This is a genomic window from Bradyrhizobium sp., from assembly GCF_035484855.1.
In the GTDB taxonomy this organism is placed as follows: Bacteria; Pseudomonadota; Alphaproteobacteria; order Rhizobiales; family Xanthobacteraceae; genus Bradyrhizobium.
In genome coordinates, this window is the sequence record NZ_DATHOP010000239.1 from 1 (window position 1) to 53,774 (window position 53,774).

Below are 53,774 nucleotides of genomic sequence, written 5' to 3' on the forward strand. Positions count from 1 at the left end.
CGGAACCGGCAAGATAAAATTCCCACATGCGGCAGAAGCGTTCGTCGTACAAAGCCGCAGCCTTGGCCCAATTGCGGCGGAAGCGCGCGCGCCATTCCTTCAACGTCTCGGCGTAATGCAGCCGGAGGACTTCGATGTCGGCGACATGCAAGCCGCTGCGTTCGATGATGGGAAGGATTTCGCTCAAGGCAGGCGTGTAGCCGCCGGGGAAAATATATTTCGCGATCCATGGATTGGTCGCGCCCGGACCATCGCCGCGCCCAATAGTGTGCAGCAGCGCAACGCCGCCGGGCGTCAACAGCGACGACAGCTTGGTGAAGAAATCCGCGTAATGGTTGACGCCGACATGCTCGAACATGCCGACCGACACGATGCGGTCGAACGGACCGGCGACGTCACGATAATCCTCGAGGAAGAATTTGGCCGAGCGCGACATGTTCTTCTCGGCGGCGCGGGCATTCGACACCTGCAGCTGCTCGGTAGAGAGCGTGACGCCGGTGACGCTAGCGCCGGTCATTTCGGCAAGATAGAGGCTAAGCCCGCCCCAGCCCGATCCGATGTCCAGCAACCGGTCGCCGCGCCTGATCAGAAGTTTTGCGGCAAGATGACGCTTCTTGGCGAGCTGTGCGTCGTCGAGGCTTGCGTCCGGCGTCTCGAAATAGGCGCAGCTATATTGCTTGTCGGCATCGAGAAACAGCGAATACAGCCGCCCGTCGAGATCGTAGTGGCGCTCGACATTGCTCCTGGAGCGGTTGGGCGGATTGAATTGCCTGACATGCCTGCCGAAATAGCGCAGCCACCATTGCAGGCGCGCCCAGCGCGGCAGGATGTCGGGCTGGGCCATCAGGATCGCCAGCGCGTCGGCGATCGTGCCCTGCTCGACGACGAAGCTGCCTTCCATGTAGACTTCGCCGAGCGCGAGTTCGGGGTTGAGCAACACCCTGCGTTCGGCATCGCGGGTCAGAAACCTCACCGCGACCGGCTCGCCGGTGCCATTACCGCAGCTGAATTTTGCCCCACTCGCGGTCGTGAAGATCATCGCGCCGCGGCGAATGAACTGCTGCAGGAAATAACGCAACAATCGGTCCATCGAAGCCACCGAACCGAGCGATCCGGAGAAACCAGCCTATCGCCCGCCACACTCGACGCACGGGGACAACAATGGTTCCCAAAGGTTCCCAAACCGCGTCACGCAGAACATAGGAGCGCGGGAACCGGACCGCTAGTACATTGGACACAAAGCGGATATTCCGGAATGTCGCGTTCACGGAGTTGCGTCATAAGTAAGCTTCCATTCGCGGGATAATCGGCTAAAAGGTCACCGCCGCCGGTGCCCATCTGGGAGCGCCGGACGCGATTTCCGCATCGGTCTGGAGAAACGGGGAATGTTGAGCCGAGCGCTCAGTTTAGCGACGGTGACGCTTCTGATCGGCGGTTGCGCGGCGGTCCCGGCGTGGGGTCAGGCGACAAATCTCGAGGCTGGCAAGAGCCCTTCGCAGATTTTCGCAGGCACCTGCACGGCTTGCCACAAGAGCCCGCGGGGCCTGTTGAGGAGCGTGCCGGCCGGATCCCTGCAGAGCTTCCTGCGCCAGCACTACACCACCAGTCCCGACATGGCGACCTCGCTCACGGGCTTCCTGGTCTCCAACGGCGTGGCCGATACGCGCGGCCAGCCCAAGGACGGGAAAACGGAAGCCCGGACCGCGCCATCGGAGCAACTCGACCGGTTCGGTCACCGGCTGCACCCTGCGCCGCAAGAGGCCGCGAGGCCCGAACCTGAACCGCGCGAGGCCGCCAAGCCGGATGCCGAAGGGCTGCACGGCCGCAACGCCAAGCATCTGGCGCGTCCGGGAGAGCCGCCTGCGGCCGAGGGGCGAACCCCGGCTGAGGCCGCAAGCGAGATCGGTCCGGACGGCAGCAAATTGTCAGCCAGGCAGAAGCTTGGCAGGCGGGGCAAGCCTGGCGAGGAACAGCCCAAGACCGAGTCGGCCAAGACCGAGACCGGCGGGGAAGAACCGGCAAAAGGCGACGCGGCGAGGGAAGAGCAGCCCAAGAGCGAATCCGCCAAGGTCGAGACCGGCAAGCCCGAGGGCGTCAAGCCGCCGGGTGAGGGCAAGTCCGAATCGGCCAAGATCGAAGCGCCGAAGGAGACGGGCAGCGCCGAGCCCCAGACGTTGCGGGCCGATCCGGTTCCACCCGTCACCCCTGCGCCGGCAGCTTCGCCCACGGTCTCCGCCGCCGTCCCGAGCGGCACGCCCGAACCCGCCGCGGCGCAGGCCGCGCCGTCCGCCGCGCCCCAGACCGTCACCGCCGCCGCGCCACCGCCCATCGAGCCGGCAGGCCCACCCGCGCCGCCGATCTCCCAGTAAGATGCGCGAGACCATATCGCCGGGAATCCCAAACCCGGCCTGACTGGGCCCCACAGACGCCGTCATCCTGAGGTGCTCGCCCGCTTGGACGAGCCTCGAAGGATGCTTGTGGCCCATCCTTCGAGACGCCGCGCAAGGGCCCGGCTCCTCAGGATGACGGTTGTGCGTGGCGGGATTTTTTTTGTTCGATGTAAAGAGGCCGCTACTTCTCCGAAGCAGCTTCCGCCTCGGGTTCCACCTGGTCGCGGCGGGCTTCGGGGTCGAAGAATTCGCCGGCGGCAGCGAGCGCTTCGGCGGCTGCGTCCTGGTCCTCCTGACGAGTCGAGATGTCCTCGCCGCGGTTGATGCGCTCGGCCTCGTCTTGGCTGCGCGCGACCGTCACGGTGACGCCGACTTCGACTTCCGGATGCACGGCAATCGCGATCGTGTGCCTCCCAATGGTCTTGATCGGCGCGTCCAGCATCACCTGGCTGCGGCTGATGGTGACCTTGTCGGCCTCGAACGACGCGATGATGTCGCGAACCGTGACCGATCCGAACAGCTGGCCGGTCTCGGAGGCCTGTCGCAGCACGATGACGTTGCGGCCATCGATTTTCTCCGCGACCTTGCCGGCCTCGCCCTTGGCCTTGAGGTTGCGGGCTTCGAGCTCGGCCTTCATGCCGTCGAACTTGGCGCGATTGTCCGCGGTGGCGCGCAAGGCCTTGCCGCGCTTCAACAGGAAATTGCGGGCAAAGCCGTCCTTGACGCGGACGACTTCGCCCATCTGGCCGAGCTTGGCGACACGCTCCAGCAAAATGACTTCCATATTTTTTCTCCTTCAGTGATGGGTTTGAGCGGTTGAGTTGAGATTGTTCAGGACACGGGGAGGGGCGGAGGCCTGCTCCTGAGATAACGCTGGCGTATTCCGAAAACGGCATCGGCGAGACCCAGAATCGCCATCAGTAGGAGGGGCCAGACGAACACCACCACGATGGCGTAGCTGCAGCCGAGCCAGAACGCGCGGCTCTTCGACGAAAGCGTCAGCGTATGCAGAACCGCAAAGCCGCTCAGCGCATACGCCATCATCAAGGCGGTGGCGACGATCTGAGCCAGCATCGCGAGCAGTCCGCCGCTGAAGCAGAACGCGATCGCGGCGCACAGCACGGCGAGCGTCATCGGCGGCAGCGCGACGCTTTTCAGGTCGGGCCAGGGGCGATGCAGCCGCCCCGAGGTCGCGGTGATTCTTGCCGCGAGCCAGAGGCTGATCGTCAAAGTCGTGATCGCCCAGATCGCGGCCGTATCCGGCGTGATCGTCACCAGCGCATCGACCCATTGTTCGGTCTCGGCGGTCGACGATACTTCGCCCAGATCGAGAATTCGCTGCCAGCCCCGGTGCATCGCGGCGGTGATGGTGGCGGCATCGGTGCCGAGCGTTAGCAGCGCAGTGATGGTGGTGAGCAGGGCAAAGACTGCGATCCAGAGCAGGATGCGGCCGACCGGATACCATTCCAGGTCAGGCGCAACCGGCGCGGCACCGTTGCCCGCGGGAACAGCAGGGGCGATTGGGCGTCCGAGCAGGGCCAGATGGCCGAGCCACCAGGCGGGCAGCGCGACCATGATGACGAAGGCGATGCAATAGGGCAGGCCCAGGATGATGCCGAGGCTGCTTGCCGCAGCGATGCCGCCGATGCCGGCGCTGAGCGGACCCCATCCGAGCGCCGCCATCATCAGCGGCAACGGCGCCAGATAGAACAGGGCAAGCGAAATCAGCACGCCCGAGGCGATCGAGGCAAACATCAGCGCCGACGCCGCGCCGGCCGCCATGGCTATGAGCACAATTGCGATCATCAGCTGTCCCGCCCCTTTCGAGCGGTTAGAGGTTCCCTGGAGAACCCCAACCATCGGCGACCGGACGACCCGGAAGCCTTATAAAGATCTTCGATCTGCGGCGCGAACGCCGCGGATCGAGGATGTCGTTACCGGATCACGTAGGGCAACAGCCCGAGAAAGCGCGAGCGCTTGATGGCGCGCGCGAGTTCGCGCTGCTTCTTGGCGGAGACGGCGGTGATGCGGCTCGGCACGATCTTGCCGCGCTCGGAGACGTAACGCATCAACAGTTTGGAATCCTTGTAGTCGATCTTCGGCGCATTCGGCCCGGTGAACGGGCAGGTCTTGCGGCGGCGAAAAAACGGACGGCGTGCACCAGCTTCAGCCATGATTCTTACTCCTCTACCGCTGCGATCGCATCGTCGTCACGCGGGCGGCGCGGCCCACGGTCGCCACGGAAGCCGCCGCCATCGCGGTCGCCACCACGGAAACCGCCGCCGTCACGATCGCCGCGGAAGCCGCCATCGCGGTCGCCCCGGAAACCGCCGCCACGGTCGTCGCGATCGCGGTCGCGATCGGCCTTGCGCATCATCGCCGAGGGACCTTCCTCGTGTTCTTCGACGCGCACGGTGAGATAACGGATGACGTCTTCGCTGATCCGCTCCTGCCGCTCGATCTCGGCGACCGCGGCCGATGGGCCATCGATGTTCAGGAGCACGAAGTGGGCTTTGCGATTCTTGTTCATGCGATAGGTCAGCGAGCGCACGCCCCAGTTCTCCATCTTGACGACCTTGCCGCCGAGACCCTCGACGATACCGGTCATCTGGGTGGTCAGTTCTTCGACCTGCTGGGTGCTCGCATCCTGGCGCGCGAGAAAAACATGCTCATAAAGAGGCATGGGTGTCCTTTCCAAGTGTTGGCGCGGTTCCCGGCGGCAAGCCCTTCGAGGCCTTCTTAAGGAAAGGACTCGACGATAAGCTCAGAAGGCGGAAGCACGGGACGACGGACCGACTGGCCCTGCCACATCAAAATCGCCGATTTGGTGAAATTGCTGAGACCGTCCGTTCAGCTCCCGGCCGGGATCCACGGATGGCGCGGGTTATAAGGATTTTGGCCGCAATGGCAAGGGAAAGCGACGCCATTTGACGCACCCGGCCCGATGGCCGGGCGCGGGCGGCGGCTTGACACGAGCGGCCCCCGCGGTGTCTTTCGGCGCAACTTTGGCGATTTTCGGCGGCATCCAGGGGTATTGATGACGGCAGCATTCACTTTTCCGGGGCAGGGCTCCCAGGCGGTCGGCATGGGCAAAGCTCTCGCGGAGGCTTTTCCGGCGGCACGGGCGGTTTTCGACGAGGTCGATGGGGCGCTTGGGGAGAAGCTCACAGCCATCATCTGGGAGGGGCCGGCTGAAACCTTGCAACTCACCGAAAACGCCCAGCCGGCGCTGATGGCGATGTCGCTGGCCACGATGCGCGTGCTGGAAACCGAGGCCGGCTTCTCGGTCGGACGAGACGCTGCCTTCGTCGCCGGGCATTCGCTCGGCGAATATTCGGCGCTGGCGGCCGCCGGCAGCCTCAGCATCGCCGACGCTGCGCGCCTGTTGCGCACCCGTGGTCTGGTCATGCAGAAGGCAGTCCCGGTCGGGGTTGGTGCAATGGCGGCATTGCTGGGTCTGGACTACGAGGCCGCGGTCGCGGTCGCCGGCGAGGCGGCCCAGGGGCAGGTCTGTCAGGCCGGCAACGACAATGGTGGAGGGCAGGTCGTGGTCTCCGGCGACAAGGCCGCCGTGGAGCGCGCGCTCGAGATCGCCAAAACCCGGGGCGCCAAGCGCGCCATGCTGTTGCCGGTGTCGGCGCCGTTCCATTGCACCCTGATGCAGCCGGCTGCCGACGCGATGGCCAGGGCGCTCGCCGATGTGACGATCAGGCCGCCGGCCTCGCCGCTGGTGTCGAATGTGCTGGCGGCCCCGATTACCGATCCCGACGAGATCCGCCGCCGCCTGGTCGAGCAGGTCACCGGCACCGTGCGCTGGCGTGAATCGGTGGCCTACATGGCAAGCCATGGCGTCACCCGATTCTTCGAAATCGGCGCCGGCAAGGTGCTGAGCGGACTGGTCAAGCGGATCGCCGAGGGCGCCGTCGGCATTGCGGTTGGCGGCCCGAACGATATTGCCTCGGCGAAAGAAGCGCTCGCTGCCGCGCAGACGGCGTGAGCGAGGGAGACATAGGATGTTCGATCTGACTGGCAGGACGGCGCTCGTCACCGGCGCGACCGGCGGCATCGGCGGCGCGATCGCGCAAGCCCTGCACGGCCAGGGCGCCACCGTTGGCATTTCCGGAACGCGGCGCGAGGTGCTCGATGCGCTCGCCGGCAAACTGGGCAACAGGGTTCACGTGCTGCCCTGCAATCTCTCGGACACAGCTGAGGTCGAGGCGCTGGTGCCGGCGGCAGAACAAGCCATGGGCCAGCTCGACATCCTCGTCGCCAACGCCGGAATTACCCGGGACAACCTGTTCGTGCAATTGCGTGACGAGGACTGGGACGAGGTCATCAAGGTCAATTTGACCGCGACCTTCCGGCTGGCCCGGGCCGCGACCAGGCTGATGATGCGCAAGCGTTTCGGCCGGATCATCGCGATCACCTCGGTGGTTGGCGTCACCGGCAATCCCGGCCAGGGCAATTACACCGCCTCGAAGGCTGGCCTGATCGGCATGATCAAGACCTTGGGCGCCGAATACGCCAAGCGCAACGTCACCGCCAACTGCATCGCCCCCGGATTCATCAAGACGCCGATGACGGACGCGCTGAACGACAAGCAGCGCGAAACCATTCTGTCGAAGGTTCCAGCCGGACGGCTCGGAACGGCGGACGAGATCGCGGCGGCCGCGGTCTATCTCGCCTCCAATGAGGCCGCCTACGTCACCGGACAGACGATTCACGTCAATGGTGGAATGGCCATGGTTTGAGCCGGCCGGCAATCGCTTTTGCCGGCAAAAGGCCGTTTCCGCCGGCCGATCGAGGCTTATAGTCAAGGGTTGGGAAGTATGATAACCGAACCGACCAACGGATGGGCAAAGAACGCCTTGCAGGAATATCAAACCCTGTATATTGGCGGTGCGGAGCCTGCCGCCGTTCGCCGGGCCCTGTGGGGCGAAATCAAGACGATGCGCGATTGCGAAGGAAAGTTTAACGACCAGGATGGCTCGTATCGTCTTGGTGACGGATCTAGTGGGAACAAGCACGAGGTTGAACGATGAGTGAGATTGGCGAGCGAGTTAAGAAGATCGTGGTCGAACACCTTGGTGTTGAACCCGAAAAAGTGGTCGACAACGCGAGCTTCATTGACGACCTCGGCGCCGACAGCCTCGATACCGTCGAGCTTGTGATGGCGTTTGAAGAAGAATTCGGTTGTGAGATCCCCGATGATGCCGCGGAGACGATTTTGACCGTCGGCGACGCCACCAAATTTCTCGAAAAGAACGCGAAGAGCTGACGCCCCGCGCGGTACAGACGAAGCCGGACGGGCCGTGGTCGGGCGGTCCCGCGGTTTGTTGTTGCGAGCCGCACATGCTGGGCTGGAGTCTTAGGAAATGAGGCGGGTTGTCGTCACGGGCCTCGGCATGGTGTCGCCACTCGGCTGTGGCATCGAGCCGACCTGGAAGCGCATCCTGGCCGGCGAGAGCGGCGCCCGAAAGATCGAGACGTTCGACGTGTCCGATCTGACCAGCCAGATCGCCTGCGTGGTGCCGCGCGGCGACGGCACCGACGGCACCTTCAACCCCGACCAGTGGATGGAGCCGAAGGACCAGCGCAAGGTCGACGATTTCATCATTTTCGCGATGTGCGCGGCACGCCAGGCGCTCGACGACGCCGATTGGCATCCGGCCACCGAAGAGCAGCGTTGCGCCACCGGCACGATGATCGGCTCCGGGATCGGCGGGCTGTCCGGCATCGCCGACACCGCGCTGCTGCTGAAGGAACGCGGGCCGCGCAAGGTGTCGCCGTTCTTCATTCCCGGACGGCTGATCAACCTGGCCTCGGGCTATGTCTCGATCGAGCACGGCCTCAAGGGTCCCAACCATTCCGTGGTCACGGCCTGTTCGACCGGCGCACACGCGATCGGCGATGCCAGCCGCCTGATCGTGCTCGGCGATGCCGATGTGATGGTGGCGGGTGGAACGGAATCGCCGATCTGCCGGATCGGCATGGCCGGTTTCTGCGCGGCGCGCGCGCTCTCGACCGGCTTCAACGAAACGCCGCACAAGGCGTCGCGTCCCTACGACAAGGACCGGGACGGTTTCGTGATGGGCGAGGGCGCCGGCGTCGTCGTGCTGGAAGAATATGAGCACGCCAGGAACCGCGGCGCGCGAATCTACGCGGAAGTCATCGGCTACGGGCTGTCCGGCGATGCCTATCATATCACCTCGCCGTCGCCGGACGGCGATGGCGCGTTCCGCAGCATGAGCGCCGCCATGAAACGCGCGGGCCTCGGCTCTTCCGACATCGACTATATCAATGCGCACGGAACCTCGACACAGGTCGGCGACGAAATCGAGCTCCACGCGGTGGAGCGGCTGTTGGGCAATGCCGCTTCGAAGGTGTCGATGTCGTCGACCAAATCGTCGACCGGGCACCTGCTGGGCGCGGCCGGCGCGATCGAGGCGATCTTCAGCATCCTGGCGATTCGCGACAATGTCGCCCCTCCGACGATCAATCTGGAGAACCCGTCGGTGGCAACGGCGATCGATCTCGTGCCGCTAGTGCCGCGCAAGCGCGAGATCAATGTGGCGCTGTCGAATTCGTTCGGTTTCGGGGGCACCAATGCTTCGGTGATCCTGCAACGCGTGGTGAACTGACGCGGCATCGAATAAGAAACCACCGTTTCGCCGTATTCGGTGATAAATCCTAGTGATGGGCGTAGACTGCAGGCCGCTCGCGGCTGATTTCCGCGAAGCCACGATTGAACCGACAGGATCTTCAGGTTGCATCGATGAGTGAGAGGCCGCCCATTTCACCGCGCAGCCCGCGCGCCGCGCTGGAGCCCGAGCAGGTTCCGCCGCCGCCAAAGCGCTCGGAGCGCGCCCGCAACCCGTTCGTCGTGGTCGGCAATGCCGTCATCACCATCATCCTCGTGCTGATGATCGGCACCGGCGGCGCCTACTACTACGGCAAGAAGAAGATCGAGGCTCCCGGCCCGCTGCAGGAGGACAAGGTCGTCAACATTCCCGCGCGCGCGGGCATGACCGATATCGCCGACATCCTGCAGCGCGAGGGCGTGATCGACAATAATCGCTGGGCGTTCATCGGCAGCGTGTTTGCGCTGAAGGCGCGCTCGGAGCTAAAGCCCGGCGAATATCTGTTTCAGAAGAACGCCAGCCTGCGCGACGTCATCGGCACCATCGTCGAAGGCAAGGTGGTGCAGCACGCGGTGACTATCCCCGAGGGCCTGACCTCCGAACAGATCGTGGCGCGGTTGTCTGACAATGACATCTTCTCGGGTTCGGTCCGCGAAATGCCCCGCGAAGGCACGCTGCTGCCGGAAACCTACAAATTCCCGCGCGGCACCACCCGCGACCAGGTGATTGCGCGCATGCAGCAGGCGCAGAAGCGCGCACTGGCGGAGATCTGGGAGCGCCGCAGTCCCGACCTGCCGGTCAAGACGCCGGAACAGCTGGTGACGCTGGCCTCGATCGTCGAGAAGGAAACCGGCAAGCCGGACGAGCGCAGCCGGGTAGCGGCCGTGTTCGTCAACCGGCTGCGGCAGAAGGTCAAGCTGCAGTCCGATCCGACCATCATCTATGGGCTGGTCGGCGGCAAGGGGACGCTGGGCCGGCCGATCAAGCGCAGCGAAATCCAGCAACCCTCGCCCTACAATACCTATGTGATCGAAGGCCTGCCGCCCGGGCCGATCGCCAATCCCGGGCGCGCCTCGCTGGAAGCCGCCGCCAATCCGGCGCGCACAAGGGACATGTTCTTCGTCGCCGACGGTACCGGCGGCCATGCGTTCAGCGACACTTACGACCAGCACCAGAAGAACGTCGCCAAGCTGCGCGCGTCGGAAAAACAGATTCAGAACGACACCGCGGAGCCGGCTGACGATCCGCAGCCCGCCGCCGCGGCTCCTGCGCCGGCCGATCCCGCGCCGACGGCGGCAACGTCGAAGCCGGCGCCGGCGAAAAAGCGCGTTCGTGCCGTCGCCCCGCCGCCGCCCCGCCAGGGTGCGGCGCAATCGACGGCGGCGCCACCGGTGGTTCAGCAATAGCGCGGGCGCGTGCCCCGGAACTGCAGTCCCGTTACCTGAATGCGTCAGCAACGCGAAACTTGCGCGTATTGTATTCGCAAAACCGGTATCCACTTTTGCGCAATACGCGGCTAAGGTCCGCAGCGTACCGATCCAGCGAATCTCACACCCGTAACGAAAGAAATTCACGCGATGGCGCTGTCGAGCATGACCGGTTTTGCCCGCAGCCATGGCTCCAGCGGGCCCTACGCGTTCGAATGGGAGTTGAAGTCGGTCAATGCCAAGGGTTTTGACCTCAGGATGCGGCTGCCGCAGGGCTGGGACGACCTCGAAGCCTTGGCCAAGAAGCGCGCCGGCGAGGTGCTGTCGCGCGGCACGGTATACGCCAATTTGAACGTCAAGCGCACCGGCACGGCCTCCACCATCCGCATCAATGAAGACGTGCTGGCCTCGATCGTGAAGGTCGCCGGCGTGCTCGCCGGAAAGATCGACGCGGTGGCGCCGAGCATCGACGGGCTCTTGGCGATCAAGGGCGTCATCGAGGTGGTCGAGCCGGAAAGCAATGAAGCCGAGGACAAGGCCGCCAAGGCCGCCGCTGGCGCTGCGTTCGATCAGGCGCTGCTCGATTTGGTCGAGATGCGCCAGCGCGAGGGCATGGCGCTCGGCCAGATCCTGAGCCTGCGCATGGACGAGATCGAGCGCCTTGCGAAGAAGGCCGAGGCCGCTCCCGGCCGCAAGCCGGAGGCGATCAAGGCGCGGCTCGCCGAACAGATCGCGGCACTGCTTGAATCGTCCGATCGCTTCGATCCGGACCGGCTCAACCAGGAGGCGCTCCTGATCGCGGCCAAGGCCGACATCCGCGAGGAACTCGATCGCATTGCCTCGCACGTCGCGCAGGCGCGCGAGATGATCGGCAAGGGCGGCCCGATCGGACGGCGGCTCGATTTCCTGGCCCAGGAGTTCAACCGCGAGGTCAATACCTGCTGCTCGAAATCCAACGATCTCGAATTGACCAACACTGGACTTGAGATGAAGAACGTGGTCGAGCAGTTCCGCGAGCAGGTCCAGAATCTGGAGTGAGGCATGACGGCTGATGGCCACGGCTTCGACGGGGTCGAGCGGCGCGGACTGATGTTCGTGCTGTCCTCGCCTTCGGGCGCCGGCAAGACCACGCTGTCGCGGCGCCTGATCGATCGGACACCCGGTCTGAAGATGTCGGTGTCGGCGACCACGCGGCCGATGCGGCCCGGCGAAGTCGACGGCCACGACTATCACTTCATCGACAAGACGAAATTCGAACGGATGGCCAAGCGCGGCGACTTGCTCGAATGGGCCGTCGTGTTCGACAACCGCTACGGCACGCCGCGTGCGCCGGTAGAAGCGGCGCTGTCGGCGGGACAGGACGTGCTGTTCGATATCGACTGGCAGGGCACCCAGCAGTTGCGCGAGAAGGCGCGCGCCGATGTCGTCAGCGTCTTCATCCTGCCGCCGTCGGCCGCCGAGCTGGAAAAACGCCTGCATTCCCGCGCCCAGGATTCCGATGGCGTGATCCGCGACCGGATGAGCCGCGCCAGCCATGAAATGAGCCACTGGGCCGAATACGATTATATCGTGATCAATCACGAAATCGACGAAGCGTTCGTCGAGGTGCAGTCGATCCTGAAAGCCGAGCGGCTGAAGCGCGAACGCCGTACCGGACTGACGACGTTCGTCCGCGAACTGCAGCGGCAGCTGGAGCGATAGAGCACGATCCGGAAAAGTGGACACCGGTTTTCCCTCGCGACAAACACGGAACGCGTTTGCGCGGAGATCATGCTCTAATCGCCGTCAGGTCGGGGCTCGACGCGACAGCTGCGAGCAAAACTCGGCGATCCTGTCATTGGCGTCACCGCTTCGATCGAAATCGCGCGCGAAACCGGCGCGGCGCGGCAGCACATCCTGGTCCTGATCGGCCCACAGCACGATGCGATCATCGTCCGTCTGCTCCCAGACCGCGTCCCGGCGCACGCGGACCCGGGCCTGCCGAGGGCCGGCCAATTTCAGAACGACGCTCGCCGTGATGCCCGCAAGCGCCAGCGCGCCGGAGACCGCGCTCAACAGCTTTGGGATCGAACCTGTCTTGGCAGGCGACGATGAAAGCGCCGGGACCGTCGGCACTGTCGCGATGGCGGAAGGTCCAGCGGCCTGCGGATTCGGGGGCGTGCTGGCGGCGGGATCGCTCGACTCCGGCTGCGGGCTGACCGCCGAAGCCACGCTTGAGGATTCGGGCCAGCGCGAGAGGACGACCGATCGCTCGGCCGATACGTCCGGCACGACCGGAGGCCAGTTATTCTCTCTCGCCGCCGTATCCGCGGGCGTCAGCGTTCCGTTGAACGAGGGCGGTGCGATGCTGGCCTGCGGCGGGAGTTCGGCGTGCGCGTCCTCGACCGAACGCTGCGACGGGTTGTCTGCTCTCGGCTCAACCGGTTTTGCGGAACGGGCCGTGTCCGGCAGGGCGGTCTGCGAGAGCTTTTCGCCTTGCTCCCGAAGGTACCAGCAATGACGTTTGGTGGCGTGGTCGATGCGGTAGTACCAATGGCGGCCGCCGGGCGTTTCGTCATTCGGAGCCGTCAGGCAATCGTCCGCCGCGCGCGCTGCGGCGTGCGCCGTGACTGCAAGCAGGACGCCGGCAAGAAAGCCGGCGAACTTGGCTGATGCGAATTTCGCGGTTCGGTTTGGCATATGCATCTCCGGTACTGATACGCGATACTCAGGGCGCCAAATCTCGACAAAGACTTGGGTGGCAATGAGCCGCAAATCCGGACAGCATGGGGCGTAATTCGGGCCTGCTTTCGCATCCGAAAGGCCCGTCAACGGCGTCAGAAACCACCGCCGGTGTTATGGCATTACAGGGTCCGAAACCGACGCTGCGATCTCAGTCGCTCGCGAGCACGTCGCTGAACAGCACGTAGCGGGAGCCGTCGAAACGCACCAGCCGCATCTGCTTGATCGGGCGCAGGTCGGTCGGGGTGGTCTTCAGACGAATCCCCGGCAGCAGCAGCGGCAGCTCCATGTCCAGGTGCGAGGCCTGCTTCATGATGTTCTCGCGGGTCAGGTTGTCGCCGCACTGTTTCAGGAGCTGCACCACCGCATAGCCGATATTGTAGCCATAGGGCGCATAATAATCGCTCTTGTTGACGCGGGGGTTGTACTTGTCCATCCAGACGTTCCAGGCCTGCATCGCCGGGTCGTCCTTCCATTGTGGGTCGGCCGGATCCTTCTGATAGGCCGCGGAGATGATGCCCTTCGCCGCGTCGAATCCGGCCGGCTTGATCGCGCCCGCAATCGACGAACCGACGCTGACCACGATTTCCTGCGGATGCCAGTCGATGTCATAGGCCTTGCGGATCGCCTGCGCGGAGAATTTGGGAATCGTGGCCATGAAAAACACGTCCGCCCCCGCCGTCTTCAGCGAGACCACCTGTGAATCGACGGTCGGGTCGGTGGTGTTGTAGGCTTGCATCGATACGATCATGCTGGCGGCCTTGTCGCCGAGCCCGCGCTTGAAGCCCAACAGATAGTCGCGGCCGAGATCGTCGTTCTGCGCCAGAATGCCGATCTTGGCGTCGGGCTTTGTCGACAGGATGTATTTGGCGTAGATCTCGCCTTCCGACGCATAATGCGGCGTCCAGCTCATCGTCCACGGATAGTGTTCGGGGTCGTTGAAGACGGTGGCGCCGGTGCCGATGAACAGATGCGGCACCTGCTTCTGGTTGATGTATTTCACCACCGCCATGTTGGTCGCGGTGCCCACCGGATTGACCAGGAACAGCACCTCGTCGCTCTCGATCAGCCGCCTGATCTGCTCCACCGTTTTCGGCGGGCTATAGGCGTCGTCGAGGCTGATGAAGTTGATCTTGCGGCCGTTCACGCCGCCCTGTTCGTTGATCATGGTGAAATAGGCGGTGGCCGAGACCGCGCCGGCCGAATAGGCCGACGCCGGGCCGCTATAGGGCGTGGTGGTTCCGATCTTGATTTCGGTGTCGCTGGCGCCGGGGCCATATTGCTTTTGCGCCAGCGCAGGGCTCGCCAGGGCGAGTGTCGCCGCCGTCAGCGCGACAGCCGTCGCACGGTTGCTCCAGGCCATAAGTCCCTCCCTGTGTCGCGAGGCTTGGATGGCGCTCCGCCTCTCGTTGCGAGGCCTGTGAGGCGCGCAGCCTCAGTTCTTCATTACGATGCGTCCGACAACCTTCCCAGCCCGCAATTCGTCTATCCATTTCTGGACGTCGCCCATCGGTTCTTCCCTCATGGGCGTCGGCTTGATCTTGCCGGCGTGCGCCAGCGCCATCAGCTCGTGCCCTTCGGCCAGGGTTCCGACCATGAAGCCTTCGATCGTCATGCGCTTGTAGATCCATTGCACCATCGGCAGGCTGAAATTGCCGCCCATCAATCCGGAGACCACGATCTTGCCGCCGCGCGCCACCACCGAGACGGCGAACGCCATCGACTTTTCGTTGCCGGCAAAATCGACGATCTCGTCGAAGCCGCCTTCGGTCTCCTTGATGATGCGCTTGACGACATCAGCTTCGGAGGGATCGTAGGCGACCGCGGCGCCGTTGTTGAGCGCCGCCTCGCGCGCCGCCGGGCTCAGATCCGCGACCGAGATTTTCTGCTTGAACATCGCCTGCGCGAAGGAAAGCCCCATCATGCCGACGCCGCCGAGACCGATCAGCAGGAGGTTGCGCTGCCGCGGCCGGTCGACCAGGCGCTTCAGCGCGCCGTAGGCGGTCACGCCCGAGCACATCAGGGTCGCCGCCTGATTGACCGGCAGGGAACCGTAGTCCAGCAGGTATTTCGCGTCAGGCACCAGCACGTGGGTTGCAAAGCCGCCGTCGATCGAGACCCCGAGAAAGCGCTGCTTGAGGCACAGATTCTCGTCGCCATTGGCGCAGTCGCGGCACTGGCCGCAGCCAATCCATGGGAATACCGCTCGCCTGGCGCCGATCAGGTCCTTCGAAACATCCGGTCCGACTTCCTCGACGACACCCGCGATCTCGTGTCCCAGCGTGAACGGCAGCGTCATGCCGCGGGTGGTATCGAGCCTTTTGCCGCCGCCGAGATCGGCATAGCCGTCCTGGATATGCAGGTCGGAATGGCACAGCCCGCAACGCTCGATGCGGACCAGGACTTCCTTGCCTGCCGGCTTCGGCGTCTCGGCGATAGTTTCACACAACGGCGCATCGAATTTGACCAATGACTGGCGTCGCAACAGCGCCATGGCGCTTTTCTCCTCAAGGCACGTTCAATTTTGCGCTTCGTATATCGGTCAATTCGCGCGCCATGGCAACAAAGCCCGAGACCGGAATGGTCTCGGCGCGCCGCGTCGGATCGACATGCGCCGCCGCGGCCAGCCGGGCCGGGTCGACGCCGAGCGACTTGAGGCTTTGCCGCAGCATTTTTCGCCGCTGGCCGAAGGCTGCCGCCGCAACCTGCTCCAGCGCCCTTCGGTCACATGGCTCGGGCGCGGCGCGGGGCACCAGCCGCACCACCGACGAGGTGACCTTGGGCTGCGGCACGAAGGCGGCCGGTGAAATATCGAACAGGATTTTTGTCTCAGCGCGCCAGTTGGCGAGCACCGCGAGCCTTCCATAGGCCTCGTCACTCTCGCGGGCGACGATGCGCTCGGCCACTTCGCGCTGAAACATCAGCACCATCATGTCATACCAGGGCGGCCATGGTTCGATCGAGAGCCAGTCGATCAGGAGCGCAGTCGCGATATTGTAGGGCAGGTTGGCGACGATTTTTGCCTTTGTGTTCCCGAGCAGCGGCCGCGGATCGAAGTGCTGCGCGTCGCCGCGGACGATTTCCAGCCGTCCCGGATACCGCGTGGAAATTTCCTCCAGCGCCGGGCCTGCGCGCTCGTCGCGTTCCACCGCGATCACATGCGCCGCGCCCATCGCCAGCAGCGCGCGCGTCAATCCGCCGGGACCGGGGCCGATCTCGACGATGGTGGCCCCTTCCAGCGGGCCCGCGGCGCGTGCGATCCGCGCGGTGAGGTTGAGGTCGAGCAGGAAATTCTGGCCGAGCGATTTGCGCGCCGACAGGGCATGCTGGCGGATGACCTCGCGAAGCGGCGGCAGGTCGTCGATTGCGCTCATGAGGGTTGCTTGGCCGCCATGCGGGCCGCCAGCCGCAACGCCGCGATCAGGCTGGATGGATTGGCCTTGCCGGTGCCGGCGATGTCGAAGGCGGTGCCGTGATCGGGCGAGGTGCGAATGAACGGCAATCCCAGCGTGACGTTGACGGCATCATCGAACGCAATCGTCTTGATCGGGATCAGCGCCTGATCGTGATACATGCAGATCGCGCAATCATAGGTTTGCCGCGCGGCGTCGTGGAACATGGTGTCGGCCGGCAGCGGTCCCCTGATCTCGAGGCCGTCGCCGCGCAGGATATCGATGGCAGGCGTTACGATCGTCAGATCCTCGCTGCCGAGCGTGCCGTCCTCGCCGGCATGCGGATTGAGCCCGGAGACCGCAAGGCGCGGATGGGCGAGGCCGAAGCGGGCCTTTAAATCGGCGACCACGATGCGGGCCGTGGTGACGATCAACTCGCTGGACAACTGCGCGATCGCCTGGCGCAGCGGAAGATGGATGGTCACCGGCACGACCGCGAGGGCAGGGGACCACAGCATCATCACAGGGTGGGGTGTATGGCCGCCGGTTGCGGCGAGTTCGGCGAGAAACTCGGTGTGGCCGGGATGCCGGAATCCGGCGCGATACAGGACGCTCTTGGCGATCGGGTTGGTGACGACTGCGCTGGCCCGCCCGGCGGCGACGTCGCCGACCGCCTGGCGAATGGAGGCGAGCGCTGCATCCGCACTGCTATCGTCCGGCCGGCCGGGCTGCGCGCTCGCGGCATGCCCGGTGGATACGACCGGCAGCGCCTCGGCGAACGCGCCGGCGGCGTCGTCGGCACTGACGTCTGCGAATTCGATCTTGAGGCCGAGAGCCCTGGCCCGCCGGTCGAGGAGGTCGCGGTCGCCGAGCAGGTAAAATGCCGGGAGCTTCAGTTCATTGCGACGCAGCCACGCCTTGAGGGTGATATCGGGCCCGATGCCCGCGGGTTCGCCTGTGGTCAGCGCGAGGGGCTTTGCCATGGCGTCAATGATATTCGATCATCGCGGCTTTGCGGATTTCCTGCAGGTAGGCTTTCGACTTCGCGTCGTATTTTTCGGCGAACATCTTGTCGCGGATTTCCTTTTTCTTCGGCGTGTCGATGGTGGTCGGATTCCTCCCGCACAGCACGACCATCTCGACGCCCTGCTTGGTTACTTCGGGCGGGGTCAGATGGCCGATCGGAGTGCTGTCGAGAACTGTGCGAAGCGTGGGCGGGATATCGGCCGAAGTCTTGGTCACGGTCTCGCGAATCGCGGCGTTCGGCATGGACTTGAAGAAGGAATTGGCATCGGCACAGGTCTGGATCCGGCCGCGCAGGCCTTCGGCCTCTTTTTGCCTTGCCTCGATGAGGCCGGGCGTGGATCCGCGCGGCACGATCAGGACGATTGGCTGCATCTTGTATTCGAACGCATCGGTTTCCGGCTTTTCGTCATTGCCGCTGACCTTGATCGCGGCGGCGACGTCCTTCTCGCCGACCTGAAGGCTTTCCTTGAAGCGGCCGCGTACCAGGCTGGTCCAAACCATGTCGGCCTTGATGCGTTCCTTCAGCGTATCGGGCCGAATGCCCTGGCTCTCGAGCGATTTCGTCAGTTGCTCCGGCGTCAGCCGCATCCGACCGCTCATCGACGAATAGGCCTGGTCAATATCGGCGCCGCTCGGGTCGACCCCGAAATTCTTGGCTTCCTTGATCTTCAGCTTTTCGTCGATCAGTTCGTTGAGCACCTGCTGGCGGTCGGCAGGCTTGTGAGTCGTCAACGTGGTCAGCTTGCTGCGCTGTTCGATGTCGTAGTTGGTGATGGGAGCGCCGTTGACCATGACCGCGACGGTTTGCGCCTGCGCCGGCGAGGCGCACGCGATCAGGACGAGCCCTGCGGCGAGGCCGAGGAAGAGCGGCGTGAGGCGATGAGAGGATGTGGTCGTCATGGTCATATTCGCTATATCAACCGATTCGAGTTGGAGCCGCGACGCCGGGCGACCGTGCTCGGGCAGCGCACCGGTCGGCTCTACTGAATAACCCCGCCGCCGGCCGTGGTCGCCGTCGAAGCGAGGGTCCGCAAGCCGAGCTGCAGCATGAAGGCGTGACCGAGCACCGGCGGCGTGGTGCCGGCCGAGTAGCTGTAGGAGGTGACATAGTTGGCCGCCAGCACGAAGCAATCGTCCACATAGCCTGCGCCGACGATGTATTGATTGATATTGTTCGCCACGAGGTCCCAACGGGCGGCTCCCGTCACCACCCAGTTCGCGGCCAGCTTGACCGACAGGCTGGTCAGAATTCCCTCGCGGCGGGTCAGGTAGCCGAGGTCCGGTTGCGCGGCATAATTGCCGTACATCACGCTGACCGACCAGCGGTCGAAGGCGGCGCGGCCTTCGACCTCGAGGCGGTTGATATCCAGCGTTTGTTCGTCAAGCCGCGCGCGCACGCTGAACGTATAGGTTCGGTTCGGCGAATAACTGACGCTCCCCACATAATCGGATTTCGCGTTCTGCAGGCCGGAATCGACGCCGGTATTGGTCATGTCCGCGACCGCGTAAGAGTTCAGGCCGAACAGCTGGTAGGACTGGCCGAACAGCACTTTGACGGCGCCGCCGCGGTCGAATTGCGTGGTCGCCTGCACGCCGACATTGGCGCGGCCGCCGCCTTCTTCGCGGTCATAGCCGGAGAATTTATCGACGCTGAACAGGTTGCTGGCGTCGAACACCATGCTCTGCGAGTCCTCGTTGGGGAGTTTGCCGGCATAGCTTTCGTTGGGCCGCGCAATAACCTGCGCGATCGGCTCGACGGTGGTGGTGCCCCAGGGTTGGACGTTGATGAAGGGATAGCGATATTCGAGGCCGACGGTCGGCATCACCCGCACCGCCTGGGTGTTGCCGACGGGCAGGAAGTTGGAAACGCCGGGCTGGTTCGAGATGTCGGCGTCGATCGCATCGGCCCGGATGCTTGCGAACGGCGTCCAGATTTCGCCCGCCGAATCGGTGAACGAGCGCCGCCAGTCCGCCTCGGCGGTGGCGCGCGTATAGGTCCCGGGGATGCCGCGCAACAGGCACTGCGTCGGCAGCCGGGCCATCGGGTCGGCGGACGCCGAGGTGCACAGGCTGTTGGTGTTGGCGAGTGACGTGATCGGGTCGAAGGCCGCGTCGTTCCGCGTCAGGCTCGTGAAGTTCGTCTTGTAGCTGAATTCTCCGCCGAAGATCGGGTTGTTGAGCACGTTCGAGTAGTCGATGACGGGATGAATGACCGGAACCTGCTGCTGGAAGCCGGAGAAGCTGAGATAGTAGATGGTGCGCGCGTCGAAATAGCTGCGATTGCCGATGCCGGTCAGATAGAGCTGGGAAACGGCCTCGGTCGGCAGGCTCAGGAACGAGTTCAGCGGATCCTTGTACTGGGCGAGCCGGTAGTCGGACATGAAATAATAGTCCGAGAGCACGACGCCGTCGAAGCCCCACACCCATTTGTCGTTCAGCGCGAACTGGCCCTTGGTTTCGACGCCGCCGCGGAACTGGCGGTCGCCGGGCTGACCGGCGAAGGCGCCGGGATCCAGCTGGTCGATGCCATAGGCGCGGATCTGGTACGAACCGTTCATCAGGCGCTGGCGGAATTCCGCCTGCATCAGCACGCCCTGCTGGCTGGTGAAACGCGGGTTGAAGGTCGCGTCATAGTCCGGCGCGATCGCCCAGTAGAACGGGACTTCGACGCCGTATCCATAGGTCGAAACCGTGGAGAAGCCCGGCATCAGGAATCCGGTCTTGCGCTTGACGGTCGGATCGGGCGTCGAGAAATACGGCATGTAGGCCATCGGGACGCCGAAGAATTCGAGCTGCGCGTTCTCGAAATACAGCATCTTATCGATCTGATCGTGGATGATGCGCGCGCCCTTGACCTGCCATAATGGCGGCTTCTTGGGATCGTCCTGGCAGGGAGCGCAGGCGGTATAGACGCCGTTTTCGAACACGGTGTAATTGCCGTTGGTGCGGTCGGCGCGGGTTGCCGCCATTCGCGTCGCGTCCGCGGTGTCGACGCGCAGCGAATCGACGAAGCCGTCGCGGTAATCGTCGCTTAAATCCATGAGGTTGGCGTAGGTGATCTTGCCGTCCGCATCCGTCATGCGGATGTTGCCCTCGGCATGCAGGCGTTTTGTCTTCTGGTCGTAGATCACCTTGTCGGCTTCGACCGATGTTCCGTTGTAGAACAGCTGCACGTTGCCGACCGCCGACACCCGCGAATTGTTGTAGTCGTAGTCGACCTCGACCGCCTGGACCAGCATCTGTCCGTCATTGGCGGTGCGCGGCGGCACCGGGTGCGGCGGCCTGGGATTGAAGGTGAAGCTCTGCGCGAAGGCCGGGGTTGCCGTCGCGAATCCGAGCAGGCCTGCGAGCACGAGCCCGAAAACCAGCAGCACCGCCGCATCGTTCAGGGAGCCCAAACGGAGACCTTGACGGCGCACGGGAGCGCGCCGCCTGAACGCAGACGACATCCTCTGGAGGGCGGCGACAACGGCCACTACCCGTCCTCCTGGTACAGCAAGGCCAAAAAGCCGGTGAGGCCGCCCACGAACACGGGCAGCCACGCCGCAGCGATCGGATGCATCAACTCAGCCTTGCTCAGATCCTCAGTTACTTTCGACAAAACGTAGAGCAGAAAGCCTGCGCCCACGCCACTCAAAACCATCTTCTGCACGCCGCCGAAACGGAAGAAGCGGAGCGACACGGAGGCCGCCACCATGACCATTGCCGCCAGCAAAAATGGTTGTGCGATAAGCTTGTGGTACTGCAGCCGGTAACCGGCTGTCGCAAATCCCGAGCTCTCCGAGGATCGGATATAGCTCGGAAGTTGCCAAAAAGACACAGTCTCCGGGGTGGAGAAACTGTTGCGGACCTGAGCGGGGGTCAGGCTGGTCGGAAGGTAGAAGGTGTCCTGGTCGACCGGCGGCGCGTCGAGGGAGAAGCGGCGGGCGCCTTTGAACGCCCAGCGTCCTTCCTCCAGCGTCGCCTCGCGCGCTTCGATTCGCTCCTTGAAGTTGTAGTCGTTGTCGAACCTGAACAAGGTCAGCCCGGTCAGCCGCACGCCCTGCTGCTCGCTGCGCGCCGCGTTCATGATGACCTGGCCGTCGCTGTTGACCTGGTTGATCCAGAAACCGGCGGCGTCCTGGACGCCGCCGCCGGGAGCGGAGCCGAACAACTCCGCCTCCATCCGTTTGGAACGTTCGCGCAGGTCGGCGGACATCGGATTGTAGGCGGCAGTGGCGATAATTCCGAGCAGGATGGCGCTTGCCAGTGCCGGCGCGATGAACTGCCACGCCGATACGCCCGCGGCGCGCGCGATCACAAGTTCCAGCCGCCGCGACAGCGCAAGATAGCAGGTCATGGCGCCGATCAGGATGCAAAACGGCATCATCTTTTCGAGCAGTTGCGGCACGCGGAACAGCGACGTCTCCGCGACTGTGATGGGGGATGCCGAGACCAGCCCCGACGTCTTGCGGACCATTTCGATGTAGTCGACCAGCACCAGCAGCACGAAAATAGAGGCGAACACGCCGAGCGCCGAGATCACGAAGCGGCCGGCAAAATATCGCCCAAGCGTGTTGGTCATCATGCTCATGCTGTGACGGGCCGCCCCAGCAGGCGCAGAAGTCGCGCATTCGATTTGTTGATCGCTTCGATCAGGGCGGCCGGCGGCTCTATCACGACACCCCAGATGATGATCCAGAGGCCGATGCCGATGGCCGCCAGCAGCATCAGATATTGGACGACCGCGGCGATCGGCGTTTTCACCGCCAACACGGAGCAGGCAAAACCCACCATGCGCAGCCCGAACACGGCAAGGATGGATCCGCCGATCGAAAAGTTGCGGCTCTGGCGCGTGGTGCGCGGCGCGCCGAGAAAGGCAAAGGTCAGCGCCGCGAATGCGAACGGATAGATCGGCGACATGAAGCGGTCATGCAGCTCGGCGCGGAACTGTCCCGGCAGCTGCGTGAATATAGGATCGTCGGCGGGCGGCCAAAGCAGTTCCCAGATATAGCGTTCGCGGATGCCCAATGCGACGTCGTGGCCCTGATTGGAGAATTTCGACATGTCGAATCCGTAGCGGGCGAACGCGACCAGCGCCGGATCGCGCTTGTCGACTTCGAATCGCTCGAGATTGCCGTCCTCGAGAATCAGGAACGAGCCGCTGTCGCCTTTCACCACGGTTCCATGGTCGGCGACGATGCTGACGCGCTCTTTCGGATCGCGGCGGTCGTCGATGAAGATGCCCACCAGCAGGCCGCCCGGCTGCCGCTCTCGGATGCGAATCGTCAGGTTCTGGTCGAGCTGGGCGAAGCGGCCGGGCTGCAGGATATTGGTGAGCACGTCGGCGGTGATTTCGGCGTCCCATTGCTTGATTCGCCGCAATCCGTCGGGGGCGAGATAGGCGGCGATGAAGGCGACCAGAACGGCAACCACGCAGGTGGCGTAGAAGAACGGATAGAACAGTCGGAACGGCGAGAAGCCGGCGGCATTCATGACGATGATTTCGGAATCGGTCGCAAGCTTGTTCAGCGTGTGGGAGATCGCAATCATCAGTGCGATCGGCGAGATGATCCAAACCAGCGAGGGGATCACGAGGCTGGTGATGCCCAGGAACGTCAGGATGGTCTGGCCCTGGCTGGTCATCAGGTCGATGCCGCGCAACGCCTGCGTAATCCAGATCACGCCCGTCAGGCTGACCAGAACCAGCGCAAACGACACGAGTGTCGTGCGAAAAATATACTTGTCGATTGACCCCATCGCTACCGCACGATCCCGCCCTGCCACTGGAACCGTGACTTACGACCGATCCCGAAACCGGGATCCCCTTCGGTCGCGCCACGCGCGTTCCAGCCTGCTCACTTTCTCACTACCATCCCTTTGATCCGTCAACAAAATGGCTGCGCCGTGGCACCCTCGCTATATGGTTAATAATTCACGCGATGTGGCCGCTCTGCCACTGCCGGAGCTTGGCAGCGCAGCCACTGGCAGGCCATAGTGCAACAGTGCTGCTCTTGACGGACGCAAATCGCCGCCGAAGAGAACATTCCGCGCCCGGCCCGGCAGGTTCCCGACCAGCGACGGCCCAACTTTTTGGAGGAGTTAACCATGTCCGACGCCGTCAAGGTCGGTTTCGTCCCTCTTTCCGCAGCGCCTCGCGGCATTCTCGTGGTTTTCTGCGACGATGCGCTGAAGTACGGTCCGGCGACCCGCAAGGCGCTCGGCGCGGCGGCTAACCTCGTCACCCGGGCGGCGGCAACCAACCGCTTCAAGGGAAAGAGCCGGTCAACGCTCGATATTCTCGCGCCGGAGGGTCTCAAGGCCCCGCGTCTGATCGTGATCGGTGTCGGCAAGCCGTCCGAGATCAAGGACAACGACTTCCTCAAGCTCGGCGGGGTGGCCGCCGGCAAACTGCGCGCCGGAAATGACGCCGTGACGATCATCGCCGAATTGCCTGATGGCGCCATGAAACCCGACCAGGTAGCCGCGGTTGCGTCGGGTGTGCGGCTGCGCGCCTACAGGTTCGACCGATACAAGACCAAGAAGAAGGACGGCGAGGACGCCGCCCTGCGCGCCGAGATTTCGCTTGCGGTCGGCGATGTGGCGGCGGCGCGAAAGGCATTCGCGCCCGGCGCCCACCTCGTCGACGGTGTCATCGCCGCGCGCGATCTCGTCAACGAGCCGCCCAACGTGCTCTACCCCATCGAATTCGCGCGCCGCGCGAGCCAACTGCGCAAGCTCGGCGTCGATGTCGAGATTCTCGACGTCAAGGCCATGACCAAACTCGGAATGGGGGCGCTGCTCGGTGTTGCGCAGGGCTCGACGCAGCCCGGCCGCACCGTGATCATGCGCTGGAACGGCGGCAAGCGCGGCGATCGGCCGGTGGCCTTCATCGGCAAGGGCGTTTGCTTCGACACCGGCGGCATTTCCATCAAGCCGGCGGGCAACATGGAGGACATGAAGGGCGACATGGGAGGCGCTGCCTGCGTCGTCGGATTGATGCACGCGCTGGCGGCGCGCAAGGCCAAGCTCAATGTGGTCGGCGCCATCGGCCTGGTCGAGAACATGCCCGACGGCAACGCCCAGCGCCCCGGCGACATCGTCACCTCGATGTCCGGCCAGACCATCGAGATCATCAACACCGACGCCGAGGGCAGGTTGGTGCTCGCCGATGTGCTCTGGTATGTGGCGAAGAAGTTCAAACCGAAATTCATGGTCGATCTCGCCACGCTGACCGGCGCGATCATGGTGGCGCTCGGCACCGAATATGCGGGGCTGTTCTCCAACAACGACGAACTCGCCGGACGACTGGAGAAAGTCGGCATGGAGACCGGCGAACGGGTGTGGCGCATGCCGCTCGGTCCCGAATACGACAAGCTGATCGACTCGCAATTCGCCGACGTGAAGAACACCGGCGGCCGCCACGGCGGTTCGATCACCGCCGCGCAATTCCTGCAGCGCTTCGTCGATGACACGCCGTGGGCGCATCTCGATATCGCGGGAACAGCGATGGGCGCGCCGAAAACCGACATCAACCAGAGCTGGGGTTCGGGCTTTGGCGTTCGCCTGCTCGAGCGGCTGGTCGCGGAGTATTACGAAACCAGGAAATAGCGGAAATGCGATGACGGAAGTTCTGTTCTACCACCTGCAAAACATGTTGCTGGAAAACGTCTTGCCGCCCTTGCTCGAGAAATCGCTCGAGCGCGGCTGGCGGGTGGTGGTGCAGTCGACCTCGCAGGAGCGCACCGAGGCGCTCGATGCGCATTTGTGGACCTATCGCGAGGATTCATTCCTGCCGCACGCCACCTGGCGCGGCGGCGACGCAGGGCGCGCCGGCGACGCGCAGGACCAGCCGATTGTGCTGGCGGTGGAGGAGGGCAACCCGAACCGCGCCAATGTCAGGTTTCTCATCGACAATGCCATGCTGCCCGCGGACGCCGATGCCTATGAGCGGATGGTTCTGGTCTTCAACGGCGACGACGCCGATGCGCTCGCCGCCGCGCGCGGCGCCTGGACCGACTGCAAGGCGCGCGGTTTCGAGGTGACCTACTGGCAGGCCGACGAGCGGGGCCGCTGGCAGCGGCGGGATTAGCGATATCCGGCAATTAATGATAATCTGCGGTTTCGTGCGCGACGCTTGCACTCAGCCACGGTCGCGCCGCAAAGTGATGATGGGACAAGCGCTTATCGGGCCAGGGTGGGAATTTAGTTGATCGTGCGGGACCATAGCTCTCATCGAAGGCCGTTGCTGGCGTTGCTGCTGCTTGCCCCCCTGGTCGCGGGTTGCTCGAGCGCGGGCGACATTTTTTCGCGAGACGCGGACTGGTTTTCGCGTCCCGGCAGGTTGTTCATCCGCAACGTCTCGATCGATGCGCCGCCGCTCACGCCCAACAGACCGGTGACGGCGGAAGACCTGGTCAGCGCCGAGGGTTATTGCCCCGGTATGACGCCTCCCGGCGCGCCAGCGGACGCCAATGCCGCGGCGGGTGGGCCTGTTCCCTCGACCTCGGGTACCGTGGCGCTCGGCCATACCGAATGCGACGTCGTGCGCGGCATCGGCGCGCCAGGCAGCGTCAACCTCTCCAACAATGAGCGCGGCGACCGGGTGGCGGTGGTTACCTATCTGCAGGGCCAGCGCGCCGGTATCTATACCTTCACCGCCGGACGCCTGAGTTCGATCGAGCGCGCGCCGCAGGCGGAACAGCCGCCGAAGCCCGCGAAATCGAAGGTCGCGAAGAAGAAGAAACCGGCGGCGACCTGATCGCCGGCGGCCGGCTCAGCCGGTGGCCTCGTCATATTGCGAACTGGCCGCCAGCCATTCTTCCTCGGCGCGCTGCAGCGCGCTTTCGGCGCCGGCGCGTGCTTGCGTGAGCTGCGCCGCCTGCTTCGGGTCGCGCTTGAACAGGTCAGGCAGCGCCAGCGCGCTGTCGATCTTGGCGATGATGCCGTTGATACGCGCGATCTCCGCCTCGGCGTCCGAAATCTTCTGCTTCAGGGGAACGCGCTTTTCGGTCCTCGTGCGCTGAGGCTTGTCGCGGCTGCTGGTTCGTTCATCGCCGCGGTCGCGCGAATTGGTGCGCATGCCGCGCGCCGACAACACCATGCGCCGGTAATCGTCGAGATCGCCGTCGTAGCTGGTCACGGCATGATCGGCCACCACCCACAACTGATCGGCGCAGGCTTCGATCAGATAGCGATCATGCGAGACCATCATTACGGCGCCGGGAAATTCGTTGATGGCTTCCGCAAGCGCGGCGCGGCTGTCGATATCCAGATGGTTGGTCGGCTCGTCGAGGATGATCATGTTGGGACCGAAGAAGGTCGCAAGTCCCAATAGCAGGCGGGCCTTCTCGCCGCCCGACAGGCTCCTGACCAGGGTATCGCCGGCCTTCCCCGAAAAGCCGATCGCGCCGGTGCGCCCGCGGACCCTGGTCTCGGGCGCATCCGGCATCAGCTTGCGGACGTGATCGTAGGGCGACGCGTCGAGCGTGAGCTCGTCGACCTGGTGCTGCGCGAAATATCCGACCGAGAGCTTGTCGGCGCGCGTGACCTGTCCGGAGAACGGCGCAAGCTTGCCGGCGAGCAGCTTGACCAGCGTCGATTTGCCGTTGCCGTTGGAGCCGAGCAGCGCGATGCGGTCGTCGGTGTCGATGCGCAGCGTAACGCGGTTGAGCACCGGGTTTTTCGGATCATAGCCGACAGAGACATTGTCGACCGCGATGATCGGCGGCGACAGCATCTTCGCAGGCGTGGGGAACGAAATCTCCCGCACGTCCTGCGTCACCAGCGCGGTGACCGGCTTCATCCTTTCCAGCATTTTGACGCGCGACTGGGCCTGACGGGCTTTCGAGGCCTTGGCCTTGAAGCGGTCGACGAAGGCCTGCAGGCGCTTGCGCTCGTCCGCCTGCCGCTTGGCATGCTTGGCGTCGAGCATTTCGCGGGTCGCGCGCTGCTCCTCGAACGACGAATAGGTGCCCTTGTAGAGCGTCAGCTTGCCGCGATCGAGATGCAGGATCTGGTCGACGGAAGTGTCGAGCAGGTCGCGATCATGGCTGATGACGATCACCGTGCGCGGATAGTTCGCCAGATGATCTTCCAGCCACAGCGTACCCTCGAGATCGAGATAGTTGGTGGGCTCGTCAAGCAGCAGCAGATCGGGTGCCGCGAACAGGGTTGCGGCGAGCGCAACCCGCATCCGCCAGCCGCCGGAGAATTCCTGACATGGCCGGCCCTGTTCCGCGGTCGAAAAGCCGAGGCCGCTCAGGATCGACGCCGCCCGCGCCGGCGCCGAATGGGCGTCGATGTCGACGAGCCTGGTCTGGATCTCCGCGATCCGGTGCGGATCATGGGCGGTTTCGGCCTCGCGCAGCAGCGCGTCGCGCTCGAAATCCGCCTTGAGCACGATTTCGATCAGGCTTTCCGGTCCGTTCGGGGCCTCCTGCGCCAGACTGCCGACGCGCCAGCGCGGCGGGATCGCGATGCTGCCGGCCTCGATCGGCAACTCGCCGCGGATCGCGGCAAACAGCGTCGATTTGCCGACGCCGTTGCGGCCCACAAAACCGACGCGCGCGCCCGGCACGATCTGCGCGGTGCCATGATCGATCAGAAGCCGTCCGGCGATCCGGACCGATATTTCGGTGATTGAAAGCATGCGGCGTTGTCACCGGAGCCGCCCCCAAACGCAACCCCGTTGACGCCTGAAATATCGCTCCCGGGTCGGAATGCGGTTTAATTCGACCGGTTGCGGCCCTCGTCATCGCGCCGCTGCAATTCGTCCAGCAGATGCTGCAGGTGGGACGACAGGCGGGACGTGTCGGGACGCAGGCTCTGCTGCAGCCGTTCGCCAACGGCGGTGCAGATCGATCGGCTGGTCTTGCGATCGATCCCTTCGCAGCTGTCGGTGAATGGGTCGTTCATGACGAGTTCCGCCTCGCAATCGAGATCGATGAATTGATGCGGTATCAAGTCATGAAGGCGGAGTTTGTTTCCCGTCGGCGGCGGTTGCATGCCCATTTAGTGAAGATTGCCTAAAAGACGGGCGGTTCCCGACCCGGTTCGCGCGAAATGCCCCGGCGTAACGGGGCCGGGGCATTCGACGTGGCTGATCGAGCGCTCAATAGCAGCGATTGACCAGGCGCCAGCGGGGCCCCCAGGGCGTCGGCACCAGCCGCCGCACATAGCAGCCGCCATAGCCGTAAGAGGGGCCATAATAGTAGCCTGGGCCGCCGACGAAGAATCGCGGGCCGCCCCAGCCGCCGTGCCAGCCGCCGCCGTGCCAACCCCCATGCCAACCGCCAAAGGCGGAAGCCGAGGTCGGCGCCAACGCGGCGGCTCCGAGCGAAATCGCGGCAACTGCAACAAGCGAGAGTTTGCGTAACATGATAAACTCCTCGGGTTCGGCGCCGTTGGCGCCATCGGTGAAGTTCTTGGCCGCAGGCGCTCGCCGTAGAAGGCGAAGCGTTCGGTCGTTGGAAGGCTAGTACCAGCAAGCTGAACGACACCCGGACGGTTGTTTCAGAGAGGGTTAATCTTCGTGAAATTGTTGTAATTCGTTGGCGCCGATCGCCTGATACGGCGAGGCGGGGCCTTGGCCTGGTCGCTTGCCGTTGGCCGGCGGCGCCGATATAAGCCCGCAACTCCCGCAAAACTCTGCAAGGACGAAATCATGGCGATTGAACGCACCTTTTCGATCATCAAGCCCGACGCGACCGCGCGCAATCTCACCGGCGCGATCAATGCGCTGATCGAGAAGGCGGGCCTTCGCATCGTCGCCCAGAAGCGCATCCGCATGACCCGCGAGCAGGCCGAAACCTTCTACGCCGTGCACAAGGCGCGGCCGTTTTTCGGCGAGCTGGTCGATTTCATGATTTCCGGTCCCGTGGTGGTCCAGGTGCTGGAAGGCGAAAGCGCCGTATTGAAACATCGCGACGTCATGGGCGCGACCGACCCCGCCAAGGCGGCCGACGGCACCATTCGCAAGCTGCATGCCAAATCGATCGGCGAGAATTCGGTGCATGGTTCGGACGCGACGGAGACGGCGGCGATCGAGATCGCGCAGTTCTTCTCGGGCAACGAGATCGTCGGTTGATGGATGCAGGCCTGGGCGCGCGGGCCTAGGCGGCGATAGCAGCGGGGGCAGCCGCGTGCGCCAAGGGGGTGGGCTTTGAGCTGGCTGTCGCAACTCGTCGATCCCGCCACTATCGGCGCGATTTTTGCGCAGATTCACGCCGACATGCAAACGCCGGCGTTTTGGCTCGCGGTCGGCAAGATCATCTGGATCAACGTGCTGTTGTCCGGCGACAATGCGCTGGTCATCGCGATGGCGTGCCGCGGTCTGGCGCCGCGCCAGCGGCTGTGGGGCATGGTGATCGGCGCGGGCATCGCGGTGGTGTTGCTGATCGCTTTCACCGGCGTCGTCGCCAGGCTGATGGTGCTGCCCTATCTGAAGCTGGTCGGCGGCATCGCGCTGGTGGTGATCGCAGCCAAGCTGCTGGTCCCCGATGATGAAGGCGACGACGTCAGCGCTGCTACCGGCCTCTGGCACGCCATCCGGATCGTGGTGATCGCCGACATCGTGATGAGTCTCGACAATGTCATCGCGGTTGCGGCTGCCGCGAACGGACAGATTCCGCTGTTGATCCTCGGCCTGGCCATCAGCATTCCCATGATCATCGCCGGCGCAGCCCTGATCATGCTGGTGCTCGACCGCTTTCCGATCCTGGTCTGGCTCGGCGCGACGCTGCTCGGCTGGATCGCCGGCGACGTGATCGCGACCGATCCGGCCGTGCAGCCCTTCCTGCAGCGGCTGCTCGATGGGCAGATCTCGATCGGACTCGAGGCGACCTCGGCGCTGTTCGGCCTCGGCGGCGATCCGATCGAACACGTCGCCTCGATACTGGGTGCGATCACGGTTCTGGCGGCTGGATCGACCTGGCGCAAGCGCAGGCTGCGGCAGCTCGAACAGCCGAATGCGACCGAGGCGGCTCGGGTCAACAAGCCGTAAGCGCAATCTCCGGAATTCAATTGTCAAATAGCCCAACACCGTCATTGCGAGCGCAGCGAAGCAATCCATCTTTCTTACTTGCTTACTTGTTGCTGCATGGATTGCTTCGCTGCGCTCGCAATGACGGTGAGACACACTTTCGCAATCTCGCCGCATGTTTTTTTTGCGCGAGGTATTCTTTTATTCCGCCCTCCAAACAGAGGGCGCAGGGAATGCCGGGCGCTCGATGCGCCCAATAGCCACGTGTGCAACGGGTAGTGGTAGAACGCACACGTTTTGTCAGGTCACACCGGAATCACCCGGCATTCCCCACGCAATGGTTTACGGCTTATTCCGTGATCTCCCCGGTGCTCGGGCTCTTTGGCCACCGTCACCAGCGCTCCTAAGCGCCAACCTGACACCAGCGTCGAGGTGCCAGGACCACACGGCTTCGCCGTCCGCGAGAAAAGCACGTTCGTCAATGTGCCCCTCGCGTCCACCGCATCCCGCCCCGCGTTTAGTGACGACCGCGAAACGCCCCTCATGGTGGGACGGGACGAGGAGCAATATAGGATAATCAGAATATTCGGTAAAGTAGAATATTTTTTCTGACGGGGCTGGACAAAACGGAGAAATCAGGGCATGGGGCGCAACTGTTTTGCCCGTCGGGTAGCGGCGAGCATGATCTCCGCGCAAACGCGCTCCGCGTTTGTCGTGAGGGAAAGCCGGTGTCCACTTTTCCGGATCACGCTCTGGGAGACGTTGCCAATCCAAGGAACACGAGCACCGCCCGATTGAGGCGCAAGACATCCCCGTCGTCCAGGCGCCCGATATGCGCACCGAGTTTCGATTTCGGGACGGTGGTCACCTTGTCCACCATGAGGCGGCATGGGATGCGCAATCCATTGCGTTCGTTCGGCTCGACCGCAAGCCGGAACAACGGTGCGTCTGTCTCATCGGTCGTGAACGCGCAGATCGTGATCGATTCGGTTCCGTCGAAACTATCGTCCTGAAGGATGACGACGGGCCGCGCCTTCCCCGCATAGTCCTTGCCGCCGGCAACAGTCCAGACGTCGGCGCGCCTCATTCATGCCCGTCCGGTTCATCAGGGAGTGCCGATACGGCATCGATGAACGTCTGATCCTCGTGGGCGCGGGAGCTTGCAGCCACGGCCAGCGACTGACGGCGTGCCTCCGAGCGGAACGCCGGCGCACGCACATCCGGGACCCAGATCTGGATAGGACGCAATCCTTGCCGGCGCAGCCGTTCGCGATGCTCGCGAACCTTCACACGAGAGGACTTCCGCTTCGGTGCAGAAACCATGGTCATTCTCCGGTTACATGTAACCTAATCCGAGCGAGGCGATTGGCCAAGCCCCTTCAAGAAATTATCAAGTGCGTCCTGAGGCGTCCGCAGTCCCAGTTTGATCCACGATCGCGTCCTTTCCTGACGTCCTTCGAAAACAAATCCGTCCCCAAAAAGCTCTTGCACCGGAAACCGAACCGTTATATTCAACCGATCAGTTTACAACTGATTGATTGAATATGGTTCAAGATCGTCTGAGTTCGCTGTTTTCCGCGCTTGCGGATCCGACCCGCCGCGGCGTCCTCGCGCGCCTGACGACGGGCGATGCGACAGTGAATGAACTCGCCGAGCCCTATGACATGAGCGTTGCCGCCGTTTCCAAACATCTCAAGGTTCTGGAAGCCGCCGGCCTGATCTCGCAGGGCCGTCAATCGCAATGGCGTCCCCGCCATCTCGAGGCGAGGCCACTGCAGGAGGTTTTCGAGTGGCTCGAGAACTACCGGCGCTTCTGGGACAATAGCCTCGACAGCCTCGCCGAGCATCTGCGGGTGCTGCAAATGCAGGGTGCCGGAAAAACCGGACAGCGTTCCAAGCGAGCACGACCCGCATCCTCGCCAAAAAAAAGGAAATGAAGCATGCCGGCGATCATCGACGTCAGCGCCGCTGACAGGCCAGTCATCGTCATCACGCGCGACTTCGATGCGCCGCGCGAACTGGTGTGGAAGGCCATTACCGACCCCAGGCAGGTCGCGGTGTGGTACGGCGGGCCCGGCTTCACCAACCCGGTGTGCGAGATGGATCTGCGGCCCGGCGGCGCCTGGCACCATGTCATGCAGGCCCCCAACGGCACACGCTACACGATCAACAGCGTCTTCGAAGAGATCGTCGAACCGGAACGGCTGGTGTGGCGAACCATTGGGGATCCCGACCGCAATCCCGCTCCGCCGACCTCGCACAACACCGTCACGCTGGAAGTGCGCGGCCAGCAAACGCGGTGGAAATTGGTCACGCTGTTCGATTCCATCGCCGATCGCGACCTGTCCGCGAAGATGGGCTTCGGCCAGATGATCAGCATGGGAACGGATCGCATGGCGGCCCATCTCGCAACCCTGCAAGGAGTTCAAGACCATGGCTGAAGCAGTTCATCAATCTCACACCGGAGCCAACCTCATGGGGACGCAATCTCAAGTCGCCGGACGCTCGAAATGGATGCAGTGGACCGGTTGGGGCATGTCCGGCCTCATGATCGCGTTCCTGCTGTTCGACGGGGTGTCGAAGCTCGTGCTGGAATCCCATGTCGTCGAGGCAACGGCCCAGATCGGTTATCCCCTGGATCTCATCCGTCCGCTTGGGGTCATCTGTCTCGCGTGCACGATCCTGTACGCGATTCCGCGAACCTCGATCCTGGGCGCGATCCTGCTCACGGCCTATCTCGGCGGAGCCGTCGCCAGCAAGGTGCGAATAGAGGATCCGCTGTTCGGCTCGGTCCTGTTCGGCGTCTATTTCGGCATCCTCGTCTGGGGCGGCCTGTATTTGCGGGACGCACGGCTTCGCGCACTCATCCCGCTGAGCAGAGACTGATCATCGACCGTTTGAAAACGGGCTGCGCCCGTCTACCGCCGCACGATCGTCCCCGATCTCCCGAGCAGCCGCGCCAGCTGCCTGAAACGGCTGCCGACGCGGTCGGCGACCAGATCGACCAGTCGGTGTTCGAACACCAGCATCAGCTTGCGGCCGTTGCTTCGGAAATGGGTGGCCGGCAACACGCCGGGCCGCGCCGCCGATATCAGATGGGCGACGCGAAAGGCTGCCCCCAGCACGCGTGCGCGCTCCAGCATCGCCGGGGGCACCAGTTCCTGGACGATCAGCGGGGGTTGGTTCTCTTCGCTCAAGCCGGCGTAGCGGAAGAACACCGACAGCGCGACGAAGGCCCGTCCCTGATGGCTGATCGAGCCGAAATTTCCGTTGGTGATGAGGCTGAGCGTTTCCTCGCCGCGATGGTCGGGATGGACCCGCCATCCGATATCCGACAACAGGCAGGCGGCATGGCGCAGCCGGCGATCCTCCTCGGTTTCCCGCAACTTCGCGACCCGCACCAGCCGATCGGTCCATTCGATCAATTCCTGGGCGTGGCGGGCCGAGCGCGACAGCAGTTCGTTGAGCGTCTGGGCGGCGCAGATCAGCCCGTCCTCGTGGCGCTCGGGCTGCGGCAGTTTGGCGTAAAGCAGGCCTTCGCGCACGCCGAAGGTGGAAAACACGATGGTCTTCGGCCGGGCGACGCGGATGATGTATTCGAGCACCAGCGCCGCATAGGCCAGTAGCGGCCGCCGTGCGTCGGCGACGACTTCGATGTTGGCCAGCATGTTGGCCACGACCAGGCGGCGCAGGCGTTGGGCGAAATCGAGCGCATCCTGCGCGGGGATCGAATAGCCATGCATCACCCGCAGCGGATATTCGCTCTGGATGATGTGGATGCGCGCCAAGGCCCGCCACGTTCCGCCGACCGCGTAGAAGGCGCGGCCGCGGCCGGATTTGAGCTGGGCAAGGCCGGTCAGTTCACCCCTCACGATGCGCTCGGCGCGCTTCAGCGATTTGTGCGACAAATCCTGCAGCGCGAGACTCCCCAGCGGCAGCGTTACGCCGCTGCGAACGCGATTTCCCCGAACGTCGATCAGTTCCAGCGAGCCGCCGCCGAGATCGCCGACAATGCCGTCGGGCCGGTGAATTCCCGAGATCACGCCGAGCGCGGACAATTTTGCTTCGCGCGGGCCCGACAGAATTTCTATTTTGACGCCGCAGATGCGTTCGGCCCTGGCGATGAAATCGGCGCCATTGGTGGCGTCGCGGCAGGCGGCAGTGGCGATCGCATGGACGCGGCCGACCTTCATCACCCGGCACAGTGCGCGAAAACGCCGCAGCGACGTCAGGGCCTTGGCCACCGCATCGGGCGCCAGCAGCCCGGTGGTCTGAACCTCGCGACCAAGCCCACACAGCGTCTTTTCGTTGAAGAGCGTGGTCAGGCTGCGCGCCATCGCTTCATAGACGACGAGACGCACCGAGTTCGAGCCGATGTCGATGACCGCGACGCTCGAAGCGCGCTTGCGCGGACGCCTCACCGGCGCAACCCCTTATGGCTGGGGATGACGTTCGGTACGGCGCGTGAGGCGACGTGGCGAAGATTCCTTGAGCGACTTTCCACGGCCTGACAGACTCGGATTCGTCATGAAATAATTATGAAGGTTGAACGGTTCCTCGCCCTTCGCGGCCTTCATACGCGTTGACGATCCATCCGGCAACAACTGCCAGCTCTGCTCGGTATCCTTCAGGTTCGCGACCATGATTTGTTCGAGAACCTGCTGATGCACCGTGGGATTTTGCAGCGGACAGAGGATTTCGACGCGCCGGTCGAGGTTGCGCGGCATCATGTCGGCCGACGAGATATACACAGCAGCTTTTGCGCTGGGCAGGCCCTGGCCCATGCCGAAACAGTAGATTCGGCCGTGTTCCAGGAACCGGCCGATGATCGATTTGACCCGGATGTTGTCCGACAGCCCCGCGATGCCCGGCCGCAGGCAGCAAATGCCGCGTACCACCAGTTCGATCGATACGCCGGCCTGCGAAGCCTCGTACAGCGCGTCGATGATTTCGGGGTCGACCAGCGAATTCATCTTCATCCAGATCGCGGCCGGCCTGCCGTGGCGGGCATGGCTGGTCTCGCCGTGGATGTGTTCGATGATGCGCTTGCGCAAGGTGAGGGGAGAGACCGCCATCTTCTCGATGTCGCTCGGCTCGGCATAGCCGGTGATGTAGTTGAACACCCGCGCGGCGTCGCGCCCGATGATCGGATCCGAGGTGAAGTAGGACAGGTCGGTATAGATGCGCGCGGTCACCGGGTGATAATTGCCGGTGCCGGTGTGCACATAGGTGGTGAGGCTGCCGCCCTCGCGGCGCACGATCAGCGACAGTTTGGCGTGGGTCTTCAGTTCGAGAAAACCATACACCACCTGCACGCCGGCGCGTTCGAGGTCGCGCGCCCAGCGGATGTTGGCCTCCTCGTCGAAGCGGGCCTTGAGTTCGATCAGCGCCGTGACCGATTTGCCGGCTTCGGCGGCTTCCGCCAGCGCGCGGACGATCGGCGAGTTGTTCGAGGTGCGATACAGCGTCTGCTTGATCGCGACCACGTCGGGGTCGCGCGCGGCCTGTTGCAGGAACTGCACCACGACGTCGAAGGATTCGTAAGGGTGATGGACGATCAGGTCCTTTTGGCGGATCGCGGCGAAGATGTCGCCGCCATGGTCGCGCACCCGCTCGGGATGGCGGGGCACATAGGGCGCGAATTCGAGATCGGGCCGGTCGAGCCGGGTCAATTGCGACAATTCGTTCATTGCCAGCACGCCGTCGACCAGCAACACCTCGTCGTCGGTGGTGGAGAGCGCCTGCTGCACGAAGCCGCGCAGCTCCTCCGGCATCTTGGCTTCGATCTCGAGCCGGATCACCGATCCGCGCCGCCGCCGCTTCAGCGCCGTCTCGAACAGCCGCACCAGATCTTCGGCCTCTTCCTCGATTTCGAGTTCGGAATCCCGGATGATGCGGAACGCACCCTGACCCTTGACGGTGTAGCCGGGAAACAGCCGGCCGATGAACAGCCCGGTGGCCTGCTCCAGCGTGATCACCCGCACCGCGCCATCCTTGCCGGCGGGCAGGCGGATGAAACGGTCGATCTTGCCGGGCATGCGGATCAGCGCGTTCATCGGTTTGCCGTCGGAGATCCGCGCCAGGTGCAGCGCGACGGTGAAGCCGAGGCTCGGGATGAACGGGAACGGATGCGCCGGATCAATCGCCAGCGGCGTCAGCAGCGGAAAGATATTGTGGAGGAAGTGATCCTCGATCCAGCTTCGTTCGGTCTTGGTGACGTCGCGGCCGTCGATCAGAACGATGCCGACTTCGGCCAGGATGCCGCGCAAGTCGCGCCAGATCGCCTGCTGGTCGCCGGCCAATTTTGAAACCGTCTCGTTGATCAGGACCAGCTGCTCGGCGGGGGACAGCCCGTCGGGACTGCGCTCGGTGATGCCCTCCCGCACCTGGGCCTTGATGCCGGCGACCCGGACCATGAAGAACTCATCAAGGTTATTGGCGGAAATCGACAGGAATCGCACCCGCTCGAGCGCGGGGTGGCCGGAATTGACCGATTCTTCCAGCACGCGGCGATTGAAATGCAGCCAGGATAGCTCCCGATTGATGAAGCGTTCGGGGCTGCGGGCGATCGCAGGCGCGGTATCGATATCCGATTCTTTTTCTGGAATTACAATGGCTTGCGCGGAATCCATGAAGTTTCAATCCATCCAGAGGCGGGCGGCAGTGCGATTTAGGGACAACGCTGGCACAACCCTGTTTTGCCGCGATGTCGTTTCAATGACATTGATGTTCTTGCAGCCTGCGCCGGTCAAGATGCGGCGCCATCAGGCATCGCGTAATAATTCAGCCGCCAGCGCCCGCGTTACCGGCCGGCCGAGCCGCAGCGCTTCGGTGTCCAGGAGTTCCACCGCCTGCCGGACCGCCGCATAGGACCGCTCCAGCCGGGTCGCAAGATAGCTCACCACGCTCTCGTCGATGGCCATCTGGCGGTCCGCGCAAAACTTGACGATCAGCGCCCGAAACAGCGCATCGTCCGGCGGCAGCAGCGATATCGTCGGCACCGCGCGCAGACGCGAGCGCAGATCGCGCAACTCGACGTGGGAGGCCGACGGCGCAAGCCGTGCGGTGATCAGCACGAAAGCCTGATCTTCCCGGGCCAGATTCATCAGATGGAACAGCGCGCGCTCGTCGAAATCAGGCGAATTCAGATCTTCGACCACAAGCGCCCCGGTGGCCAGCGCGCCCGGCACGGCAGCCGGGGTCAGCGCATGGGCCGATATCGAGCGGGCGCCGGCCTGTTCGGCCCAGATGGCGGCGAGGTGGCTCTTGCCGGCCCCTTCCGGCCCGACCAGCAGCATGATCCGGTTCGGCCATTCGGGCCAGCCGTCGATCAGCGCTAGGCCTGAGGCATTGGCCGGCCCTTCGAGAAAATTGTCGCGGGTGAGGCTTTCCGCATGCGGCAGCGCAAGGGCGAGCTGACGGGGTTGAACGCGGCCTGGCACTTAAGCTCACTCCATGCCGGGACCGGCCGGCGCATGACCAATTATATTAGCTGGCTTCGATCGTGCTCATGTGCCGGACCCACTCGACGAGATAGAGGGAGACGGACACCAGTGTAAAGACCGTTACAAATCCCATCAGGATCAGATCGTAAGGCGCAGGTTCGAAACCGAAACCGAGCGCTGCCAGCACCAAGGCCGCGAACGCCACCTGTGCCACCGTATTGAGCTTGGACACCATCAACGGCTTCATCGGAATCGGCTTGCCGGACAACCATGACACGATCACGGCGCTGACGATCATGATGTCGCGCGAAACCACGAGAATGACGATCCAGTGCGGCACCGCGCCCCAGATGCCGAGCGCCACATAGATCGAGACCAGCAGCGCCTTGTCGGCGAGCGGATCGAGCAGGGCACCCAGCTCGCTCGCCATGTTGAAGCGCTTGGCGAGAAAGCCGTCGACCGCGTCGCTGACGCCGGCGACGACGAAGATCGCAAACGCGATTTCCATCTGGTTCGAGGCGATCGCCCAGACGATGATCGGCACCAGCAGGATGCGGCCCAGCGTAATGATGTTCGGAATACTCAACGCGGCGCGTCCCGGCTAGCGGCCTGATTTCAACGTGGCATCCGGCTCTTTGCAGGGTGAACCGGTTCCCGTTTACATAGTACATGCGCAGCCCCCTTGCGAGCCATTGCACGGCGGGGCAATCCGACGTAACCAGCCGCCATCAGCTGGAACAGGCCATGATCGACCGCAAAAACGGGCTCACTTACGCGGATTCGGGCGTCGATATCGATGCAGGGAATCGTCTGGTCGATCTCATCAAGCCGCTGGTTCGCGCCACCGCCCGCGCCGGCGCCGAGGCCGAAATCGGCGGGTTCGGCGGGTTGTTCGACCTCAAGGCCGCGGGCTTCAAGGACCCGATCCTGGTCGCGGCAACCGACGGTGTCGGTACCAAGCTCAAGATCGCCATCGAGACCGGCCTGCATGGCGGCATCGGCATCGACCTCGTGGCGATGTCGGTCAACGACCTCGTGGTGCAGGGCGCCGAGCCGCTGTTCTTTCTGGATTATTTCGCCTGCGGCAAGCTCGATCCGGAAACCACCGCGGCCATCGTCGCCGGCATCGCCGAGGGTTGCCGGGAAAGCGGCTGCGCGCTGATCGGCGGCGAGACTGCCGAAATGCCCGGCCTCTACAAGGACGGCGACTATGACCTCGGCGGTTTTGCGGTCGGCGCCGCCGAGCGCGGCACGCTGCTGCCGCGGCCCGACATCGCCGCCGGCGACGCGGTGCTCGGCCTCGCCTCGTCCGGCGTGCACTCCAACGGGTTTTCGCTGGTTCGCAGGATCGTTGAAACCTCAGGCCTGGGCTTTGACGCGCAGGCGCCGTTTTCGCCGGTCATGACGCTCGGCGGCGCGCTGCTGACGCCGACACGGCTCTATGTCAAATCCTGCCTGCGCGCGATCCGCGAGACCGGCGCCGTCAAGGGCCTCGCCCACATCACCGGCGGCGGCTTCACCGACAACATCCCGCGCGTGCTGCCGAAACATCTCGGCGTCGGCATCGACCTGGCGCGCCTGCAGGTGTTGCCGGTGTTCAAGTGGCTGGCGGCGCAAGGCGGCGTCGCCGAACTCGAATTGCTGCGCACCTTCAACTGCGGCATCGGCATGATCGCCATCATCAACGCCGACGCGGTCGAAGCGGTCAGCGACATGCTCGCCGAAGGCGGCGAGAGCGTAACGCTGTTGGGCGAGGTGATCCCGGCTGCCGGCGAGCACCGGGTGGTCTATAACGGCCATCTCGACCTTTCGTGGTGAGGCCATGAAGCGCCGGGTCGCAATCCTGATCTCAGGGCGCGGATCGAACATGGCCGCGTTGATCGAGGCGGCGCGCGCGGCCGATTTCCCGGCCGAGATCGCGGTCGTGATTTCCAACCGGGCCGATGCCGGCGGTCTCGAAAGGGCAAAGGCAAGCGGCATCGCGACGCTCACCATCGAGAGCAAGCCGTTCGGCAAGGACCGTGCGGCGTTCGAGGCGGAACTGCAGTCGGCGCTGGAGGCGCACAAGATCGACCTGATTTGCCTCGGCGGATTCATGCGGTTGTTCACGGCCGAATTCGTGCAGCGCTGGCATGGGCGGATGCTCAACATCCATCCCTCGCTGCTGCCGTCCTTTCCGGGCCTCGAACCGCAGGCGCAGGCGCTGCGCGCCGGGGTGAAGATTTCCGGTGCGACCGTGCATTTCGTCATCCCTGAAACCGATGCCGGCCCGATCCTGATGCAGGGCGCGGTCGCGGTTTTCGATGACGACACGGCGGAGAGTTTGGCGCAGCGCATCCTTCAGATCGAGCACCGCATCTATCCCGCCGCGTTGCGGCTCCTCGCCGGCGGCGAGGTCAGGCTGGAGGGCGATGTTTGCCGAACGGCGGGCGGCCGATCCGGTGATAGCCTGATTTCGCCGGCGTTAGATCGGGACGGCCGGTTGAACGGAAAATAAAAAAACCCCGGCGGAAGCGCCGGGGGCGCATCAGGATTGCTTGCGCGGATCGTGACGATGCTTAAGAGATCTTCAGATTTTCCGCGGAGGTTTTGCCGCGATTTTCCACGAGGTCGTACTCGATAACCTGGTTTTCGTTGAGGGTTGAGAGCCCGGCGCGCTCGACCGCCGAGATATGGACGAACACGTCCTTATCGCCGACCGTCGGCTTGATGAACCCATAACCCTTTGTCGGGTTGAACCACTTGACGGTGCCTTTTTGCATCGCCTGTCTCCTGGTCTAGACGTAAAAAAGACGCGGCCACGCTTTTTGCGTGCCGCGCCACAAGCGGGCTTTCGGATGTCTGCTCAATTTCTCAGTCGCGAAACGCACAGTCGATCGGCCTAAAATCCGATTGTGCCGGCAATTGCAACACGAAATTTGCGAGTTAGCAAGCTTCCGGCGTGGGCTCCGGAAAATTGCGCCGGCGATCGGATTCGCCCCTGACGACCTGTGGCAGGGCAACAACAATGTCCGGTAATTGCCTCCGGCAGGGGAGCAAGACCGATTGACGCTCCCGGAGAACTCAGGGCAAATCGCCACCGGCCGCCGGGATTTTTTGCTGTTTTGTCGAGTTGGCGCTGCTTTTGGGAATGGCATTGATGGGCTGCTCATCGCGGCTGTCGCGAACAAAGGAGAGCGGCTCCGGCCGCCGGCTTGCGACGGCCATTGCCATTGCTTTTATGCTCATCCTCGGAGGCGCAGCGCTATCCTCGCCGGCGCTCGCGCAATCGCCGAGTCCCAGCCCCAGTCCCACGCCCACCCCGACGCCGTCCCCGACCCCCATTCCGACACCGTCGCCGTCCCCGACACCGACGCAAATCAACGCCGATCTTTCGGCCGCCTCGACGGTGACGAACCTCGGCAGCAACTTCCTGGAGCGGCTCGGAAACCAGGCGTCGTCGGGCTTCGATCGGTCATCGCGGACCAATCCCGGCGGCGGCGGTGCTTCGCAGGCGACGGATGCGCCGACGGTTCGGACCTGGGCCGAGGCCTACGGGATCTCAACCAGGGACAGCGCGCAGGGTAATTTCCTCCCCGACCAGCGTCAGACCTGGGGCGGCGTCGGAGGCATCGGTGCGCGGCTTGCCCCCGGCGTCAATGTCGGCCTTTCGGTCGACCAGAGCCGAACCGCGATCGACGTTCCGCTGGCGCTGCAGTCGGCAACCCTCGATCTGACCCAGGTCGGCATCAACGGCTCCATCGACAAGGGGCCGTGGACCTGGGCGGTCGCGCTGGTGCATGGCTTCGGCAACATCAATTCGAGCCGGGACACCGGGTTCGGCACCGCCAGCGCCGGCTACACCGCGGAGATCGACGGCGCGCTGACTGAACTCAGCTACTACTGGAGCATGGACCAGAGCCGCATCGTACCGAAGGCCGGACTCGAATACGTGCGGGCCACCACCTCGGGATTCCGGGAGATGGGGGGCTTCGATCCGCTGACGGCGACCGGCACGACGATAGAGCGCTCGCGCGTTCTGCTGGGCGCGGAAGTCGGGCACTACTGGATCATCGACCAGAAGGTTTTGGACCTGTCCGCCTACGGCAAGTTCGTCGACAATTTTTCGCAGAATTTCGGCTCGGTCCTGGTCAGCCTGGGGCCGGAGAGCATCACGGTGCAGGGCATCGGCGAGAGCCAATACGGCGCCGATGCCGGGGCGTCGGCTTCATTGAGCCTGACCAACGCAATGCGGCTCTACATCAACTATGACGGCAAGTTCCGCGCCGCGATGCAGTCGCACCAGGGCACGGTGGGTCTGGAAGTGAAGTGGTAGGGGCGTGACGCCTGCGTAGCGGCCAACGCGCGGCGCGAGATGCAGGGGCCGTCAGGCTCGATCGACCTTGACCACGCGTCCCTTTTCGATCGCCAGCGCCACCCGGCCGTGCTTCAGCGCCAGCGCCGCTTCACCGAACAGCTCGCGGCGCCAGCCCTGCAGCGCGGCGACTTCGGCATTGTCGTCGGCCGCGATTTGCTCGAGATCGTCCACGGTCGCGATCACCTTGCTGGCCACCGCATGGCGCTCCGATGTCATCCGCAGCAGGACTTTCAGGAGTTCGACGGTCGCCGCCCCGTTTGAGTTGCTGCGCGGCTTTTCGAGTTTCGGCAACGTCGCGGGATCGCGCGCCAGACCGCGCTGCACGGCGGCCACGATATCGGCGCCCCATTTTGAGCGGTCAAAGCCCTTCGGCAGCGAACGCAGATTGGCCAGCCGTTCCAGAGTGGTCGGCGCCTGGGTCGCGATGTCGCCGACCGCATCGTCCTTCAGCACGCGCCCGCGCGGGACGTCACGGCTTTGCGCCTCCTGCTCGCGCCAGGCCGCGACTTCCATCAGGACCGCGAGTTCCTTCGGCTTGCGCACCCGCGTCTTCAGCCGCTCCCAGGCCCGTTCGGGGTGAAAGTCGTAGGTCTTCGGGCTGGTCAGAATTTCCATCTCGAGGCTCACCCAGTGGCTGCGGCCGCGCTTCTTGAGATCGGCGTCGAGCGCTGCGAACACGTCGCGCAGATGGGTGACGTCGGAGACCGCGTAATGCATCTGCTCCTTGGTCAGCGGCCGGCGCGACCAGTCGGTGAAGCGGTGGGTCTTGTCCGGCCGGTGGCCCATGATGCGCTCGACCAGCTGGTCGTAGGCGATGGAATCGCCATAGCCGAGCACCATGGCCGCCACTTGCGTGTCAAAGATCGGATGCGGGATGATGCCCGCCTGGTGCCAGACGATCTCGATGTCCTGGCGGGCGGCATGGAACACCTTCAGCACCTTCTCGTCGACCATCAGGTCGAAGAACGGCTTCAGGTCGATGCCCTTGGCGAGCGTGTCGACGACGACCGCTTCCTCGGCGCTTGCCATCTGCACGACGCAGAGCAGGGGATAGTAGGTCGTCTCGCGCAGGAATTCGGTGTCGACGGTGATGACCGGATGCTTGGCAAGGCGCGCGCAGACTGCGGCGAGTTCCGAAGTGGTGGTAATCAAATCCATGAACGGCCCATGACGCTTCTTGAGACGGCGTTCTGCCGAAAGCGCTGATATGTCAAGGGTCTTGGGACGAATTCGGGGCTTGCATTCGGGTTGGTTGGGACTTTTCCCAAGAACTCAAACGACCGCGGCGCGCGGCAGGCGGTTCTGACGCGTTCTCGATACTGGCTTCGAAGCTGGACCGGTCAGTATTGCCGCATGCGGCGCGACGGTTGCCGCTGCGACGGAAAGGCCAGCACGATGAGAGAGAGGGCGAAGACCCCCAATCCCATGAATTCAAATACCAGCGCGTCCACGGCAATCTCCCCCACAAACCGTTAGATTTGTAGGGAGTGCATTGAGGGGTTATTAAGTGACGTGGTTAAGGGCGGGGGCGGGTAGGGCGATGGTGGATTAGGGGTTAACGGGTCGGGTGCGCCTAACAGCGGGAGGGGATGATGGGCACTATTGTTTTCGAGGGCGAGCGGCCATTTGAGCTGGTAACCCAGCAGCTACCCACAACGACTGCCGAAGGGCAAACCGTAGTGGTGACTCTGCCGGTATTTGTCGCTGGCTTTCCTCAACAAACGTTGGATATTCAGGTGAGGATGTCGATAGAGCATGCCGAACAAGTGGCGGCTCAGATTCAGCCCATATTAGTAACGGCTCGCGTGAATCGCAAGGCTGGTCGCTAATACAGTCATCGCTTTATTCATTGGCGCCTCCATGGCTGAACCAAACGTCACAAAAGAGGATCGCGAACAGTCCAGGCGCTCTATTGATATGATCGTCGCTGTAGCACTGGCCGTGATCACGTTTCAACCCGCGTCCGCGCAGGTCGCCACTCAGGGTGACATTGAAATTCTCAACCGCCGGATAATGGATTTGGACTTGCGATTGCGCGCTCTTGAAGGCGAAAAAGAAGGCAAGCGCCAAGCCGAGCAAGCCGATGCTCGGCGCCTGGAACAGGAACGACAAACGGCAGCCTATTTGGAAGAGCGGCGCAACTGCGACGCGTACAAACGGCGGATTGTCGCCGCGCCACCGGTTGACCCTCAACGGGCTGGTGCAGCAGAAATGCGGATGCTCGATCAGCTTGATGAAAGCTCTTGCAAACATGCCGACAAATTCGAGGCCGACAGTGCGGCCAACGCGCGTGCGATGGATCAGAAAAAGCGTTAGACAGCCCTACACAATCGAAACGAATCATCGACGCTGCCCGCGAAGCGGAAGCGGATGAAACTGAGGAAGGCGCAGAGTGCGCTTTCGAAAAGGTTGTGGTGCGGAAAGCATCTAAGCCCATACGCCGCCCCTAGCTTCATGGGCTTCGCATAGGGTTTGGTAGTCCCAAATTAGAGGGTAAAATTCATTGCCATCTAGCAACGCCTCAGCGGATTTTCGCCGCGTTGGCTCTTTTGTCCCGAATTTCTGAAGAGACCATTTTTGCAGGTGCTCCCATGCTTCATCCCTATCGGGCGGCCGATCTTCCAATTCAAACCATTCGTTGACATTCTCGTGGTGTTTTCGAAATTCCCACGCGAAAAAATCAGCCGCCTGAAGCGCTGGAATTTCCTTAGCAGTCTTGGCCTTCGGAAGGCCGCGTGTGACAACTTTGTCAAAATCTCCATCGTTATACTTGTCAGAGTCCGCATAGATTTTTGCGGCGGCCAGCTTTGACGTTACTTTATCGGTATGGTCGAAAATAAGTTCAATCGACCAACCAGGGTTGTCCCTAGCTGCGAGCAACATGCAGCCATAGGCTGCGAGCGGATAAGGCTTTAGACTCAAGCCGTGAGCAGCATTGAATCTCGCCAAATCATCTAAGCGAACTAGCGATAAAACGCCTACTAGACAACTTCGGCTGACAACCTTAGCCAAGCCACCTAGAAAATCGGCGACTTCGTCTCGATGTTCCTTGGGTGGATGCCACTTGCCGTATATGCCGTTCGGGTTCCCCATTTCCTTCATGTGGAAATAAGGCACATCATGATTGGCGAGGGCCATTGGCCAATACGTCTCAAATTCTTCCCAGCGATGCTCGGCCCCAACATAGCCACCAACGGCCCAAATCTGGCCGCGCTGACTGTCATCTAGCCAACCCCTAAAAACCGCCATGACGCCCTCCTTGGGCGGTCGGTTGGATACTGAAAGCTGATAGCGCCGGATTCGTCACGTCCCGCAAAACGTCTGCCGCACGCACTGATGCGGTTCGGGAGCCTCCGCGTATCGCGCCAAGGCCGGCTGGTCCTGGTACGGCCTCGACAGCACCGTCAGAAGCTCTTCGAACGGCGCAAAATCGTCCCTGTTCACGGCGGCCTCGATCACCGCTTCGATCCGGTGGTTTCTCGGAATGAAGGCGGGGTTGACCGCGCGCATCGCGGCCTGCCGGGCGGCTGGCTCCTGCGGCTCCTCGCCGGTCCGTTGCCGCCAGCGCCCCGCCCATTCGTCGAAGGCGGTGGGGTCGGCAAACAACGAGCGGATATCGCGATCATGCAGGGGATCGAGTGCGGCGTCGCCCAACCGCCGGAATGTCAGGGTAAAGTCGGCCTGGTTTTTGGCCATCGCGTCCAGCAGATCCTGCGCAAGCGCCTGGTCGCCGTCCTGCTTCGTGAACAGCCCGAGCTTGGCGCGCAGCCCGGCCTGATAGGCTCCGTTGAAAGCATCGGCGAAGCCGCCAAGCACAAGTTGCGCCTCCGCGATCGCCTTCTCCTGGTCCTCGGAGAACAGCGGCAGCAGGCATTCCGCAAGCCGGGTCAGATTCCACAGCGCGATCCGCGGCTGGTTGGCATAGGCGTAGCGGCCCATCTCGTCGATCGAGGAGAACACCTTTGCCGGGTCGTAATGGTCCATGAAGGCGCAGGGGCCGTAATCGATGGTCTCGCCCGAGATCGAGGTGTTGTCGGTGTTCATGACGCCGTGGATGAAGCCGATCAGGAGCCAGCGCGCGACCAGCTCGGCCTGGCGCGCGATAACGCCCTCCAGCAGCGCATGATAGGGGCGTTCGGCGCTGGCGGCTTGCGGATAGTGCCGGGCGATCACGTGGTCGGCGAGCCGCCGCACCCCCTCGGTATCGCCGCGTGCCGCGAAATACTGGAACGTTCCGACCCGGATGTGGCTGGAGGCGACGCGGGTCAGCACCGCGCCCGGCAACGCTGTCTCGCGAAACACGCTCTCGCCGGTCATGACGGCCGCGAGCGAGCGCGTGGTCGGGATGCAGAGCTTAGCCATGGTCTCGCTGACGATGTATTCGCGCAGCACCGGGCCGAGCGCGGCGCGGCCGTCGCCCCGCCGCGAAAACGGCGTCGGGCCGGAGCCCTTGAGCTGGATGTCGCGGCGGACGCCATCGGCGTCGATCACCTCGCCGAGCAGGATGGCCCGGCCATCGCCGAGCTGCGGCACGAAATGTCCGAACTGATGGCCGGCATAGGCCATCGCGATCGGGTCTGCGCCCTCGGGAATGCGTTTTCCGGCCAGAATCTCGGCGCCCTCGGGGCTGTCGAGCCGGTCGGGATCGAGTCCAAGCTGGACGGCAAGAGGCCGGTTCAGCTTGATCAGCCGGGGCGAGGGGACCGGAGTGGGCGCGACTCGGGCGAAGAAATTGGCCGGCAGTGCCGCGTAGGTATTTTGGAAGGGGAAATGTACCGTCATGTCCCCAAAGATAGGCTGTGCTTCGAATTAGACAATCGGCTTGCGGGCCCGCGAGGCCGGCCGGATGCTGTTTTTCGGTCCCTTTCGGGGGCCTGCGGTCGGCCGCCAAAAGCCCGGTTTGGCGGGCGCATTCGGTTGCCGCGCCTGAAAGCGTCGGGTAAACCCTCACCCTCTTCGCGGGGACAGGTCTTTGGCCTCCCGCGATTCGATCCTCCGACATCTGTTTTGGAATATCCATGCATCGTTACCGGACCCATACCTGCGGCGCGCTCCGCGACAGCGATATCGACCACGCCGTCCGCTTGTCCGGCTGGTGCCATCGCATCCGCGACCATGGCGGCGTGCTGTTCATCGATCTGCGCGACCATTACGGGCTGACGCAATGCGTGGTCGACCCGGATTCGCCGGCGTTCTCTGCGGCCGAAAAACTGCGCTCGGAATGGGTGGTGCGGATCGACGGCAAGGTCCGCCGCCGCCCCGCCGGTACCGACAATTCGGAACTGCCGACCGGCGCGGTCGAAGTCTATGTCAGCGAAATCGAGGTGCTGGGGGCGGCTGGCGAACTGCCGATGCCGGTGTTCGGGGACCAGGAATATCCTGAGGACATAAGGCTTAAGTACCGTTTCCTCGACCTGCGTCGCGACAAGCTGCACCAGAATATCATGAAGCGCGGCGCGATCATCGATTCCATGCGCAAGCGCATGAAGGAGCAGGGCTTCTTCGAGTTCCAGACCCCGATCCTGACGGCGTCGTCGCCGGAAGGCGCGCGCGACTTCCTGGTGCCCTCGCGGATTCATCCGGGGAAGTTCTATGCGCTGCCGCAGGCCCCGCAGCAGTACAAGCAGCTCCTGATGATCAGCGGCTTCGACCGCTATTTCCAGATTGCACCTTGCTTCCGCGACGAGGACCCGCGCGCGGATCGGTTGCCCGGCGAGTTCTATCAGCTCGACGTCGAGATGAGTTTTGTGACCCAGGAGGACGTGTTCGCGGCGATGGAGCCGGTGGTCACAGGCGTGTTCGAGGAATTCTCAAACGGCAAGCCGGTGACGAAGCAATGGCCGCGGATTCCGTTCGCGGAGGCGCTGCGCAAATACGGCAGCGACAAGCCAGACCTGCGCAACAAGATTGAGATGCAGGACGTCTCCGAACATTTCCGCGGCTCCGGCTTCAAGGTGTTTGCGCGGATGCTGGAGGAGCCGAAGAACCGAGTCTGGGCGCTGCCTGCGCCTGGCGGCGGCAGCCGCGCGTTCTGCGACCGGATGAATTCCTGGGCGCAAGGCGAGGGCCAGCCCGGCCTCGGCTACATCATGTGGCGCGAGGGCGGCGAGGGCGCAGGCCCCCTTGCCAACAACATCGGGGCGGAGCGGACGGCGGCGATCCGCGCCCAATTCGGTTTGAAGGAAGGCGACGCCGCGTTCTTCGTCGCCGGGGATCCCGAAAAATTCTGGAAGTTTTCCGGGCTGGCACGCACCAAGCTCGGCGAGGAGTTGAACCTGATCGACAAGGATCGGTTCGAACTCGCCTGGATCGTAGACTTCCCGATGTACGAATATGACGAGGAAGAAAAGAAGATCGACTTCTCGCACAACCCGTTTTCGATGCCGCAGGGCGGGCTCGAGGCGCTGCAGACCCAGGACCCCCTGACCATCAAGGCGTTCCAGTACGACATCACCTGCAACGGCTACGAGATCGCCTCCGGCGGTATCCGCAATCACCGGCCCGAGGCGATGGTGAAGGCGTTCCAGATCGCCGGCTATGGCGAGAACGAGGTGATCGGACGCTTCGGCGGCATGTACCGCGCGTTCCAGTACGGCGCCCCGCCGCATGGCGGCATGGCGGCCGGCGTCGATCGCATCGTGATGCTGCTCTGCGGCACCACGAACCTGCGCGAAATCTCGCTATTCCCGATGAACCAGCGCGCCGAGGACCTCATGATGGGAGCGCCCTCCGAGGTCTCGACGAAACAGCTGCGCGAACTTCACATCCGGCTCAATCTGCCGGACAAGGCCTGAGCCTGGAGCCCCGTCTCGATGGAATCGAAACGGGGCTCCGGATTCTTTAATTGACGCGTTTTCTTGACGCGAACCGGCGGCCACTTCGCTCGAAAACGCTTTAACGCCCCGTCGCAACCTCCACCTGAAACTGCGCCAGCACGACGAGCGGGTCGGTGTTCAGCGCCTGGATCATCGGCATCACCGGTAATTTGCCGCGCGGCGTGAGCTTCAGCGTCAGGGTGCCGCGCGGGTTCTCGACATAGCGTGCCGCGGCCTCCACGATCGCCATGGCATCGGGATCGCTTGCCGTCGTTGGATCGACGCTGGACCGGATTTTTTCGGCGATGGCCGCGCGTGCCGCATCGGGGCTGACGTTCTGCGTGCGGGCATATTGCGCGACCGCCAGATCGACGCCGCCGAGGTCCTGTACCACGAGCTCAAGCGTGCCGGCCTCGATTTGCCCCGCCATGGCGGCTGCTTGCGGCAGGTTGGGCGAGAATACGCCGCGCGGCACGTTGGCGAGCGAGACGCGCGCTTGGGCTTTCAAGAGGCCGCCCAGCTCGAGGGTTGCGGGATCCACCACGAAGGTGCGCGAGGCTTCGGTCCAGGCCGCGCCGAGATCGAGGTCGATTGCGAGCCTGTCCATGCCGGCGTCAAGCAGCGGCCGCAGACTGGCTTCACTGGCCTCGATCGGGGCGCTCATCTTGCCGGCCAGGCGCGCCTGGCTTGGGATCGGGCCGACAAACTGGCCCCAGTTCAGGTTCAACTGATCTATGCTGATCGGTTTGCCGCTGTCCTTATCGGGCACGACGAACCCTTTGACCTCGACGCCTTGCAGCAGCGTCAACAGGCCGAGAAGCTGTTCGGGCGGGGGCTTCTGCGCCGGGTTCATAAACAGCGCCGACATGCGCAAGAGGTTGGCGATGTCGAAGGATTTGAGCGCGAAGCGCCCGACCTTGACGGGCCCCTTCGGCGCTTTTGCATCCAGACCTTCGATCGCAAATTCGCCGATCTTGCCGGCCTCCAGGTTGAACCGCATCGCCGCGAGCTTGAACGGGCCTTGCGGCGTTTCCACCGACAGGCCGCGCATCTCGGCGTTTGCGATATGCACGCCCTCATAGAGACTGGAGATCTTCTCGATCATCTCGCGTGCTTGCGCGGGTGTCGGCGGAGCGGCTCCGGCCTGTGGCAGCATCGCCAGCAGCGCCGGGATTTGCATTCGCGACGGCTTGAACCCGACGTCATCGATCGTCATGCCGTCGATCCGCATGTTCAGGCCTTGCGCCCCCGTGATGACATAAGGACCCACCGTGATCTGCCGATAGGCGCGGTAATAGCGGTCGTCGTTGGCCTTCTGCGGATCGAGGATCGCAGCCAGGGCGCTGAGATCGAGGTCGTACGAGGCGAGATTGACGAGATTGCCGGTGATCTTCTCGACCTTGCCCGCCTGTTGCATGTTGGCCGTGAAAACGAACCCGTCGATCTTCATGCTGGCGATCTTGCCGTCCTTGATGCCCTGCATCGCGAGGCCCGTATAGGCGACATCGCCTCCGCCCGGCGTTACGGCGCCGAAGTTGATGGTCGCGGCAATGCTGGGGACCGTGACCGACGATGCGGTGACATCAGCGAATTGCTCGAGTCCGAAGCGATAGATATCGATCAGGGCCGATGAAGCCGGTCGCCGTGGCATGCCGGCGGGGCCGGAATAGTCCTTTATCGTGATCCGCGGTATCTTGTAGGTGAGTTTGAAGCCTGAAGGCGCCGCCATCGCGGCGCCGATCTCGATGTCGGTGGCCTCGATGCTGTCGGCGGAAAATCGCGCCGCATCGGGTTGACTGACACCCGAAGCCGTGACGCTGGCGATCCTGGCGCTGACAGGGGGTTGCGCGGCCGATTCGCTCGCGATGTCCGCGACCGTGACGGTGCGCTTCCACAGATCGAACGACACCTTGCCGTGGCTCGCCTTGGCGCCGGTCGCGCGAATCTGCTCGAACGCGGCTTCGACCTCACCGGCGACGCGGTGCTGGATGTAGAATTGGAATCCGAAGAAACCGCCAGCGGCGATGACGAGGGCCGCGACCACACCGATCAATATCTTTGCCATTGTCGCGACTCCATTGCCGATTGCGGCCAAAATGCCATATTGTCGCCCGCGATGGTACGGGAGTGTGACAATGGCTTCGGCGATTTCCCATGATCGACGTACGGGCCTGTTGGTCACCGTCGCATCGGATGTTGCGTCCAAGCGGTTGCGCGTGCTTCACATCCGGCTTAGTCCACCGGAAAACTGACCCTTCTGGGACTGATCAGCAAAACAAATTCGGGCGGAAGCGCGGGGAGCATGCATGTCGTCCTATTCCGAAGATCTCCATTCCGCAGCACTCGCCTATCACCGGTTGCCGCGGCCCGGCAAGCTGGAGATCCAGGCGATCAAGCCGCTCGCCAACCAGCGCGACCTCGCGCTCGCCTATTCGCCAGGGGTGGCGGCCGCCTGCCTGGAGATCGCCAAGAATCCGGCGGAGGCCGCTTCGCTCACGATCCGCGCCAACCTGGTCGCGGTCGTCTCCAACGGCACCGCCGTGCTCGGGCTCGGCAATATCGGGCCGCTGGCCTCGAAGCCGGTGATGGAAGGCAAGGCGGTCCTGTTCAAGAAATTCGCCGGCATCGACGTGTTCGACATCGAAATCGCCGCCGACACCATCGAGCGGGTGGTCGAGACCGTGGCCGCGCTGGAGCCGACCTTCGGCGGCATCAATCTGGAGGACATCAAGGGTCCGGAATGTTTCGAGATCGAGGCGCAGCTCAAGGCGCGCATGAAAATCCCGGTGTTTCATGACGACCAGCACGGCACCGCCATCATCGTCGGCGCCGCCATCACCAATGCGCTGCTGCTGAACGGCAAGCAGCTTGCCGACGTCAAGATCGTCTGCTCCGGGGCGGGAGCCGCGGCACTCGCCTGTCTCAATCTCCTGGTCTCGATGGGCGCCCAGCGCAAGAATATCTTCGTCGTCGACATCGACGGCGTGGTCTATGAGGGGCGCCCCACGCTGATGGACCGCTGGAAGGCGGTCTATGCCCAGAACACCGACAAGCGCACGCTCGGCGAGGTGATCGACGGCGCCGATATCTTTCTCGGACTTTCGGCCCCCAATGTGTTGAAACCGGAGATGGTCAAGCGGATGGCGGATAAGCCGCTGGTAATGGCGCTGGCCAATCCGAACCCGGAAATCATGCCGGATGAAGCCCGCAAAGCGTGCCCGGATGCGATGATCTGCACCGGGCGAAGCGACTTTCCCAACCAGGTCAACAACGTCCTGTGCTTTCCCTTCATCTTCCGCGGCGCGCTCGATGTCGGCGCCACCGCGATCAACGAGGAAATGAAGAAGGCAGCGGTCGACGCGATCGCGCAGCTGGCGCGCGATCCCCCGGTTGACGCCGTGCTGCAGGGGTTTGACAGCGGCGAGGCGCAGGGTTTCGGTCCGGGTTCGCTGATCCCGAGCCCGTTCGATCCGCGGCTGATCCTGCGCATTGCGCCGGCGGTCGCGAGAGCCGCGATGGACTCCGGCGTCGCTACCCGTCCGATCAAGAATTTCGACGATTACTCAGCCCAGCTCGAGCGCTTCGCGTTCCGCTCCGGCCTCGTCATGAAGCCGGTGTTCGCGAAGGCAAAGACCCAGCCGGTGCGTGTGATCTATGCCGAGGGCGAGGACGAGCGCGTGCTGCATGCGACCCAGGTGGTGCTGGAGGAGAAGCTGGCCCGGCCGATCCTGGTCGGACGCCCCTCGGTGGTCGAGGCGCGGATCAAGAGGTATGGCCTCGCCATCAAGGCCGGCCGGGATTTTGACCTCGTCAATCCCGAGGACGATCCGCGCTACCGGTCCTATGTCCAGTCCTATATCGACGTTGCCGGCCGGCATGGCGTCACGCCTGACGCCGCGCGCACCGTGGTGCGCACCAACGCCACCGTGATCGCGGCGCTCGCGGTGATCCGGGGCGAAGCCGACGCCATGATCTGCGGCGTCGATGGCCGCTATATGAGCCATCTGCGGCATGTGCGCGAAATCATCGGCTTTCTGCCGGGGGTGAGCGATTTTGCCGCGCTTTCGCTGATGATCACCAGCAAGGGCGCCTATTTCATCGCCGATACCCAGGTGCGGCCCAATCCAAGCGCCGAGGAACTGGCGGAAATGGCGGCGCTGGCCGCCCTCCATGTCCAGCGCTTTGCGCTCAAGCCCAAGATCGCGTTCGTGTCACATTCGGATTTCGGCAGCTATGATACGGAGTCCTCGCGCAAGATGCGGCGCGCCACCGCGCTTTTGAAGCAGAGCCACCCCGAACTGGAAGCGGACGGCGAAATGCAGGGCGATACCGCGCTGTCGGAAGCGGCCCGAAAGCTGGTCCTGCCGCATTCGAAGCTGGAGGGAGAGGCCAATATCCTGATCATGCCGAACCTCGACACCGCCAACGTCGCCTATCAGATGATCAAGTCCCTGGCCGATGCCCTTCCGGTTGGACCGATCCTGATCGGTCCCTCGCGTCCGGCGCACATTCTCACCCCGTCGGTGACGGCGCGCGGCATTCTGAACATGACCGCGATCGCCGCGGTCGAAGCCCAGGAGCGGGCCGGCCGCCAGCGAC

At 63.7% G+C, this 53,774-nt stretch carries 53 protein-coding genes; 24 read left to right on the forward strand and 29 right to left on the reverse strand.

What is annotated here, in order from left to right; translation table 11 throughout:
• The coding region (locus VK804_RS27330; RefSeq protein WP_325376037.1) for a cyclopropane-fatty-acyl-phospholipid synthase family protein at window positions 1–1,090 on the reverse strand (1,090 nt) is incomplete at its 3' end.
• A 295-nt stretch (window positions 1,091–1,385) separates the two neighbouring features.
• Here VK804_RS27330 and VK804_RS27335 point away from each other — a divergent pair.
• A complete protein-coding gene (locus VK804_RS27335; RefSeq protein ID WP_325376039.1) occupies window positions 1,386–2,369 on the forward strand; it encodes a hypothetical protein in 984 nt (327 codons plus the stop codon).
• A 202-nt stretch (window positions 2,370–2,571) separates the two neighbouring features.
• Here VK804_RS27335 and rplI read toward each other — a convergent pair whose 3' ends face one another.
• The 4 genes from rplI to rpsF form a co-directional block, all read right to left on the reverse strand.
• Window positions 2,572–3,174 (reverse strand): 50S ribosomal protein L9, encoded by a 603-nt coding sequence (gene rplI / locus VK804_RS27340; protein ID WP_325376041.1) that lies wholly within the window; start codon window positions 3,172–3,174, stop codon window positions 2,572–2,574.
• Between the two features lie 47 nt (window positions 3,175–3,221).
• A complete protein-coding gene (locus VK804_RS27345) occupies window positions 3,222–4,196 on the reverse strand; it encodes a DUF2232 domain-containing protein (RefSeq protein WP_325376043.1) in 975 nt (324 codons plus the stop codon).
• Between the two features lie 128 nt (window positions 4,197–4,324).
• A complete protein-coding gene (gene rpsR, locus VK804_RS27350) occupies window positions 4,325–4,564 on the reverse strand; it encodes a 30S ribosomal protein S18 (RefSeq protein ID WP_002711478.1) in 240 nt (79 codons plus the stop codon).
• 5 nt (window positions 4,565–4,569) lie between these two features.
• Window positions 4,570–5,073 carry a 30S ribosomal protein S6 gene (gene rpsF, locus VK804_RS27355; protein WP_325376045.1) on the reverse strand — a complete coding sequence of 168 codons (504 nt, stop codon included), beginning with the start codon at window positions 5,071–5,073 and terminating at the stop codon, window positions 4,570–4,572.
• 354 nt (window positions 5,074–5,427) lie between these two features.
• Between rpsF and fabD the strand changes: the two genes are divergently transcribed.
• From fabD to gmk, 8 genes are all read left to right on the forward strand, one after another.
• Window positions 5,428–6,387, forward strand: coding sequence for an ACP S-malonyltransferase (gene fabD / locus VK804_RS27360; protein WP_325376046.1), 960 nt, complete (start codon window positions 5,428–5,430; stop codon window positions 6,385–6,387).
• A 16-nt stretch (window positions 6,388–6,403) separates the two neighbouring features.
• Entirely contained in the window at window positions 6,404–7,141 is a 738-nt protein-coding gene (gene fabG / locus VK804_RS27365; protein WP_325376048.1) for a 3-oxoacyl-[acyl-carrier-protein] reductase, read from the forward strand.
• A gap of 78 nt (window positions 7,142–7,219) precedes the next feature.
• Window positions 7,220–7,432 (forward strand): hypothetical protein, encoded by a 213-nt coding sequence (locus tag VK804_RS27370; RefSeq protein WP_325376049.1) that lies wholly within the window; start codon window positions 7,220–7,222, stop codon window positions 7,430–7,432.
• Window positions 7,429–7,668: an acyl carrier protein gene (locus VK804_RS27375; protein WP_006610957.1), complete on the forward strand. Its 240-nt coding sequence runs from the start codon at window positions 7,429–7,431 to the stop codon at window positions 7,666–7,668. Before VK804_RS27370 ends, VK804_RS27375 begins: the two co-directional genes overlap by 4 nt.
• A gap of 97 nt (window positions 7,669–7,765) precedes the next feature.
• A complete protein-coding gene (gene fabF / locus VK804_RS27380) occupies window positions 7,766–9,031 on the forward strand; it encodes a beta-ketoacyl-ACP synthase II (protein WP_325376050.1) in 1,266 nt (421 codons plus the stop codon).
• Window positions 9,032–9,165: 134 nt separating this feature from the next.
• Window positions 9,166–10,437 carry an endolytic transglycosylase MltG gene (gene mltG / locus VK804_RS27385; protein ID WP_325376052.1) on the forward strand — a complete coding sequence of 424 codons (1,272 nt, stop codon included), beginning with the start codon at window positions 9,166–9,168 and terminating at the stop codon, window positions 10,435–10,437.
• 171 nt (window positions 10,438–10,608) lie between these two features.
• On the forward strand, window positions 10,609–11,496 hold the full coding sequence (locus VK804_RS27390; RefSeq protein ID WP_325376054.1) for a YicC/YloC family endoribonuclease: 888 nt from the start codon (window positions 10,609–10,611) through the stop codon (window positions 11,494–11,496).
• A gap of 3 nt (window positions 11,497–11,499) precedes the next feature.
• Complete coding sequence (gene gmk / locus VK804_RS27395) at window positions 11,500–12,159, forward strand: guanylate kinase (RefSeq protein ID WP_325376056.1); 660 nt, start codon at window positions 11,500–11,502, stop codon at window positions 12,157–12,159.
• A gap of 84 nt (window positions 12,160–12,243) precedes the next feature.
• On the opposite strand, the gene VK804_RS27400 is transcribed toward gmk, so the two are convergent.
• The 9 genes from VK804_RS27400 to lptF form a co-directional block, all read right to left on the reverse strand.
• Entirely contained in the window at window positions 12,244–13,137 is an 894-nt protein-coding gene (locus VK804_RS27400) for a hypothetical protein (RefSeq protein WP_325376058.1), read from the reverse strand.
• A gap of 193 nt (window positions 13,138–13,330) precedes the next feature.
• Window positions 13,331–14,542 carry an ABC transporter substrate-binding protein gene (locus VK804_RS27405; RefSeq protein WP_325376060.1) on the reverse strand — a complete coding sequence of 404 codons (1,212 nt, stop codon included), beginning with the start codon at window positions 14,540–14,542 and terminating at the stop codon, window positions 13,331–13,333.
• Between the two features lie 72 nt (window positions 14,543–14,614).
• A complete protein-coding gene (locus VK804_RS27410) occupies window positions 14,615–15,673 on the reverse strand; it encodes an alcohol dehydrogenase (protein ID WP_325376062.1) in 1,059 nt (352 codons plus the stop codon).
• Between the two features lie 13 nt (window positions 15,674–15,686).
• On the reverse strand, window positions 15,687–16,553 hold the full coding sequence (gene rsmA, locus VK804_RS27415; protein ID WP_325376064.1) for a 16S rRNA (adenine(1518)-N(6)/adenine(1519)-N(6))-dimethyltransferase RsmA: 867 nt from the start codon (window positions 16,551–16,553) through the stop codon (window positions 15,687–15,689).
• A complete protein-coding gene (pdxA, locus tag VK804_RS27420) occupies window positions 16,550–17,554 on the reverse strand; it encodes a 4-hydroxythreonine-4-phosphate dehydrogenase PdxA (RefSeq protein WP_325376066.1) in 1,005 nt (334 codons plus the stop codon). The genes rsmA and pdxA overlap by 4 nt, the downstream gene beginning before the upstream one ends.
• Before the next feature lie 4 nt (window positions 17,555–17,558).
• A complete protein-coding gene (locus VK804_RS27425) occupies window positions 17,559–18,497 on the reverse strand; it encodes a SurA N-terminal domain-containing protein (RefSeq protein WP_414642852.1) in 939 nt (312 codons plus the stop codon).
• An 80-nt stretch (window positions 18,498–18,577) separates the two neighbouring features.
• Complete coding sequence (gene lptD, locus VK804_RS27430; protein WP_414642853.1) at window positions 18,578–21,073, reverse strand: LPS-assembly protein LptD; 2,496 nt, start codon at window positions 21,071–21,073, stop codon at window positions 18,578–18,580.
• A complete protein-coding gene (lptG, locus tag VK804_RS27435; protein WP_325376070.1) occupies window positions 21,073–22,170 on the reverse strand; it encodes an LPS export ABC transporter permease LptG in 1,098 nt (365 codons plus the stop codon). The genes lptD and lptG overlap by 1 nt, the downstream gene beginning before the upstream one ends.
• Window positions 22,167–23,336: an LPS export ABC transporter permease LptF gene (gene lptF / locus VK804_RS27440; protein WP_325376073.1), complete on the reverse strand. Its 1,170-nt coding sequence runs from the start codon at window positions 23,334–23,336 to the stop codon at window positions 22,167–22,169. The genes lptG and lptF overlap by 4 nt, the downstream gene beginning before the upstream one ends.
• A gap of 348 nt (window positions 23,337–23,684) precedes the next feature.
• On the opposite strand from lptF, the gene VK804_RS27445 reads away from it, so the two are divergent.
• From VK804_RS27445 to VK804_RS27455, 3 genes are all read left to right on the forward strand, one after another.
• Complete coding sequence (locus tag VK804_RS27445; RefSeq protein ID WP_325376075.1) at window positions 23,685–25,187, forward strand: leucyl aminopeptidase; 1,503 nt, start codon at window positions 23,685–23,687, stop codon at window positions 25,185–25,187.
• 10 nt (window positions 25,188–25,197) lie between these two features.
• Window positions 25,198–25,668, forward strand: a complete 471-nt coding sequence (locus VK804_RS27450) for a DNA polymerase III subunit chi (RefSeq protein ID WP_325376076.1) — start codon at window positions 25,198–25,200, stop codon at window positions 25,666–25,668.
• Window positions 25,669–25,791: 123 nt separating this feature from the next.
• Window positions 25,792–26,337 carry a hypothetical protein gene (locus VK804_RS27455; RefSeq protein ID WP_414642855.1) on the forward strand — a complete coding sequence of 182 codons (546 nt, stop codon included), beginning with the start codon at window positions 25,792–25,794 and terminating at the stop codon, window positions 26,335–26,337.
• A 15-nt stretch (window positions 26,338–26,352) separates the two neighbouring features.
• Here the strand turns inward: VK804_RS27455 and VK804_RS27460 are convergent, their stop codons facing one another.
• The 3 genes from VK804_RS27460 to VK804_RS27470 form a co-directional block, all read right to left on the reverse strand.
• Entirely contained in the window at window positions 26,353–28,227 is a 1,875-nt protein-coding gene (locus VK804_RS27460) for an ABC-F family ATP-binding cassette domain-containing protein (RefSeq protein ID WP_325376080.1), read from the reverse strand.
• A 77-nt stretch (window positions 28,228–28,304) separates the two neighbouring features.
• Window positions 28,305–28,493 carry a hypothetical protein gene (locus VK804_RS27465; protein ID WP_325376082.1) on the reverse strand — a complete coding sequence of 63 codons (189 nt, stop codon included), beginning with the start codon at window positions 28,491–28,493 and terminating at the stop codon, window positions 28,305–28,307.
• Between the two features lie 196 nt (window positions 28,494–28,689).
• Window positions 28,690–28,956 carry a sulfur globule protein precursor gene (locus tag VK804_RS27470; protein ID WP_325376084.1) on the reverse strand — a complete coding sequence of 89 codons (267 nt, stop codon included), beginning with the start codon at window positions 28,954–28,956 and terminating at the stop codon, window positions 28,690–28,692.
• A gap of 285 nt (window positions 28,957–29,241) precedes the next feature.
• On the opposite strand from VK804_RS27470, the gene ndk reads away from it, so the two are divergent.
• Both ndk and VK804_RS27480 read left to right on the forward strand, forming a co-directional pair.
• Window positions 29,242–29,664 carry a nucleoside-diphosphate kinase gene (gene ndk / locus VK804_RS27475; protein ID WP_325376085.1) on the forward strand — a complete coding sequence of 141 codons (423 nt, stop codon included), beginning with the start codon at window positions 29,242–29,244 and terminating at the stop codon, window positions 29,662–29,664.
• Between the two features lie 75 nt (window positions 29,665–29,739).
• Window positions 29,740–30,579, forward strand: coding sequence for a TerC family protein (locus VK804_RS27480; protein WP_325376087.1), 840 nt, complete (start codon window positions 29,740–29,742; stop codon window positions 30,577–30,579).
• 724 nt (window positions 30,580–31,303) lie between these two features.
• On the opposite strand, the gene VK804_RS27485 is transcribed toward VK804_RS27480, so the two are convergent.
• The gene (locus tag VK804_RS27485) at window positions 31,304–31,645 is read right to left on the reverse strand and encodes a type II toxin-antitoxin system PemK/MazF family toxin (protein ID WP_325376089.1); all 342 of its coding nucleotides are present in this window, start codon (window positions 31,643–31,645) and stop codon (window positions 31,304–31,306) included.
• Window positions 31,642–31,881, reverse strand: coding sequence for an antitoxin MazE family protein (locus tag VK804_RS27490; protein WP_325376091.1), 240 nt, complete (start codon window positions 31,879–31,881; stop codon window positions 31,642–31,644). The genes VK804_RS27485 and VK804_RS27490 overlap by 4 nt, the downstream gene beginning before the upstream one ends.
• 221 nt (window positions 31,882–32,102) lie before the next feature.
• Between VK804_RS27490 and VK804_RS27495 the strand changes: the two genes are divergently transcribed.
• The 3 genes from VK804_RS27495 to VK804_RS27505 are packed head-to-tail and all read left to right on the forward strand — an operon-like array spanning window position 32,103 to window position 33,444.
• Window positions 32,103–32,495: a metalloregulator ArsR/SmtB family transcription factor gene (locus VK804_RS27495; RefSeq protein WP_325376092.1), complete on the forward strand. Its 393-nt coding sequence runs from the start codon at window positions 32,103–32,105 to the stop codon at window positions 32,493–32,495.
• Between the two features lie 3 nt (window positions 32,496–32,498).
• Entirely contained in the window at window positions 32,499–32,999 is a 501-nt protein-coding gene (locus tag VK804_RS27500) for an SRPBCC domain-containing protein (RefSeq protein ID WP_325376094.1), read from the forward strand.
• Between the two features lie 34 nt (window positions 33,000–33,033).
• Window positions 33,034–33,444 (forward strand): DoxX family protein, encoded by a 411-nt coding sequence (locus VK804_RS27505; RefSeq protein WP_325376125.1) that lies wholly within the window; start codon window positions 33,034–33,036, stop codon window positions 33,442–33,444.
• A 32-nt stretch (window positions 33,445–33,476) separates the two neighbouring features.
• Here the strand turns inward: VK804_RS27505 and ppx are convergent, their stop codons facing one another.
• The 4 genes from ppx to VK804_RS27525 all read right to left on the reverse strand — a co-directional run bounded on the left by ppx (window position 33,477) and on the right by VK804_RS27525 (window position 38,589).
• A complete protein-coding gene (gene ppx, locus VK804_RS27510; protein WP_325376095.1) occupies window positions 33,477–34,979 on the reverse strand; it encodes an exopolyphosphatase in 1,503 nt (500 codons plus the stop codon).
• A gap of 12 nt (window positions 34,980–34,991) precedes the next feature.
• Entirely contained in the window at window positions 34,992–37,190 is a 2,199-nt protein-coding gene (locus VK804_RS27515; RefSeq protein WP_325376097.1) for an RNA degradosome polyphosphate kinase, read from the reverse strand.
• A gap of 132 nt (window positions 37,191–37,322) precedes the next feature.
• Window positions 37,323–38,000 carry a DnaA ATPase domain-containing protein gene (locus VK804_RS27520; RefSeq protein ID WP_325376099.1) on the reverse strand — a complete coding sequence of 226 codons (678 nt, stop codon included), beginning with the start codon at window positions 37,998–38,000 and terminating at the stop codon, window positions 37,323–37,325.
• Window positions 38,001–38,046: 46 nt separating this feature from the next.
• The gene (locus tag VK804_RS27525; RefSeq protein WP_325376101.1) at window positions 38,047–38,589 is read right to left on the reverse strand and encodes a CDP-alcohol phosphatidyltransferase family protein; all 543 of its coding nucleotides are present in this window, start codon (window positions 38,587–38,589) and stop codon (window positions 38,047–38,049) included.
• Window positions 38,590–38,747: 158 nt separating this feature from the next.
• On the opposite strand from VK804_RS27525, the gene purM reads away from it, so the two are divergent.
• Both purM and purN read left to right on the forward strand, forming a co-directional pair.
• The gene (purM, locus tag VK804_RS27530) at window positions 38,748–39,821 is read left to right on the forward strand and encodes a phosphoribosylformylglycinamidine cyclo-ligase (protein ID WP_325376103.1); all 1,074 of its coding nucleotides are present in this window, start codon (window positions 38,748–38,750) and stop codon (window positions 39,819–39,821) included.
• 4 nt (window positions 39,822–39,825) lie between these two features.
• Window positions 39,826–40,500, forward strand: a complete 675-nt coding sequence (gene purN, locus VK804_RS27535; RefSeq protein WP_325376105.1) for a phosphoribosylglycinamide formyltransferase — start codon at window positions 39,826–39,828, stop codon at window positions 40,498–40,500.
• A gap of 61 nt (window positions 40,501–40,561) precedes the next feature.
• Here purN and VK804_RS27540 read toward each other — a convergent pair whose 3' ends face one another.
• Window positions 40,562–40,765 carry a cold-shock protein gene (locus VK804_RS27540; RefSeq protein ID WP_325376106.1) on the reverse strand — a complete coding sequence of 68 codons (204 nt, stop codon included), beginning with the start codon at window positions 40,763–40,765 and terminating at the stop codon, window positions 40,562–40,564.
• Between the two features lie 301 nt (window positions 40,766–41,066).
• Window positions 41,067–41,216 (reverse strand): hypothetical protein, encoded by a 150-nt coding sequence (locus VK804_RS27545; protein ID WP_325376127.1) that lies wholly within the window; start codon window positions 41,214–41,216, stop codon window positions 41,067–41,069.
• Window positions 41,217–41,391: 175 nt separating this feature from the next.
• Between VK804_RS27545 and VK804_RS27550 the strand changes: the two genes are divergently transcribed.
• Entirely contained in the window at window positions 41,392–42,318 is a 927-nt protein-coding gene (locus VK804_RS27550) for an autotransporter outer membrane beta-barrel domain-containing protein (RefSeq protein WP_414642854.1), read from the forward strand.
• A gap of 51 nt (window positions 42,319–42,369) precedes the next feature.
• On the opposite strand, the gene rnd is transcribed toward VK804_RS27550, so the two are convergent.
• Complete coding sequence (rnd, locus tag VK804_RS27555; RefSeq protein WP_325376110.1) at window positions 42,370–43,518, reverse strand: ribonuclease D; 1,149 nt, start codon at window positions 43,516–43,518, stop codon at window positions 42,370–42,372.
• Between the two features lie 434 nt (window positions 43,519–43,952).
• Here rnd and VK804_RS27560 point away from each other — a divergent pair, with 434 nt between their 5' ends.
• Together VK804_RS27560 and VK804_RS27565 are read left to right on the forward strand one after the other, a co-directional pair.
• A complete protein-coding gene (locus tag VK804_RS27560) occupies window positions 43,953–44,189 on the forward strand; it encodes a hypothetical protein (protein WP_325376112.1) in 237 nt (78 codons plus the stop codon).
• 31 nt (window positions 44,190–44,220) lie between these two features.
• The gene (locus VK804_RS27565) at window positions 44,221–44,676 is read left to right on the forward strand and encodes a hypothetical protein (RefSeq protein WP_325376114.1); all 456 of its coding nucleotides are present in this window, start codon (window positions 44,221–44,223) and stop codon (window positions 44,674–44,676) included.
• 111 nt (window positions 44,677–44,787) lie between these two features.
• Here VK804_RS27565 and VK804_RS27570 read toward each other — a convergent pair whose 3' ends face one another.
• Together VK804_RS27570 and VK804_RS27575 are read right to left on the reverse strand one after the other, a co-directional pair.
• Complete coding sequence (locus tag VK804_RS27570) at window positions 44,788–45,609, reverse strand: hypothetical protein (protein ID WP_325376115.1); 822 nt, start codon at window positions 45,607–45,609, stop codon at window positions 44,788–44,790.
• A 54-nt stretch (window positions 45,610–45,663) separates the two neighbouring features.
• The gene (locus tag VK804_RS27575) at window positions 45,664–47,142 is read right to left on the reverse strand and encodes a protein adenylyltransferase SelO (RefSeq protein ID WP_325376117.1); all 1,479 of its coding nucleotides are present in this window, start codon (window positions 47,140–47,142) and stop codon (window positions 45,664–45,666) included.
• A 236-nt stretch (window positions 47,143–47,378) separates the two neighbouring features.
• Between VK804_RS27575 and aspS the strand changes: the two genes are divergently transcribed.
• Window positions 47,379–49,154: an aspartate--tRNA ligase gene (gene aspS, locus VK804_RS27580; protein WP_325376119.1), complete on the forward strand. Its 1,776-nt coding sequence runs from the start codon at window positions 47,379–47,381 to the stop codon at window positions 49,152–49,154.
• 100 nt (window positions 49,155–49,254) lie between these two features.
• Here aspS and VK804_RS27585 read toward each other — a convergent pair whose 3' ends face one another.
• A complete protein-coding gene (locus VK804_RS27585; protein ID WP_325376121.1) occupies window positions 49,255–51,240 on the reverse strand; it encodes a hypothetical protein in 1,986 nt (661 codons plus the stop codon).
• A 241-nt stretch (window positions 51,241–51,481) separates the two neighbouring features.
• On the opposite strand from VK804_RS27585, the gene VK804_RS27590 reads away from it, so the two are divergent.
• Window positions 51,482–53,774, forward strand: a 2,293-nt coding sequence (locus VK804_RS27590; protein WP_325376122.1) for an NADP-dependent malic enzyme, incomplete at its 3' end; no start/stop codon positions are given.

Excerpts from the sequence above, each read along its gene's own strand:
- ndk (WP_325376085.1), top strand. The coding sequence starts at position 29,242 with ATGGCGATTGAACGCACCTTTTCGATCATCAAGCCCGACGCGACCGCG.
- VK804_RS27375 (WP_006610957.1), top strand. The coding sequence starts at position 7,429 with ATGAGTGAGATTGGCGAGCGAGTTAAGAAGATCGTGGTCGAACACCTT.
- fabD (WP_325376046.1), top strand. The coding sequence starts at position 5,428 with ATGACGGCAGCATTCACTTTTCCGGGGCAGGGCTCCCAGGCGGTCGGC.
- VK804_RS27425 (WP_414642852.1), bottom strand. The coding sequence starts at position 18,497 with ATGACGACCACATCCTCTCATCGCCTCACGCCGCTCTTCCTCGGCCTC.
- VK804_RS27370 (WP_325376049.1), top strand. The coding sequence starts at position 7,220 with ATGATAACCGAACCGACCAACGGATGGGCAAAGAACGCCTTGCAGGAA.
- VK804_RS27390 (WP_325376054.1), top strand. The coding sequence starts at position 10,609 with ATGGCGCTGTCGAGCATGACCGGTTTTGCCCGCAGCCATGGCTCCAGC.
- VK804_RS27515 (WP_325376097.1), bottom strand. The coding sequence starts at position 37,190 with ATGGATTCCGCGCAAGCCATTGTAATTCCAGAAAAAGAATCGGATATC.
- pdxA (WP_325376066.1), bottom strand. The coding sequence starts at position 17,554 with ATGGCAAAGCCCCTCGCGCTGACCACAGGCGAACCCGCGGGCATCGGG.
- purN (WP_325376105.1), top strand. The coding sequence starts at position 39,826 with ATGAAGCGCCGGGTCGCAATCCTGATCTCAGGGCGCGGATCGAACATG.
- fabF (WP_325376050.1), top strand. The coding sequence starts at position 7,766 with ATGAGGCGGGTTGTCGTCACGGGCCTCGGCATGGTGTCGCCACTCGGC.
- lptF (WP_325376073.1), bottom strand. The coding sequence starts at position 23,336 with ATGGGGTCAATCGACAAGTATATTTTTCGCACGACACTCGTGTCGTTT.
- VK804_RS27405 (WP_325376060.1), bottom strand. The coding sequence starts at position 14,542 with ATGGCCTGGAGCAACCGTGCGACGGCTGTCGCGCTGACGGCGGCGACA.
- rnd (WP_325376110.1), bottom strand. The coding sequence starts at position 43,518 with ATGGATTTGATTACCACCACTTCGGAACTCGCCGCAGTCTGCGCGCGC.
- rplI (WP_325376041.1), bottom strand. The coding sequence starts at position 3,174 with ATGGAAGTCATTTTGCTGGAGCGTGTCGCCAAGCTCGGCCAGATGGGC.
- purM (WP_325376103.1), top strand. The coding sequence starts at position 38,748 with ATGATCGACCGCAAAAACGGGCTCACTTACGCGGATTCGGGCGTCGAT.
- VK804_RS27445 (WP_325376075.1), top strand. The coding sequence starts at position 23,685 with ATGTCCGACGCCGTCAAGGTCGGTTTCGTCCCTCTTTCCGCAGCGCCT.
- VK804_RS27560 (WP_325376112.1), top strand. The coding sequence starts at position 43,953 with ATGGGCACTATTGTTTTCGAGGGCGAGCGGCCATTTGAGCTGGTAACC.
- VK804_RS27565 (WP_325376114.1), top strand. The coding sequence starts at position 44,221 with ATGGCTGAACCAAACGTCACAAAAGAGGATCGCGAACAGTCCAGGCGC.
- VK804_RS27335 (WP_325376039.1), top strand. The coding sequence starts at position 1,386 with ATGTTGAGCCGAGCGCTCAGTTTAGCGACGGTGACGCTTCTGATCGGC.
- VK804_RS27400 (WP_325376058.1), bottom strand. The coding sequence starts at position 13,137 with ATGCCAAACCGAACCGCGAAATTCGCATCAGCCAAGTTCGCCGGCTTT.
- rsmA (WP_325376064.1), bottom strand. The coding sequence starts at position 16,553 with ATGAGCGCAATCGACGACCTGCCGCCGCTTCGCGAGGTCATCCGCCAG.
- fabG (WP_325376048.1), top strand. The coding sequence starts at position 6,404 with ATGTTCGATCTGACTGGCAGGACGGCGCTCGTCACCGGCGCGACCGGC.
- VK804_RS27505 (WP_325376125.1), top strand. The coding sequence starts at position 33,034 with ATGGGGACGCAATCTCAAGTCGCCGGACGCTCGAAATGGATGCAGTGG.
- VK804_RS27500 (WP_325376094.1), top strand. The coding sequence starts at position 32,499 with ATGCCGGCGATCATCGACGTCAGCGCCGCTGACAGGCCAGTCATCGTC.
- rpsR (WP_002711478.1), bottom strand. The coding sequence starts at position 4,564 with ATGGCTGAAGCTGGTGCACGCCGTCCGTTTTTTCGCCGCCGCAAGACC.
- VK804_RS27545 (WP_325376127.1), bottom strand. The coding sequence starts at position 41,216 with ATGGCAATGGCCGTCGCAAGCCGGCGGCCGGAGCCGCTCTCCTTTGTT.
- gmk (WP_325376056.1), top strand. The coding sequence starts at position 11,500 with ATGACGGCTGATGGCCACGGCTTCGACGGGGTCGAGCGGCGCGGACTG.
- VK804_RS27540 (WP_325376106.1), bottom strand. The coding sequence starts at position 40,765 with ATGCAAAAAGGCACCGTCAAGTGGTTCAACCCGACAAAGGGTTATGGG.
- VK804_RS27575 (WP_325376117.1), bottom strand. The coding sequence starts at position 47,142 with ATGACGGTACATTTCCCCTTCCAAAATACCTACGCGGCACTGCCGGCC.
- VK804_RS27410 (WP_325376062.1), bottom strand. The coding sequence starts at position 15,673 with ATGGCGCTGTTGCGACGCCAGTCATTGGTCAAATTCGATGCGCCGTTG.
- VK804_RS27470 (WP_325376084.1), bottom strand. The coding sequence starts at position 28,956 with ATGTTACGCAAACTCTCGCTTGTTGCAGTTGCCGCGATTTCGCTCGGA.
- VK804_RS27450 (WP_325376076.1), top strand. The coding sequence starts at position 25,198 with ATGACGGAAGTTCTGTTCTACCACCTGCAAAACATGTTGCTGGAAAAC.
- VK804_RS27585 (WP_325376121.1), bottom strand. The coding sequence starts at position 51,240 with ATGGCAAAGATATTGATCGGTGTGGTCGCGGCCCTCGTCATCGCCGCT.
- VK804_RS27460 (WP_325376080.1), bottom strand. The coding sequence starts at position 28,227 with ATGCTTTCAATCACCGAAATATCGGTCCGGATCGCCGGACGGCTTCTG.
- VK804_RS27345 (WP_325376043.1), bottom strand. The coding sequence starts at position 4,196 with ATGATCGCAATTGTGCTCATAGCCATGGCGGCCGGCGCGGCGTCGGCG.
- VK804_RS27485 (WP_325376089.1), bottom strand. The coding sequence starts at position 31,645 with ATGAGGCGCGCCGACGTCTGGACTGTTGCCGGCGGCAAGGACTATGCG.
- VK804_RS27465 (WP_325376082.1), bottom strand. The coding sequence starts at position 28,493 with ATGAACGACCCATTCACCGACAGCTGCGAAGGGATCGATCGCAAGACC.
- VK804_RS27570 (WP_325376115.1), bottom strand. The coding sequence starts at position 45,609 with ATGGCGGTTTTTAGGGGTTGGCTAGATGACAGTCAGCGCGGCCAGATT.
- aspS (WP_325376119.1), top strand. The coding sequence starts at position 47,379 with ATGCATCGTTACCGGACCCATACCTGCGGCGCGCTCCGCGACAGCGAT.
- VK804_RS27490 (WP_325376091.1), bottom strand. The coding sequence starts at position 31,881 with ATGGTTTCTGCACCGAAGCGGAAGTCCTCTCGTGTGAAGGTTCGCGAG.
- lptG (WP_325376070.1), bottom strand. The coding sequence starts at position 22,170 with ATGAGCATGATGACCAACACGCTTGGGCGATATTTTGCCGGCCGCTTC.
- VK804_RS27495 (WP_325376092.1), top strand. The coding sequence starts at position 32,103 with ATGGTTCAAGATCGTCTGAGTTCGCTGTTTTCCGCGCTTGCGGATCCG.
- mltG (WP_325376052.1), top strand. The coding sequence starts at position 9,166 with ATGAGTGAGAGGCCGCCCATTTCACCGCGCAGCCCGCGCGCCGCGCTG.
- rpsF (WP_325376045.1), bottom strand. The coding sequence starts at position 5,073 with ATGCCTCTTTATGAGCATGTTTTTCTCGCGCGCCAGGATGCGAGCACC.